This window comes from Methylosinus sp. DMC45, from assembly GCF_056313885.1.
In genome coordinates, this window is sequence record NZ_JBQUZK010000035.1 from 1 (window position 1) to 54875 (window position 54875).

Annotated in this window: 54 protein-coding genes and 1 riboswitch; of the genes, 26 read left to right on the forward strand and 28 right to left on the reverse strand. The window is 65.1% G+C overall.

The features are described from left to right. Positions 1-214 precede the first annotated feature (214 nt). Positions 215-913, reverse strand: a complete 699-nt coding sequence (gene fixJ / locus ACT53T_RS08135; RefSeq protein ID WP_400768174.1) for a response regulator FixJ — start codon at positions 911-913, stop codon at positions 215-217. 317 nt (positions 914-1230) lie between these two features. On the opposite strand from fixJ, the gene ACT53T_RS08140 reads away from it, so the two are divergent. The 4 genes from ACT53T_RS08140 to ACT53T_RS08155 all read left to right on the forward strand — a co-directional run bounded on the left by ACT53T_RS08140 (position 1231) and on the right by ACT53T_RS08155 (position 3532). Beyond that, the gene (locus ACT53T_RS08140; protein WP_476160838.1) at positions 1231-1638 is read left to right on the forward strand and encodes a hypothetical protein; all 408 of its coding nucleotides are present in this window, start codon (positions 1231-1233) and stop codon (positions 1636-1638) included. Between the two features lie 100 nt (positions 1639-1738). Further along, positions 1739-2290, forward strand: coding sequence for a NifU family protein (locus ACT53T_RS08145; RefSeq protein ID WP_018265716.1), 552 nt, complete (start codon positions 1739-1741; stop codon positions 2288-2290). A 46-nt stretch (positions 2291-2336) separates the two neighbouring features. Next, entirely contained in the window at positions 2337-3029 is a 693-nt protein-coding gene (gene tsaB / locus ACT53T_RS08150; protein WP_476160839.1) for a tRNA (adenosine(37)-N6)-threonylcarbamoyltransferase complex dimerization subunit type 1 TsaB, read from the forward strand. A gap of 11 nt (positions 3030-3040) precedes the next feature. After that, a complete protein-coding gene (locus tag ACT53T_RS08155) occupies positions 3041-3532 on the forward strand; it encodes a GNAT family N-acetyltransferase (RefSeq protein WP_026191350.1) in 492 nt (163 codons plus the stop codon). A gap of 7 nt (positions 3533-3539) precedes the next feature. On the opposite strand, the gene ACT53T_RS08160 is transcribed toward ACT53T_RS08155, so the two are convergent. Continuing rightward, positions 3540-5990: a TonB-dependent receptor gene (locus tag ACT53T_RS08160; protein WP_476160840.1), complete on the reverse strand. Its 2451-nt coding sequence runs from the start codon at positions 5988-5990 to the stop codon at positions 3540-3542. A gap of 140 nt (positions 5991-6130) precedes the next feature. On the opposite strand from ACT53T_RS08160, the gene ACT53T_RS08165 reads away from it, so the two are divergent. The 5 genes from ACT53T_RS08165 to ACT53T_RS08185 all read left to right on the forward strand — a co-directional run bounded on the left by ACT53T_RS08165 (position 6131) and on the right by ACT53T_RS08185 (position 10905). After that, the gene (locus tag ACT53T_RS08165) at positions 6131-6946 is read left to right on the forward strand and encodes a lysophospholipid acyltransferase family protein (RefSeq protein WP_476160841.1); all 816 of its coding nucleotides are present in this window, start codon (positions 6131-6133) and stop codon (positions 6944-6946) included. A 72-nt stretch (positions 6947-7018) separates the two neighbouring features. Then, the gene (miaB, locus tag ACT53T_RS08170) at positions 7019-8401 is read left to right on the forward strand and encodes a tRNA (N6-isopentenyl adenosine(37)-C2)-methylthiotransferase MiaB (protein ID WP_476160842.1); all 1383 of its coding nucleotides are present in this window, start codon (positions 7019-7021) and stop codon (positions 8399-8401) included. Further along, complete coding sequence (locus ACT53T_RS08175) at positions 8398-9444, forward strand: PhoH family protein (RefSeq protein ID WP_476160843.1); 1047 nt, start codon at positions 8398-8400, stop codon at positions 9442-9444. Before miaB ends, ACT53T_RS08175 begins: the two co-directional genes overlap by 4 nt. Further along, positions 9441-9959, forward strand: coding sequence for an rRNA maturation RNase YbeY (ybeY, locus tag ACT53T_RS08180; RefSeq protein WP_018265723.1), 519 nt, complete (start codon positions 9441-9443; stop codon positions 9957-9959). Before ACT53T_RS08175 ends, ybeY begins: the two co-directional genes overlap by 4 nt. Further along, on the forward strand, positions 9952-10905 hold the full coding sequence (locus ACT53T_RS08185) for a hemolysin family protein (protein ID WP_476160844.1): 954 nt from the start codon (positions 9952-9954) through the stop codon (positions 10903-10905). Before ybeY ends, ACT53T_RS08185 begins: the two co-directional genes overlap by 8 nt. 197 nt (positions 10906-11102) lie before the next feature. Here the strand turns inward: ACT53T_RS08185 and ACT53T_RS08190 are convergent, their stop codons facing one another. The 3 genes from ACT53T_RS08190 to ACT53T_RS08200 form a co-directional block, all read right to left on the reverse strand. After that, positions 11103-11645: a hypothetical protein gene (locus tag ACT53T_RS08190; protein ID WP_476160845.1), complete on the reverse strand. Its 543-nt coding sequence runs from the start codon at positions 11643-11645 to the stop codon at positions 11103-11105. Between the two features lie 63 nt (positions 11646-11708). Next, on the reverse strand, positions 11709-12272 hold the full coding sequence (locus ACT53T_RS08195) for a DUF7676 family protein (protein WP_476160846.1): 564 nt from the start codon (positions 12270-12272) through the stop codon (positions 11709-11711). 24 nt (positions 12273-12296) lie between these two features. Continuing rightward, positions 12297-14321, reverse strand: coding sequence for a TonB-dependent receptor plug domain-containing protein (locus ACT53T_RS08200; RefSeq protein ID WP_476160847.1), 2025 nt, complete (start codon positions 14319-14321; stop codon positions 12297-12299). A 111-nt stretch (positions 14322-14432) separates the two neighbouring features. After that, positions 14433-14637: riboswitch (cobalamin riboswitch) on the reverse strand. A 135-nt stretch (positions 14638-14772) separates the two neighbouring features. Here ACT53T_RS08200 and ACT53T_RS08205 point away from each other — a divergent pair. Continuing rightward, entirely contained in the window at positions 14773-15204 is a 432-nt protein-coding gene (locus ACT53T_RS08205) for a cupin domain-containing protein (protein WP_018265728.1), read from the forward strand. Positions 15205-15209: 5 nt separating this feature from the next. On the opposite strand, the gene ACT53T_RS08210 is transcribed toward ACT53T_RS08205, so the two are convergent. After that, positions 15210-16661: an NAD-dependent succinate-semialdehyde dehydrogenase gene (locus ACT53T_RS08210; protein WP_476160848.1), complete on the reverse strand. Its 1452-nt coding sequence runs from the start codon at positions 16659-16661 to the stop codon at positions 15210-15212. A gap of 309 nt (positions 16662-16970) precedes the next feature. On the opposite strand from ACT53T_RS08210, the gene ACT53T_RS08215 reads away from it, so the two are divergent. From ACT53T_RS08215 to ACT53T_RS08235, 5 genes are all read left to right on the forward strand, one after another. Beyond that, positions 16971-18860: an extracellular solute-binding protein gene (locus tag ACT53T_RS08215; protein ID WP_476160849.1), complete on the forward strand. Its 1890-nt coding sequence runs from the start codon at positions 16971-16973 to the stop codon at positions 18858-18860. A 6-nt stretch (positions 18861-18866) separates the two neighbouring features. Further along, complete coding sequence (locus tag ACT53T_RS08220; protein ID WP_400768207.1) at positions 18867-19976, forward strand: microcin C ABC transporter permease YejB; 1110 nt, start codon at positions 18867-18869, stop codon at positions 19974-19976. A gap of 33 nt (positions 19977-20009) precedes the next feature. Beyond that, on the forward strand, positions 20010-21152 hold the full coding sequence (locus ACT53T_RS08225) for an ABC transporter permease (RefSeq protein WP_400770284.1): 1143 nt from the start codon (positions 20010-20012) through the stop codon (positions 21150-21152). Between the two features lie 8 nt (positions 21153-21160). Beyond that, positions 21161-22786, forward strand: a complete 1626-nt coding sequence (locus ACT53T_RS08230) for an ABC transporter ATP-binding protein (RefSeq protein ID WP_476160850.1) — start codon at positions 21161-21163, stop codon at positions 22784-22786. A gap of 88 nt (positions 22787-22874) precedes the next feature. Continuing rightward, complete coding sequence (locus tag ACT53T_RS08235) at positions 22875-23657, forward strand: purine-nucleoside phosphorylase (RefSeq protein WP_476160851.1); 783 nt, start codon at positions 22875-22877, stop codon at positions 23655-23657. Positions 23658-23665: 8 nt separating this feature from the next. On the opposite strand, the gene ACT53T_RS08240 is transcribed toward ACT53T_RS08235, so the two are convergent. From ACT53T_RS08240 to ACT53T_RS08250, 3 genes are read right to left on the reverse strand one after another with little or no spacing between them, the layout of a single operon-like run. Then, a complete protein-coding gene (locus ACT53T_RS08240; RefSeq protein WP_476160852.1) occupies positions 23666-24118 on the reverse strand; it encodes a MaoC family dehydratase in 453 nt (150 codons plus the stop codon). Between the two features lie 5 nt (positions 24119-24123). After that, positions 24124-24972, reverse strand: coding sequence for a C40 family peptidase (locus tag ACT53T_RS08245; RefSeq protein WP_476160853.1), 849 nt, complete (start codon positions 24970-24972; stop codon positions 24124-24126). Further along, complete coding sequence (locus ACT53T_RS08250; protein ID WP_476160854.1) at positions 24969-26363, reverse strand: leucyl aminopeptidase family protein; 1395 nt, start codon at positions 26361-26363, stop codon at positions 24969-24971. Before ACT53T_RS08250 ends, ACT53T_RS08245 begins: the two co-directional genes overlap by 4 nt. 87 nt (positions 26364-26450) lie before the next feature. Between ACT53T_RS08250 and ACT53T_RS08255 the strand changes: the two genes are divergently transcribed. After that, positions 26451-27518, forward strand: coding sequence for an FUSC family protein (locus ACT53T_RS08255; RefSeq protein ID WP_476160855.1), 1068 nt, complete (start codon positions 26451-26453; stop codon positions 27516-27518). 67 nt (positions 27519-27585) lie between these two features. After that, positions 27586-28467, forward strand: coding sequence for a tetratricopeptide repeat protein (locus tag ACT53T_RS08260; protein WP_400768218.1), 882 nt, complete (start codon positions 27586-27588; stop codon positions 28465-28467). On the opposite strand, the gene ACT53T_RS08265 is transcribed toward ACT53T_RS08260, so the two are convergent. From ACT53T_RS08265 to ACT53T_RS08310, 10 genes are all read right to left on the reverse strand, one after another. Beyond that, entirely contained in the window at positions 28439-29410 is a 972-nt protein-coding gene (locus tag ACT53T_RS08265) for a type II secretion system F family protein (RefSeq protein ID WP_400768219.1), read from the reverse strand. The two genes, ACT53T_RS08260 and ACT53T_RS08265, sit on opposite strands and share 29 nt — an antisense overlap. A gap of 36 nt (positions 29411-29446) precedes the next feature. Then, positions 29447-30418 carry a type II secretion system F family protein gene (locus ACT53T_RS08270; protein ID WP_018265741.1) on the reverse strand — a complete coding sequence of 324 codons (972 nt, stop codon included), beginning with the start codon at positions 30416-30418 and terminating at the stop codon, positions 29447-29449. Between the two features lie 16 nt (positions 30419-30434). Then, complete coding sequence (locus ACT53T_RS08275; RefSeq protein ID WP_476160856.1) at positions 30435-31871, reverse strand: CpaF family protein; 1437 nt, start codon at positions 31869-31871, stop codon at positions 30435-30437. Positions 31872-31903: 32 nt separating this feature from the next. After that, the gene (locus ACT53T_RS08280; protein ID WP_476160857.1) at positions 31904-33157 is read right to left on the reverse strand and encodes a CpaE/TadZ family protein; all 1254 of its coding nucleotides are present in this window, start codon (positions 33155-33157) and stop codon (positions 31904-31906) included. Beyond that, on the reverse strand, positions 33157-33882 hold the full coding sequence (locus ACT53T_RS08285) for a CpaD family pilus assembly protein (RefSeq protein ID WP_476160858.1): 726 nt from the start codon (positions 33880-33882) through the stop codon (positions 33157-33159). Before ACT53T_RS08285 ends, ACT53T_RS08280 begins: the two co-directional genes overlap by 1 nt. A gap of 20 nt (positions 33883-33902) precedes the next feature. Beyond that, positions 33903-35384 (reverse strand): type II and III secretion system protein family protein, encoded by a 1482-nt coding sequence (locus ACT53T_RS08290; protein WP_400768228.1) that lies wholly within the window; start codon positions 35382-35384, stop codon positions 33903-33905. Between the two features lie 31 nt (positions 35385-35415). Next, positions 35416-36204: a Flp pilus assembly protein CpaB gene (cpaB, locus tag ACT53T_RS08295; RefSeq protein WP_476160859.1), complete on the reverse strand. Its 789-nt coding sequence runs from the start codon at positions 36202-36204 to the stop codon at positions 35416-35418. 155 nt (positions 36205-36359) lie between these two features. After that, a complete protein-coding gene (locus ACT53T_RS08300) occupies positions 36360-36866 on the reverse strand; it encodes an A24 family peptidase (protein WP_400768231.1) in 507 nt (168 codons plus the stop codon). A gap of 139 nt (positions 36867-37005) precedes the next feature. Continuing rightward, positions 37006-37170: a Flp family type IVb pilin gene (locus tag ACT53T_RS08305; protein ID WP_400768232.1), complete on the reverse strand. Its 165-nt coding sequence runs from the start codon at positions 37168-37170 to the stop codon at positions 37006-37008. A gap of 142 nt (positions 37171-37312) precedes the next feature. Beyond that, positions 37313-37477 (reverse strand): Flp family type IVb pilin, encoded by a 165-nt coding sequence (locus ACT53T_RS08310; protein ID WP_018265749.1) that lies wholly within the window; start codon positions 37475-37477, stop codon positions 37313-37315. A gap of 234 nt (positions 37478-37711) precedes the next feature. Here ACT53T_RS08310 and ACT53T_RS08315 point away from each other — a divergent pair, with 234 nt between their 5' ends. The 3 genes from ACT53T_RS08315 to ACT53T_RS08325 all read left to right on the forward strand — a co-directional run bounded on the left by ACT53T_RS08315 (position 37712) and on the right by ACT53T_RS08325 (position 39635). After that, positions 37712-38179 (forward strand): pilus assembly protein N-terminal domain-containing protein, encoded by a 468-nt coding sequence (locus ACT53T_RS08315; RefSeq protein WP_400768234.1) that lies wholly within the window; start codon positions 37712-37714, stop codon positions 38177-38179. A gap of 77 nt (positions 38180-38256) precedes the next feature. After that, a complete protein-coding gene (locus tag ACT53T_RS08320; RefSeq protein WP_476160860.1) occupies positions 38257-38886 on the forward strand; it encodes a TadE/TadG family type IV pilus assembly protein in 630 nt (209 codons plus the stop codon). Then, positions 38883-39635 (forward strand): TadE/TadG family type IV pilus assembly protein, encoded by a 753-nt coding sequence (locus ACT53T_RS08325; RefSeq protein ID WP_476160861.1) that lies wholly within the window; start codon positions 38883-38885, stop codon positions 39633-39635. The genes ACT53T_RS08320 and ACT53T_RS08325 overlap by 4 nt, the downstream gene beginning before the upstream one ends. 5 nt (positions 39636-39640) lie before the next feature. Here the strand turns inward: ACT53T_RS08325 and ACT53T_RS08330 are convergent, their stop codons facing one another. Then, complete coding sequence (locus ACT53T_RS08330; RefSeq protein ID WP_476160862.1) at positions 39641-41140, reverse strand: phosphomannomutase/phosphoglucomutase; 1500 nt, start codon at positions 41138-41140, stop codon at positions 39641-39643. 611 nt (positions 41141-41751) lie between these two features. On the opposite strand from ACT53T_RS08330, the gene ACT53T_RS08335 reads away from it, so the two are divergent. Then, a complete protein-coding gene (locus ACT53T_RS08335) occupies positions 41752-42291 on the forward strand; it encodes a cytochrome b (RefSeq protein WP_476160863.1) in 540 nt (179 codons plus the stop codon). Between the two features lie 42 nt (positions 42292-42333). Here the strand turns inward: ACT53T_RS08335 and ACT53T_RS08340 are convergent, their stop codons facing one another. From ACT53T_RS08340 to ACT53T_RS08360, 5 genes are all read right to left on the reverse strand, one after another. Continuing rightward, entirely contained in the window at positions 42334-43107 is a 774-nt protein-coding gene (locus ACT53T_RS08340) for a DUF4261 domain-containing protein (RefSeq protein WP_476160864.1), read from the reverse strand. Positions 43108-43236: 129 nt separating this feature from the next. After that, the gene (locus tag ACT53T_RS08345) at positions 43237-44079 is read right to left on the reverse strand and encodes an SAM-dependent methyltransferase (protein WP_476160865.1); all 843 of its coding nucleotides are present in this window, start codon (positions 44077-44079) and stop codon (positions 43237-43239) included. After that, positions 44076-45122: a glycosyltransferase family 4 protein gene (locus ACT53T_RS08350; RefSeq protein WP_476160866.1), complete on the reverse strand. Its 1047-nt coding sequence runs from the start codon at positions 45120-45122 to the stop codon at positions 44076-44078. Before ACT53T_RS08350 ends, ACT53T_RS08345 begins: the two co-directional genes overlap by 4 nt. Further along, a complete protein-coding gene (locus ACT53T_RS08355) occupies positions 45119-45517 on the reverse strand; it encodes a 6-pyruvoyl trahydropterin synthase family protein (protein ID WP_018265760.1) in 399 nt (132 codons plus the stop codon). The genes ACT53T_RS08350 and ACT53T_RS08355 overlap by 4 nt, the downstream gene beginning before the upstream one ends. Before the next feature lie 12 nt (positions 45518-45529). After that, complete coding sequence (locus tag ACT53T_RS08360) at positions 45530-46501, reverse strand: zinc-dependent alcohol dehydrogenase (RefSeq protein ID WP_476161012.1); 972 nt, start codon at positions 46499-46501, stop codon at positions 45530-45532. A 128-nt stretch (positions 46502-46629) separates the two neighbouring features. Between ACT53T_RS08360 and mdoH the strand changes: the two genes are divergently transcribed. Both mdoH and ACT53T_RS08370 read left to right on the forward strand, forming a co-directional pair. Next, complete coding sequence (mdoH, locus tag ACT53T_RS08365; RefSeq protein ID WP_476160867.1) at positions 46630-48429, forward strand: glucans biosynthesis glucosyltransferase MdoH; 1800 nt, start codon at positions 46630-46632, stop codon at positions 48427-48429. 8 nt (positions 48430-48437) lie between these two features. Beyond that, positions 48438-48761: a hypothetical protein gene (locus tag ACT53T_RS08370; protein ID WP_476160868.1), complete on the forward strand. Its 324-nt coding sequence runs from the start codon at positions 48438-48440 to the stop codon at positions 48759-48761. On the opposite strand, the gene ACT53T_RS08375 is transcribed toward ACT53T_RS08370, so the two are convergent. Continuing rightward, positions 48740-49228, reverse strand: a complete 489-nt coding sequence (locus ACT53T_RS08375) for a cupin domain-containing protein (protein ID WP_018265764.1) — start codon at positions 49226-49228, stop codon at positions 48740-48742. The two genes, ACT53T_RS08370 and ACT53T_RS08375, sit on opposite strands and share 22 nt — an antisense overlap. Before the next feature lie 340 nt (positions 49229-49568). On the opposite strand from ACT53T_RS08375, the gene ACT53T_RS08380 reads away from it, so the two are divergent. Together ACT53T_RS08380 and aat are read left to right on the forward strand one after the other, a co-directional pair. Beyond that, positions 49569-51518, forward strand: coding sequence for an acyl CoA:acetate/3-ketoacid CoA transferase (locus tag ACT53T_RS08380; protein ID WP_476160869.1), 1950 nt, complete (start codon positions 49569-49571; stop codon positions 51516-51518). A gap of 185 nt (positions 51519-51703) precedes the next feature. Then, on the forward strand, positions 51704-52411 hold the full coding sequence (aat, locus tag ACT53T_RS08385; protein WP_036290771.1) for a leucyl/phenylalanyl-tRNA--protein transferase: 708 nt from the start codon (positions 51704-51706) through the stop codon (positions 52409-52411). Here aat and ACT53T_RS08390 read toward each other — a convergent pair. Both ACT53T_RS08390 and ACT53T_RS08395 read right to left on the reverse strand, forming a co-directional pair. Beyond that, positions 52383-53057 carry a DUF2155 domain-containing protein gene (locus tag ACT53T_RS08390; protein WP_476160870.1) on the reverse strand — a complete coding sequence of 225 codons (675 nt, stop codon included), beginning with the start codon at positions 53055-53057 and terminating at the stop codon, positions 52383-52385. The two genes, aat and ACT53T_RS08390, sit on opposite strands and share 29 nt — an antisense overlap. Positions 53058-53174: 117 nt before the next feature. Further along, a complete protein-coding gene (locus ACT53T_RS08395) occupies positions 53175-53582 on the reverse strand; it encodes an NADH:ubiquinone oxidoreductase subunit NDUFA12 (protein WP_476160871.1) in 408 nt (135 codons plus the stop codon). 241 nt (positions 53583-53823) lie between these two features. Here ACT53T_RS08395 and pstS point away from each other — a divergent pair, with 241 nt between their 5' ends. Further along, positions 53824-54870: a phosphate ABC transporter substrate-binding protein PstS gene (gene pstS, locus ACT53T_RS08400; RefSeq protein ID WP_476160872.1), complete on the forward strand. Its 1047-nt coding sequence runs from the start codon at positions 53824-53826 to the stop codon at positions 54868-54870. Positions 54871-54875: the final 5 nt, after the last annotated feature.

Here is a 54875-nt window from a genome sequence, read left to right on the forward strand (position 1 = left end):
TGCTCCGAGCCGCTCCCGGAGCTTCGCCGCGCGCCCAAATGACCCTGTCTCTTTGGCGAAGACAAGGCCTTCCACGCAACGCAAACCCTTTATCGTCCGGCTGTGACCCGTTCGCTACAGGCCATGGTTAACAAAAAATAGGACGCTCCGGGAGTCGGAGCGTCCTCGAAAGACACAGGATCGAATGACGCGCGCGACGATAGCGGGCCGCGCGTCAGCCCTTGCCGCGCGCCTGCTCGGCGGCGAGCGACATGCGCACCAGCTCGGAAAGGCTGCCGGCGTTCATTTTCAGCATCACATTGGCGCGATGGACCTCCACCGTGCGAACGCTGATGCCGAGCTCGCGGCCGATGACCTTGTTCGGCATGCCGTGCAGAAGGCGCTCGAGCACCTCGCTCTCGCGCGCGGTGAGAGTCTGCAGCCGCGCCTCAATGGTCTGCGTCTCGGCGGCGCGGAACTGCTCCTCGCGCTCATAGGCGAGCGCCAGACGCACGCAGGCGATCAGCGCTTCATTGTCGAAGGGCTTCTCCAGAAAGTCGAAAGCGCCCTGCTTCATCGCCTGCACGGCGAGCGACACATCGGCGTAGGCGGTGATGACGACGACCGGCAAGGACAAGCGCCGCGCCTTCATCGCCTCCAGCAGCTCTATGCCGGTCATCTCCGGCATGCGCGCATCCGTCACCACGCAGCCGGTGTCGCCCGGCTCCACCGACGCCAGAAGATGGCTGGCGCTCTCATGGGCGCGGACCCGAAAGCCGTCCGTGGACAGCAGCAGGCTGAGAGAATCACGAACGGCGTCGTCGTCGTCGACAATATGGATCGTGGCGTCTCGATTCGTCCTCTCCTGCGGAATGGAGCACATCCGCCGAGACGTATCGTCGACGAGCGCGCCCGTCAGCGGCATCTGGACCATGTGCATCGCTCGTCTCGAGAGAAAAAGGCGGCGCATTGACGCGCCGGCGCAGGAAACGCGACGCATCGTTGCGCATCGCGTGGCGGCGGACAGATCATCATCAAGAACCTCGGAATAACCAACCGCGAAAAAGCTCTATGCTCGACCCATGCGCCGACTTTCGATCGGCGTGACCCGCGCTATAATCATTATTCGGGCGCTACAGAGATTGACAAACTGGGGAATGCACGTACTCGGGAAACGCGCAGGTGCGAATCACGAACGCATGTTCGATCATCATTCATGCAGCGCGGCGCGCCGCGGCTTTTTCGCACGCCATGGCGACGACGAGACGCATTTTCCTCGCATTCATGACGGCCGCGACTCTGCACGGAGCCCGAGCGCAAGAGATCGCGCGCGCCGATGATGACGGGCGCGCGCAATGGCTGCGTCAGATCGCCGAAGCGCGCGAGCGCTATGACGCTTTCGCGTCGCGCATGGTCGCCGATTTCGACCGCATGGCCATCAGTCGGGCGGAACGCGAGGAGGCGCGGCTCGACGACCCCACATTGCGGCCCGGCGACATTGTGGTCACGGCCACGGGCCTGCTGATGTTCAAAGGCTCCAGCAAATTCATTCCCGACCTCTCCGATTTCGAGCCGATCGGCGAAGCCCGCGCGCGCCGCTCGGACCATGGCGCGGCGCTGCTCGACATATTGCGCGCCCACGCCCGCGCCGGCCGCTGAAGGCGAATGCGGCAGTTGCTGCGACGCGGCGGATTTCGTGCTACATAGGCTCCGAAATATCGCCACGCCGGCCTTGAACCGGACGCCGCGGAGAAGACAAATGTTCATTCAGACCGAATCCACGCCCAATCCCGCCACTCTGAAATTCCTGCCCGGCCGCCCGGTCCTCGCCGAGGGCGCGCGCGAGTTCCGCACGCCGGAGGCCGCCGCCGCCTCGCCGCTCGCCGGCGCGCTGCTCTCCATCGCCGGCGTCGAGGCGGTGATGTTCGGCCCCGATTTCGTCTCCGTCACCAAGACGGACGCCGAATGGGCGCATCTGAAGCCGGCCATTCTCGGCACGATCATGGAGCATTTCAGCTCGGGCCAGCCGATCGTCGTCGACGGCGCCGAGGCCGCGCCGGCCGAATTCTTCGATCCCGCCGACGCCGAGACGGTCGCGCAGATCAAGGAGCTGATCGTGACGCGCGTGCGTCCGGCGGTCGCCAATGACGGCGGCGACATCACCTTCCGCGGCTTTCGCGACGGAACCGTCTATGTGGCGATGAAGGGCTCCTGCTCCGGCTGCCCCTCCTCCACCGCCACGCTCAAGAACGGCATAGAAAATATGCTGCGCCATTTCGTGCCCCAGGTCACGTCGGTGCAGCAGGTTTGAGAGGCCGCTTTGAAAGCCGCGCGAAACCCGTCATAATCCGCCGGCAATGAGAATCCTCGCCATCGACACGGCGCTTCCCGCCGTCTCCGCCTGTGTGCTCGATCTGGGCGCCGCCGATCCGCTCGCCGTCGAGACGGCGCCGATGGAGCGCGGCCACGCCGAGGAATTGCTGCCGCTCCTCGAGCGCGTCGTCGCGGCGGCGGGCGGCGGCTTCGGCTCCATCGGTCGGGTGGCGGTCACGGTCGGGCCGGGCTCCTTTACCGGCATCCGAATCGGCCTCGCGGCCGGCCAGGCCATCGCCCTCGCCGTGAAGGCGCCCATCGTCGGCGTCTCCACGCTGGCGGCGTTGGCGGCGCCTTATGTTCTGCTGCCCTATGACGGCGTGGTGGCGGCGGCGATCGACGCCCGCCATGGCCAGGTCTATGTGACCGCCTATGGGCCGGACGGCCGCACACTGCTGTCGCCGCGCCGCGTCGGCGCCCATGAGGCGCTGCGCGCGCTCGGCTCCGGCCCGCTGCGGCTGATCGGCTCCGGCGCGCCGCTGCTGGCCGAGGAAGCTCGCCTCGCCGGCCTCGAGGCAGAGGTCGCCAGCCGCGCGCCGGCGCCCGATATCGCCTTTGTGGCCCGGCTCGGCCTCGTCGCCGATCCAGCGACCGCGCCGGCGCGCCCGCTCTATCTAAAGGCGCCGGACGCCAAGCCGCTGGAGCGCGCGCCGCAAGACGCCCCCGCGGGCGCATGAGCTCCAGCGTCATGAGCTTGTTTTCGACCTTCTTTCCGAAGCCCCATTATGTGATCCGCCCCATCGGCGCCGATCACGCCTATGATTGCGCCAAGATTCACGCGGGCTCCTTCGCCTTCCCGTGGTCGAAGATCGATTTCGAGAGCCTTTTGACCGACCGCACCGTGCTCGCCGACGGCGCGATGAACGAGCGGCTGCTGAAGGACGAGATGGGCGGCATGGCGCTGTCCCGGCTGCTGCCGCCGGACGCCGAGATTCTGACCTTCGCCGTCGATCCCGCCCGCCGCGGCGTCGGACTCGGAAGGGCGCTGCTCGCGGCGCATCTCGGCAATCTCGAGCGCGGCGGGGCGCGCCTCGTCTTTCTCGAGGTGGGCGAGGACAATGCCGCGGCGCTGAAAGTCTATGAGAAGCTGGGCTTCAAGACGATCGGCCGGCGCGAGAATTATTATCAGCGGCCCAATGGCGAGCGTCAGGCGGCGCTGACGATGCGCTGCGAGCTGTGAGGCTCCGTCACTCCAGCCTTACCAGAAGCGTGCCGCCGAAGTAGCGCGGCGCATTTTGCATGCCGACGGTCGCCTGTGTCGTGGCGTTGCCTTGCGACCACGCCGTAATGTACCGCTGATCGAAGATATTCTTGGCCCATAGCGACACTGTGTATTTTTGGTCGTCGGTGCGTAGGCCGAGGCCCGCATTCACGATCGAATAGGCGGGTTGCCAGTATTGAAGCACGGAAAACGGGTGGGTCAGCTGAGTCTTGTCCTGCCAAGCGAGATTGACATAGCCGAATCCTGTGATCGAGCGCTCCCAATCAGGACCGAGATCCTGAAAAATAGGTCCCAAAGGATGCTCGTAATTGACGCCCACATTGATCGCCCATTTCGGCAGATTCTCCCAACGCGTGTTCGAACGCGACAGGGTCAGGGGCGCCTTGACGAAGCCTGCCGGAGTCGGATTGGGCGTCGGCCATATCCAATCGGACGGCGGAGCCGCGTTCGAATAATCGATGTAGCGCGCCTCGGTATAAGCTCCATTGAAGCTGAACCACAGCCTCTCGAGCGGATTCCATCGGCCGGTGAACTCGAAGCCGCGCAGCCGGACATGCGGCACATTTCCCATATAAGTCAGGCGCAGGGGTTGCCCGGTGCTATCTGAATAGCTCGTGTCGACCTGCGAGGCCTGAAAATTGTAAATGTCGGTCCAATAGAGGTTGAAATTGGCGATGAGCTTTCCGTCGAGCCAATTCGTCTTGGCGCCGAGCTCATAGTCCCAATTGCTTTCGGCCTTGGTGATGACAGGTTGAAACCCCTTGAATGTCGCGCCGGAGAGAATCGGCAGGGCCGCGACATTCGCCGCGCCCGCCTTCTCGCCACGCCCGACGAGGCCGAAGAGAAGAATATTCTCACTGTATTTGAAGGATGGGTTGAATGCTCCCGTGAGCATGTTGCGTGTAGCGCGCGTTCCGCCGGTGTCGAAAAAGCCGGATCCGAGCGCGCCACGAATGGCCGTGTCCACTTGCGCCGGAGAGAATTTGGCGCTCAATGCCTCCTCCCAGCCGAAATCGGAACCTTCTTTGCTCTCGTAGCTGTCTCGCAAGCCGAAAGTCAGCGACCACTGCTCGTCGAGATGGTAGGTTCCTTGTCCAAATCCGGCGGCCTGAAAGGTCGTCGATTTTCCGTCCTTGTGATAAATGAAGCCATTGAGCAGCGCGGGGTCGGTCGTTGGAGAATTGTACCATCGTGCGGCGTCAGACCCAAAGTCATTATGGCTATAAGACCAAAATTTCTCGTAGAATAGATAGGTTCCGAATTGCCACTCCAAGGCTACGTCCTTCGCAGAAGCAAAGCGAAACTCCTGAGAATATTGGTCTACATATGTATTAACTGGGCTATTATTTATCTCTAAAGTCTGGAATCCTGTCATAGGACCATGTGGATGCGTCAGAAACGCGCCCCAAGCGGTGATCGACGTCAGCGTGTTCTCGCCAATCTGCCAATTCAGCTCATTCGACGCCCCGATCGTGCGAGTGTGATGCGTGCCGCCACGCGTGTAATATGGCTTGTAGGGATCAGTCGTGAGAAGGACGCGGCCGAGCCGCGACCATAGCGTTTGCGAATATGGCGCCGCCAGTGTCCCGTTGGCGAAGAGCTGCGCCGAATCGCCGAATGGCCCGTTCAAAAAGCTGTTGTACTCGTCCGACATCAGCCGAAAGAAAATCAGCCTGTCGGTGACGTTCTCGCCGACATAGAGCAATTGACCGCGTGCGCCCCAGCGATTGTTGTTCAGGACCTCGGCGCCGGTGTTCTGATCGCGGATCCAGCCATCGCCCTTATCGAGGTAGAAGGTGGCGCGATAAGCGAGCTTGTCGTCTACGACCGGCCCTGTGACATTTAATTTCTCGATAAAATGAGTGTAGTTTGCAAAGGAGGTCTCGAATGTGGCCCGACGTTCGAAGGACGGAAGCTGAGTGCGGACGATGACATTGCCGACCGTCGTGTTCTTGCCGCCGGCCGTGCCTTGCGGACCGAGGCCGAGCTCGAAAGATTCGAGCTCGACATAATCGGCCCATTGGAAGCCGACATGCTTGTAGAAGACATTGTCGACGACGAATCCCGTCTGCGACTCGACGCCCGCGGCAGTTCCGACTCCTACGCCGACCCCGCGAATAGCAGGGGTCGTCGTCTGCGGATTGGCGATGTTCGGCCGATAATTCGGCACCAGTTGCGAAAAGTCGGACAGACGCTCCAGATGTTCCTCTGTGGCCTTCTCGCCCGCGACAATCCCGGCCGACCGGGGCGTCTTCAGCAGGACTTTCTCCTCCTGTAGGGTCAATCCATTCTCGCTCTTGGCGCCGACCTGGACGTCCTCGACCACAGCGTCTTCCGCTTTCGCTGCGAACGCCAACGCCAGAGCGCCGACGGCGACGCCGGAGAGTAGAAAACGCGAAAACGTGATCATGGTCATCTCGAGGCCCCAAATAATTAATATTTCCTATCGGCTTAATATTTTTATTGCCGAGCCGTCAAGGCTACGCGCGCCTCGCTGGAAATAGCGGAACCGCCCGGCTGTCACGAAACCGTCGTTCGCGCGTTAGAGACAGGGCCATGCCTTATCTGCGCGCGCTCGCTTTTGTCCTGGCGATGACCGGGGCCTTCGTCGTCTTCGTCCCCATCCAATGGCTGGCGCGGAGACGGCGCTGGGAGCTGCGCCACAATATTCAGACCGGCTTTTGCCGCGTGATGTGCGCCATCATCGGCATTGAGGTCCGCGAGAGCGGCCGGCTCGCCGGCGAGAGCCCCCGATTCGTCGTCGCCAATCATGTCTCCTGGACCGACATCATCGCCCTCGCCAGCCGCTATCCGCTGGTTTTTCTGGCGAAGTCAGAGGTCTCCTCCTGGCCTGTGCTCGGCTTTCTGGCGCGATTGCAGGGCACGGTCTTCGTCGAGCGCGGCAATCGACGCGCGATCCCCATCGTCAATGCGGCTCTGGCGGAACGGCTGCGGCAGGGCGACGATATCGTGGTCTTCGCGGAAGGCACGTCGAGCGACGGCGCCGGCGTGCTGAAATTCAACGCCTCGCATTTTGCCATGCTGAGCGATCTCGCCGCCGCCAATGCGGCCGCGCCCACGCTCGCCCCGGCCGCCATTCTCTACACGGAGCGAAAAAGCGCGCCCGGCGGCCGACTGGACGTCGGCTGGTACGGGGATATGACATTCCTCCCACATTTATGGAGTCTTATGAAGCGCGGCGGCGCAAAATGCCATATATTGTGGGGCGAGGCCGTGGACCCCGGCTCCGGCGACCGCAAGGCTCTCGCCGCCGCCACCGAGGCGCGCGTGCGAGAACTTCTGGCGACGGACGTTGCGGGCCGGGAAAGCGAGAGTAATATCGCCCCGGCGCGAGACCCCGCCGCCCGTTGAGGAGAAACCAAGATTTCCGACGCCGCATCGAAGCCCGCGCCCGCCTTACCCCTCGAGCAAGCGCCGGGAGCCGTGGGACCCGCGAAAGCCTATGTCAAATCATATGGCTGCCAGATGAACGTCTATGACGCGACGCGCATGGCCGATCTGCTCGCGGCGCGCGGCTATGCGGAGGCCGCCGATGAGGACGACGCCGATCTCGTCGTGCTGAACACCTGCCATATTCGCGAGAAGGCCACGGAAAAGGTCTATTCCGAGCTCGGCCGCCTCGCCAAGCTGAAAAGCGAGCGCGGCGCCGAAGGCCGGGACTATCGAATCGTCGTCGCCGGCTGCGTCGCCCAGGCGGAGGGCGAGGAGGTGCTGCGCCGCCAGCGCGCGGTCGATCTCGTCGTCGGGCCGCAGAGCTATCATCGCCTCTCCGATCTATTGACCCGCGCCGAAGCGGGCGAGCGCGTCGCCGAGACGGATTTCGCCGTCGCCGACAAGTTCGAGGCGCTGCGCCGCGCGGCGGCCGCGGGCAAGCGCGTGCGCGACGTCACGGCCTTCGTCACGGCGCAGGAAGGATGCGACAAATTCTGCTCCTTCTGCGTGGTGCCCTACACGCGCGGCGCCGAAATATCGCGTCGCCCAGAAGAGATCGTCGAGGAGGCGGAGGCGCTGGCCGCGGCCGGCGTGCGCGAGCTGACCATCATCGGCCAGAACGTCAACGCCTATAGCGGCTTGGACGAGAGTGGCGCGCCCTGGTCCCTGCCCCGCCTGCTGGCGCGGCTGGAGCGTATCGAAGGCGTCACGCGGCTGCGCTACACCACCAGCCATCCGATCGATATGACGCAGGAGCTGATCGACGCCCATGCCGAGCTGCCGACTCTGGCGCCCTTCGTGCATCTTCCGGTGCAATCCGGCTCGGATCGCATTTTGAAAGCGATGAACCGACGCCATGACGCGCGCTTTTATCTGGACATTGTCGCGCGGCTGCGCGCGGCGCGGCCGGATATCGCGCTGTCCTCGGACTTCATCGTCGGCTTTCCCGGCGAGACCGACGCGGATTTCGAGGCGACGCTGGCGCTCATTCGCGCGGTCGGATACGCGTCCACTTTTTCGTTCAAATATTCGCCGCGCCCCGGCACGCCGGGCGCCGAGCGCGCGGATCAGATCGACGAGCGCGTCAAATCCGAGCGGCTCGCCATTCTGCAGGCGCTGGTCGAGGAGCAGCGGCAGGCGTTCAACGCCGCCACTGTCGGCCGCACGGTCGAGGTCTTGTTCGAGAAGCCGGGCCGGCACGAGGGTCAGATCGCCGGCAAGAGCCCCTATATGCAGCCCGTCCATGCGATGGGCGGCCTGGAGCTGATCGGAAAGACTCTGCCGGTGACGATTGTCGCCGCCGGCTCCAATTCGCTGGCCGGCGGCATCGTCGGCCGAACGAGCCTTGAAGCTGTGAGGGAGGCCGCCCTGTGACGCTCGACCGCGAGAGACGGGTCTTCGAACAGCCGGACGCGCCGCGTTCGGGCGAGCCGGAGGCGGAGATCACGCTCGCCTTCGAGGATAATCGTTACGCCTCGCTGGTTTTCGGCCTCTATGACCAGCATCTCGCCAAGATCGAGCGGCGCCTCGCCGTCTCCTGCTTCGCCAATGGCAATCATGTCACGCTGAAGGGGCGCGCCGAGGCCTGCGAGCAGGCTCGCCGCGTGCTGGAAATTCTCTACGGCCGCGTGCAGCTCGGCCAGAAGGTGGGATTGGGCGACGTGGATGGCGCCATTCAGGAATCGGCCCGCCAGGGCAGCCTATTTCCCGAGGCGGAGCCCGGCCGCGCGGTCTTCGAGCAAGTTTCGACGCGCCGACGCGGTCCTGTGCGGGCGCGAAACCTCGCCCAGGATCTCTATCTGCGGGCGCTGAAGCGCTATGAGCTGGTGTTCGCCGAAGGGCCGGCCGGCACGGGCAAGACCTGGCTCGCCGTCGGCCATGCCGTCTCGCTGCTCGAGCAGGGCGTGGTCGAGCGCATCATTCTCTCGCGCCCGGCGGTGGAGGCCGGCGAGCGCTTGGGCTTCCTGCCCGGCGACATGCGCGAGAAGGTCGATCCCTATCTGCGGCCCATCTATGACGGACTCCATGATTTCATGGATCCGCGCATGGTGGAGCGCGGCATTCAGACCGGCATGATAGAAGTGGCGCCGCTCGCCTTCATGCGCGGGCGCACGCTCACCAAGGCCTGCGTTTTGCTAGACGAAGCGCAGAACGCCACTTCCATGCAGATGAAAATGTTCCTCACCCGTCTCGGCGACGGATCGCGTATGATCATCAATGGCGACCCGTCGCAGACCGATCTGCCGCCCGGCCAGAAATCCGGGCTGAGCGAAGCGATCGCGCTGCTTTCCAATATCGAGGGGGTCGGAAGGGTGAAATTCGCCGAGGGCGACGTGGTGCGCCACGACCTCGTGCGGCAAATCGTCGGCGCCTATGAGGCGGCCGGGCGGGAGAAGGCGAAGCCTCGAGAATCATGAGCGTCGCGATCGACATTATCGTTACTGCGCCCTGCTGGGATCAGCAGGCCGGGCTCGACGAGCTGACGCAGAGTACCGTGCGCGAGTGCGTCGCCCAGACGGCGGCGCCGCTCGCGCCGGGCTGCGAGCTCAGCGTCAACTTCACTGATGACGCGACGATCCGCGAATTGAACGCGCAATGGCGCGGCATGGACAAGCCCACCAATGTGCTCTCCTTCGAGACGCCCGGCCCGCTCGCGCGCCGCATGGCGCTCGGCGATATCGTCATCGCGCATGAGACCGTCGCGCGCGAGGCGGCGGAGCAGGACAAGAGCTTCGACGCGCATCTCACCCATTTGCTCATTCATGGATTTCTGCATCTGATCGGCTACGACCATCAAGCTCCACGGGAGGCCGAAGAGATGGAGGCGCTGGAGCGCCGCATAGCGGCGGCGCTCGGCCTCAATGATCCTTACGAAGGCTCCGAGCTCGTGGCGGAGGCTTCATCCAAAGGAAAATCGAACGGCGATGTCTAGGACGGACAATGGCGAGCACGCGGCCACGAGGCGCGAGCAGCGAAGCGGCATCGTCGATCGGCTGCGCGCGCTCATCGGGCTCGGCTCGCCCTCGGTGCGCGAGGACATAGAGGAGGCGCTGGAAGGCGCCGCCGGCGATGTGACGCCGCATGAGCGCGTGCTGCTGAAGAATGTGCTGGCCCTGCATGATCTGCGCGTCGCCGACGCGATGATCCCGCGCGCCGATATCGTCGCCGTCGCGCAGGACGCCACGCTCGGCGAGACGCTGGCGCTGTTTCGCAACGCCGGCCACTCGCGACTGCCCGTCTATGGCGACACGCTCGACGATCCGCGCGGCATGATCCATATTCGCGATTTCGTCGATTATCTCGCCTCGCTCGCCGAACGCGCCGAGCCCGTGATGGGGGAAGCGCCGGCGCCGAGCGAGCACGCGCCGACGGTCTCGCTCGCCGCAATCGATTTTTCCGCTGAGCTCTCCACCGTCACCGTGCTGAAGCCGGTGCTCTATGTGCCGCCCTCCATGCCGGCGCTCGATCTTTTGGTGAAGATGCAGGCGACGCGCACGCATCTCGCGCTCGTCATCGACGAATATGGCGGCACGCATGGTCTCGTGACGATGGAGGACATCGTCGAGATGATCGTCGGCGACATAGAGGACGAGCATGACGTCGATGAGGAGCCGCGCATAGAGACCGTGTCCGACGGCGTTTATCTCATCGACGCCAAGGCCGATCTCGAGGAAGTCTCGCAGCGGCTCGGCGTCGATTTCACGCCGGAGGACGACGGCGCCGAAGTGACGACGCTCGGCGGGCTCGTCGCATCGCTCGCCGGCCATGTGCCGATGCGCGGCGAGATCGTGCCGGCGCCAGTGGACGGCTGGGAATTCGAGATCGTCGAAGCCGATCCACGCCGCGTCGCGCGCCTGCTGGTGCACGCGCCGAAATAGGCGCCTGCGTCATCGAAGCCGAACGGTTTTAAAAGAGCGAGCCTGAAGGCTCGCGGTCTAGGAGAGCACTCGAACAGCCGCGCTTGGACCGCGAGCCTTCAGGCTCGCTTCTCGAGACACGTCGATCCATCCGACGCGGACACCGACGTTCGCGTCATTCTCCCCAAGGAGAGAATGACGCGCGCCAATGACATGCTTCAAACGCGCAACGACACGACCCGCCGCCCAGCGCCAATGGCCGCACAGACGAGGGCAAGGGCCCAGAGCCCGAAGAAAGCGCCGGCGTTGATGGCGAAGATGCGCGCGACGCTGGCGAGCGCATAATGCGACACATCGCCGCCCACCGCGCGGGTGATCGCGAAGAGCGCGCCCTCATAGACGAGAAAGCTCGCGGCGAGCGCAGCGAAGGGCGCGCCGGCGCCGATCGACATGCGCGCCGCAAAGCGCGCAGTCTCGCAGCAGATGAGCGCGACGAGTCCGAGCGCGCCGCCCCAGGCGAGCGTCTCGAAGTCCAATGGATAATGCAGCATGGTGAAGCCGACGAGCTGATTGGCGAACCAGATCGCCGCCGTCAGCGCCAGCGCATTGCGCCGCGTGCTGGTGAGCGCCGCAATGGCGGCGAAGCCCGCGAGCGGCGCCGCGCAAGCGAAAGCCAGCGAGAAGAAGGCGCCGACGAGAATGAGCGCGCCGCTCCACAGCAGATTGCGCTCGTCGATGATGGGAAGTGAAAGCCTTGTCATGCGATGCTCCTTATTTATGAGCGGGGACGAACGCCCTGCTCTGCCGAAGGTCAATGCCGAAGATCAATGCGCCGGCCGATCGAGCGGATCGGGCTCGACGAGCCCGAGCCAGCGCGCCCGCAACGCATCCCACAATGAGAGCCGCGACCAATCGGGCTCACGCAGGACTTTCTCCGTTTCTGGATGCAGAAACGGATTGGGCAAGAGCACGGCGAGCTGCTGCTCATCCGCGCCATTGAGCAATTGCAGGCTCCAGGACATTGGAACGCATGTGCCGGAGAAGCGCCGATGCAGCTCCGCACGCGCCGTGCGCCTGCGCCGCGCGAGCTCCGGCGACGTCGGCCGGCTGCGCGGTCCTTTCGTCTCGCCGATGCAGACATGAAAATGCGTCTGCCCAAAAGCGATGGTGAGATAGCCGTCGAGAAGACCGATATGCGTCGGCGCATGATCGACATGAATCTCGAAGGCCGCGCCTTGAATGATCGGCCCGAACACGATCTCGCGCCAATGATTTTGAAAAAGATCGCGCAGCAGCGCTTCGAGGCTCTGCGCGTCGGTCGGCAGAGCGAAGACATCGACCGGCGTTCCATCCGGCTCCAGGCGCCTTTGCGGCGTCGCATTCGTCATTGGTTCATTCTCCCTGAAACCTCATCACCAGCTGAATTTCACGCCGCCATAGATGGAGCGTCCCGCCGTTCCGTAATCGTAGACTTCCTCATAGCGCGCATCATTGACATTCTCGATCCGCGCGAACACAGACATGCGTTCGTCGATCTTGTAATCGGCGAAGAGATCGAGCTTGGCGTAAGGCGCGAGCGTCACGCGCTGCGAGAAAATATAGTCATAGTCGGGATTGGGCCCGACGTAGCTGAGGCGCGCCTCGAGCTCCAGCCCTGCGATTCCCGTGTAGATGAGGGAGCCCGTCGCCTTGTCGCGCGGCCGACGGTACAGGCTGCGATGCGTCGTCAGATTTTCCGCGGCGAGATGCGTGTAGCTGGCGCGCAAGCGCCATTCGCCGGGAATGACGATCGCCTCGCCGGAGAATTCGACGCCTTTCGTGCGCGCGCGGCCGACATTGTAATAGCAGCCGAAAGCCTGTGTCGCAGAGCAGCTCGGCGCGCGGCCGAATTCAATGAGATCGCGAAAGCGATTTTCGAACAGCGACACGGAGGCATAGAGACGCTCGCCGAACAAGGATTGATCGACGCCGACGTCATATCCGACGCTCGTTTCCGGCGCGAGCGTCGGATCGCCATATTGGCTGAAGCGCTGATAGAGCGAGGCGACGCGCGCGCCCGTTCCGGCGCTGCCGCGCAATTTGGTCCCCGTCTCCTCGAGGCGGTAAGCGGCGGTGGCGCGCCATGTCGCGAATGTGCGATTTTGATCGACGGCGTCGATACGTCCGCCATAGGACAGATCGACGCGCTCGAGCAAGGTGAGCTTATGCTGCGCGAAGCCCGAATGCGTCGTCTGCGCAGCGTCGATCGGCGTGAATGTGGTCGGCGGAACAGGGTCCTGCGACGTGCGGACAGACTCCGTCTCATTGCGAGCGCCGAAGGTCAGAAGGCCGAATTCGCCGAGCGTGAGATCGCCCTGATATTCGAAGCCGCGCCGCGTTCCACGATAGCCGCGCCGGCAATTATAGGCGTCGAAGCTCGCATCATAGCAGGAGCGCGCCTGCCAGACGTCGCGGTTCGTCACATTGCCGAACAGAGTGAAACGATTGTGCAATGCGCGATCGAACATGTCGGCGTCGACGCGCGCAAAGCCTTGCGCGAATGTCGCATGCTGATGGTTCTGCGGATCGTAGGCGTCGATCGCCGAGAAGGAATAGGGATTGTCGAAGCGGATCGCGCTGTCATAGCCGAAGAAACCGGCCGCGACCGCGACATCCTCATTCATGCGATAGCCGAGGCGCGCGCTGGCGCCGCCCTTTCTGGTCGGATCATTGGGCGGCAGAGGCGGCAGAGGCGTCTTGCCGTCGCCGATCGTCAGCGGGCGCGCAATGCGATAGCCATAGCGCGGATGGCCGTCGATCGTCAGCGCATCGATCGCGAATGCGTACCACAAGCGATCCTCGCTTCCCGAGACGCGCGCGCGCAAATGTCCGGTTCCATAGGAGCCGCCTTCCAGGGAGAGAGACGCGCGCGGCCGTCCCTCGCCTTTGCGCGTGACGATGTGAATGACGCCGCCCATCGCATCCGAGCCATAGAGCGCCGATTGCGGGCCGCGCAGCACCTCTATGCGCTCTATGTCCGTGGCGACGAGGCCGCCGAGATCGACGGAGCCGTCGGTGGAGGACGGATCGCCGATGCGCACGCCATCGACGAGGACGAGCGTCTGGCCAGGCGTCGCGCCGCGTAGAAACACGGAGGTCTGCGCGCCGGGACCGCCCGTCTCATAGAGATCGAGGCCCGGCGCGCCGCGCAGCGCCTCGGTGAGGCCGGTCGCGCCGCGCTTCTCGATCTGCGCGGACGGAATGACGGTGACGGAGGAGGAGGATTTGTCGACGCGCTCCTCGACGCGATCGGCGGAGACGATGGTCGCCGCGCCGATCTCAACCGTGGGCAGAGCCTCCTGCCCCGCGGCGGAAGCGGGAAGGAGAAGCGAGGCGGAAAGAAACGCAATATGAGAAGCAGCGCCCGTGAGGGCGGCCCGATGGGACAGGGAGGACATTGCCGGAAGACTCGCAGCAGACGTGGGCCGTCACTGCGAAAGGTCGCGACCCTCTCGCGCTATGCGAAAAGGGTCTCGGCCGCCTCGGTGCACCCCGCCCGACGCTATCGCGCGTGACCACGACTGATGGCAGGTCTCCTGGCTCGCGGGTCAGCGCCTTCGGATCGCCTTCCCGGAGCGCATGGCTCCAGTGGCTCGTTTGATCCTCGGCTCGCCGCTCACAGTTGCGGGGGCAGCCGCGGCTTCGCGCCGTCGCCGACGCTCACCGCATTCCCTTTTGATCCCTCGAGAGGGAACCATCGCCTTTCAATAGAGCCGCACAGCGCTCCCCTGTCAAGCACGCGGAACGAAGCCGCGCGCGGCGCGTTGGAACTGCGGCGGGACTCGTCCCCGGAACTCGCGCCCGGAACTCGCGCCATGGAAAATTCGATTAGAATTTCGGAGAAGATCAATGAGCGCCATTCACCTCGTCGCCACCAATGACCTGCCGCGCGCCAAAGTCGGCGGCGTGGACGATCCGAGCGTGCGCTGGGCGGGCGCCTTCGCCTCCTGCGGCGAGCATGGCGCGACGCAATCCTCGACCATCGTCTATGAGATCGAGCCCGGCGGACGGCTCGGCTGGCACACGGACGCCACCGAGGAGACGCAATATATTCTCGGCGGCTGCGGCGAATTGCGCGCAGAAGGCGGCGTCGTCCATCACGTGCGGCCGGGCGACGTCTTCGTCATTCCGACGCCGCTGCGGCATGATCTCGTCAACACGGGCGAGGAAACGCTGCGCGCCGTCGCCTTCTTCGCGGCGCCGATGTTCACGCAGCGTTTCGACAATGTGATGATCGCGCCCGACGTGCATGTGCTGGGCACGCCGAACCGCGCAGGCTGAACGCCTCACATATTGCCGAGACAGACATATTTGATCTCGAGATAGCTCTCTATTCCGTATTTGGAGCCCTCGCGTCCCATGCCCGATTGCTTCACGCCGCCGAAAGGCGCCGCCTCGCTCGACATCAGCGACTCGTTGACGCCGACCATGCCGAACTCCAGCTGCTCGGCGACGCGGAACACGCGCGCTATGTCGCGGCTGTAGAAATAGGCGGCGAGGCCATAATGCGTCGAATTGGCGAGGCGGAGCGCCTCCGCTTCATCCTCGAAAGTGGTGATCGCGGCGACGGGACCGAAGATCTCCTCCGCGAAAATCTGCATGTCCGGCCGCGTGTCGAAGAGCACGGTCGGCGCATAGAAATTGCCGCCGAGCTCATGGCGTCCGCCGCCGGTCAGCACTTTCGCGCCGCGCGCGCGGGCGTCGGCGACGAGACGCTGGACCTTCTCGACCGCCGCCTCCTCGATCAGCGGACCGATGACGACGCCGGGCTCGACGCCGCGCCCGACCTTCAGCCTGGAGGCCGCCTCGGCGAGCTTGGCGCCGAAGGCCTCGGCGACGTCTTTCTGCACGAGGAAGCGATTGGCGCAGACGCAGGTCTGGCCGCTGTTGCGATATTTGGTCGCGAGCGCGCCCTTCACCGCGAGATCGAGATCGGCGTCGGCAAAGACGATGAAAGGCGCGTTGCCGCCGAGTTCCATCGAGCATTTCTGCACATTCTCCGCCGCCTGGCGCAGAAGAATCTTCCCCACCTCGGTCGAGCCGGTGAAGCTGATCTTGCGCACTGTCGGATTGGAGGTGAACTCGGCGCCGACGCTGGCGGGGTCGTTGGTCGTCACCACATTGAGCACGCCGTCCGGCACGCCGGCACGCTGCGCGATCTCGGCCATCGCTATCGCCGAGAGCGGCGTCAGCTCGGCCGGCTTCACCACCATCGTGCAGCCGGCGGCGAGCGCCGCGCCGGCCTTGCGCGCGATCATGGCGGAAGGAAAGTTCCAGGGCGTGATCGCGGCGGTGACGCCGATCGCCTGCTTGAACACGAGAATGCGCTTCTCGCGCGCCTGCTGCGGAATCACATCGCCATAGACGCGGCGGCCCTCCTCCGCGAACCAGTCGAAATAGGCGGCGGCATAGGCGATCTCGCCGCGCGCCTCGGCGATCGGCTTGCCCTGCTCCGCGGTGATGATCTGCGCGAGGCGCTCCTGATCGGCGAGCAGCAGATCATGCAGGCGCCGCAATATTTGCGCGCGCTCCTTGGCGAGCTTGCCGCGCCAGCCGGGCAGCGCGCGCTCGGCGGCCTCGATCGCGCGGCGCGTCTCCGCTGCGCCCAAGTCCGGGACCTCGGCCAATACCGCGCCCGTGGCCGGATCGCGAACGGCGAAGGTCGCGCCATTGTCGGCGGCGACGAAGGCGCCGTCGATGAAGGCCTGGTGGCGGAACGGGCGGGGCTCTCTGGTCATCTCGGCTGCGCTCCCGACGCGATACGAAAGGGGCCATCGAATACGGCGCCTTGGCCAGCGGACACAACATTTAGCTTCCGCAATTCTCGCGGGGCCGGCTCGCCCGCGGTCCCGCTGCCCGAAAAGCGGCGCTTTCCTCGCGTATCCGGCGCCCTCCCGCGGAAGGCGGAACCGCGGCCCCGGCTCGCGCGTCATATGGGAAGCGACTGCAATCTCATATGGCTTCATCCCGAAAATCCGACATAATCGCGGGATTCGCGTGAGCCGTCGCGCTCACGCCAGCCCTGACGCCCCGAAAGCGAGATCACCTTGGCTGAAACACGCAATTTTCTTCCTGTGACGCGCCGCCGGGCGCTCGCCGCCCTCTCGAGCCTCGCCGGGCTCGCCCTGCCGGGATGGGCCATCCGCCCCGCCTTCGCCGAAGCCGCGCCGGGCGAGACCGAGAGCCACGGGCTCTCCATCTTCGGCGAGCTCGCCGAGCCGGCGGACTTTCCGCATTTCGCCTATGTGAACCCCAAGGCGCCCAAGGGCGGAACGTTGGTGATGGAGCCGCCGCCGCCCGAGATGAGCAGCTACGATTCGCTCAACCCCTTTATTTTGCGCGGTAATCCGGCTGCGGGCATCGGACTCGTCTACGATACATTGATGGCCGGCAGCCTCGACGAGCGCGACGCGCTCTACGGCCTCGTCGCCAAGCAGGTCCGCATATCCGCCGACAAACTCACCTACACTTTTATCCTACGCAGAGAAGCGCGTTTTCATGACGGCACGCCGCTCACTGCCCATGATGTCGCCTTCTCGCTCGATATTTTGAAAAATGAGGGCCATCCGTCGATCTCGCAATCGTTACGCGACCTCGTGAGCGCGACGGCGATCGCAGACGACATTCTGGTCGTCAAGCTCGCGCCGAGCCGCACGCGCGACCTGCCGATCGTGGTCGCCAGTCAGCCGATTTTCTCCAAAGCATATTATACGAAGCACAAGTTCAACCAGACGACGATGGAGCCGCCTCTCGGCTCTTCGGCGTATAAGGTCGGGCCGTTCGATCCGGGCCGTTTCATTTCCTTCGAGCGCGTGCCGGACTATTGGGCGAAAGACTTGCCGGTCAATGTCGGCCAAGCCAATTTCGACGTGATCCGCTTCGACTATTACGCCGATCGCAACGTCGCCTTCGAGGCGTTCAAAGCCGGCTCCTTCACAGCGCACGAGGAGTTCACTTCCGCGATTTGGGCGACAGGCTACGACTTCCCCGCCTTTCGCGACGGGCGCGTCAAGCGAGAGGAAATCCCCGACTACAACAACTCCAACTCTCAGGGCTGGTTTCTGAACATTCGCCGGCCGGTTTTTTCCGATCCGCGCGTGCGCAAGGCCCTCGGCTACGCTTTCGACTTCGAATGGACCAATCACAATCTTATGTATGATTCCTACAAGCGGACGAGCTCCTATTTCGAGAATTCGGACCTCGAGGCCGTAGGTCCGCCGACGCCTGCCGAGCTCGCGCTGCTGGAGCCGTTTCGCGATCAGCTGCCAAAAGAAGTCTTCGACGCGCCTTTCCAGCCGCCCGTCTCCGATGGATCAGGACAAGACCGCAATCTGCTTCGCAAGGCCGTCGATCTGCTGACTGAGGCCGGGTGCACGCGCAAGGACGGCGTGACGCGCCTGCCGAGCGGCAAACCGATCGAAGTCGAATTTCTCTATAATTCGAGCTTCTTCGAGCGTCTCACCCAGCCCTTCGTCAAAAATCTGAAGCTCATCGGGGTCAACGCGCGTATCCGGATCGTCGACTCCGCGCAATACAAGGCGCGGCTCGACGATTTCGACTACGACATCATCATGGAGCGCCCGCGCATGGGCTATTCGCCGGGCGAGGAGCTGCGCGTCATGTTCGGCTCCCGAGCGGCGCGAACCAAAGGCGAGCGCAATGTGATCGGCGTCGCCGATCCGGTCGCCGACGCCCTCATCGAAAAGGCGCTGCTTGCAAACTCGCGCGCCGAACTCGTCGCAATCTGCCGCGCTCTCGATCGTGTGCTGATCGCGGGCTATTATTGGATTCCGCATTATTACAAGCCGACGCATTGGATCGCCCATTGGGATGTGTTCGGCCGCCCGGAGCGCTACCCACGCTTCGACCCGGGCATAGCCGCGACATGGTGGTGGGACGACTCCAAAGCGCGCAAGATCAACTACACGGGGCGTTGAACGAATATGGCCGCCTATATTCTGCGACGCCTGCTGCTGATGATCCCGACGATCCTCGGCATCATGCTCATCTCCTTCGCCATTGTGCAATTCGCCCCCGGCGGTCCCGTCGAGCGCGTCATCGCGCAGCTGCAGGGCTATGACATGGGCGCGACCTCGCGCTTTTCCGGCGGCGGCGGCGATGTCGGCCGCGGCGGCGCGGCGACTCCCGGCGCCGGCGCGGAAGGCGCCTCCAAATATCGCGGCGCGCAGGGGCTCGATCCCAAATTCATCGCAGAGCTGGAAAAGCAGTTCGGCTTCGACAAGCCGGCCTGGGAACGCTTCCTGCTGATGGTGAAAAATTACGCCGTCTTCGACTTCGGCCGCAGCTATTTTCGGGACGAGAGCGTGCTGAAGCTCATCGGCGAGAAGCTGCCCGTCTCGATGTCGCTCGGCCTATGGATGACGCTCATCTCCTATTCCGTCTCCATCCCGCTCGGCATCGCCAAAGCGGTGCGCGACGGCGAGCGTTTCGATTCTTGGACGTCCAATCTCGTCATCATCGGCTATGCGATACCGAGCTTTCTCTTCGCGATGCTGCTCATCGTGCTCTTCGCCGGCGGCTCCTTCTGGCAGATTTTCCCATTGCGGGGCCTCGTCTCGGAGAATTTCTCGGAGCTGTCGCTGCCGGCCAAGGTCGGCGATTATCTCTGGCACATCTGCCTGCCCGTGCTCGCCATGACGCTCGGCGCCTTCGCGACGCAGACCTTTCTGACCAAAAACTCCTTCCTCGACGAAATCCGCAAGCAATATGTGCAGACGGCGCGCATGAAGGGCCTGACCGAGAACCGCGTGCTCTACGGCCATGTGTTCCGCAACGCCATGCTCATCGTCGTCTCCGGCTTTCCGGGCGCCTTCGTGCACGCCTTCTTGACCGGCTCCGTGCTCATAGAGACGATCTTCTCGCTCGACGGGCTCGGCTATCTCTCCTACGAATCCATCGTCAATCGCGATTATCCGGTGGTGTTCGCCAATCTCTATATTTTCGCGCTGCTGGGCCTCGTGGTGAATCTGCTCTCGGACCTCACCTACACCTGGATCGATCCGCGCATCGATTTCGAGACGCGCGAGGTCTGACCGATGAACGAGACCAGCATCCCTGCCCCGACGATGAAGCTCGCGCCGGAAATTCCGGGCGGCGGGCTGTTTCACCTGCGGCCGATCGATCGCCGCCGGCTGCAGAATTTCAAGGCCAACTCCAGGGGTTATTGGTCCTTCTGGATATTCATGGCGCTTTTTCTGCTTTCGCTGGCGTCCAACTTCATCGCCAACGACAAGCCCGTGCTCGCCTATTACAAGGGCGAGCTGCTCTTCCCGATCTTCAAAGATTACCCGGAAGAGAAATTCGGCGGCTTTCTCGCGCGCACGGACTATCGTGATCCGACGATCGAGAAAGAGATCGACGCCAATGGCTGGATGATCTGGCCGCCGATACACTATTCCTACGACACGCATAATCTCGATCTGCCGACGCCGGCGCCCTCGCCGCCGACATGGCTGCTCACCAAGGCGCAATGCGAAGCCGCGGCGGCAAAAAAGCTCGGGCCCGACAAAGCGCATCTCGGCTGCTCGGCGATCGAATGGAACTGGCTCGGCACGGATGACCAAGGCCGCGACGTCGTCGCGCGCCTGCTCTATGGTTTCCGACTATCGGTGCTGTTCGGCCTCATTCTGGCGAGCATCTCCTCCATCGTCGGCGTCGCGGCGGGCGCCGTGCAGGGCTTTTTCGGCGGGTGGATCGATCTCGTGTTCCAGCGCTTCATCGAAGTGTGGTCGTCGCTGCCGCAGCTCTATCTGCTCATCATCGTGTCGTCCTTTCTGGCGCCGGGCTTCTTCGTGCTGCTCGGCATATTGCTGCTCTTCTCCTGGGTGTCACTGGTGCATGTGGTGCGCGCGGAATTTCTGCGCGCGCGCAATTTCGAATATGTGAACGCCGCGCGCGCGCTCGGCCTCTCCAATTTCCGCATCATCACGCGCCATCTTCTGCCCAACGCCACGGTCGCGACCTTGACCTTCCTGCCCTTCGTGCTCAATTCCTCGATCACGACGCTGACCTCGCTCGACTTTTTGGGCTTCGGCCTGCCGCCGGGCTCGCCGTCGCTCGGCGAGCTTCTGCTGCAAGGCAAATCCAATCTGCAGGCGCCCTGGCTCGGCCTCACCGGCTTCGTCATCATCGCGCTGATGCTCTCGCTTCTGGTGTTCATCGGCGAAGCCGTGCGCGACGCCTTCGACCCGCGAAAGACCTTCCGGTGAACGATCAAATGGATTCCCCCCTCCTCGACGTCCGCGATCTGTCCATCGCCTTCGCCCAAGGCGGCAAGGAGACGCTCGCGGTCGATAAAGTCTCCTTCTCCGTCGAACGCGGGCGCACGCTGGCGCTGGTCGGCGAGTCAGGCTCCGGCAAATCCATCACCGCGCTCTCGATCGTGCGGCTGCTGCCGCCTGCGGCCGTACATCCGTCGGGACGCATCGACTTTTCCGGCAAAGACATTCTGAAGCTCTCGGACGCCGAGCTGCGCGCCATTCGCGGCGCGAAGATCACGATGGTGTTTCAGGAGCCGATGACATCGCTCAATCCGCTGCAGACGATCGAGCAGCAGATCGGCGAAATCCTCGAGCTGCATGGCGCGCGCGGCGCCGAAAAAATCCGCGCGCGAGTCGTGGAGCTGCTCGGCGAGGTCGGCATTCCAAACCCGTCCGAGCGTCTCACCGCCTTTCCGCATCAATTGTCGGGCGGCCAGCGCCAGCGCGTGATGATCGCCATGGCGCTCGCCAATCGGCCGGACCTGCTCATTGCCGACGAGCCGACGACAGCGCTCGACGTCACCGTGCAGGCGCAGATTCTCGCTCTGCTGGAGCGCGTGCAGAAGACCTATGGCATGGCCATGCTCTTCATCACCCATGATCTCGGCCTGGTGCGGCGCTTCGCCGATGATGTCTGCGTGATGCAGCACGGCCGCATCGTCGAGAAGGGCGATGTCGAGAAGGTCTTCTCGGCGCCCGAGCATCCCTACACCAAGGCCCTGCTCGCCGCCGAGCCCAAGGGCTCGCCGCCGCCGGATGACGAGAACGAGCCCGTTCTCGTCGCCGCCGACGACCTCAAGGTCTGGTTTCCGATCAAGCGCGGCTTTCTGCGCCGCACCGTCGGCCATATCAAGGCGGTGGACGGCGTCACCCTCGCGGTCCGCCGCGGCTCGACGGTCGGCGTCGTCGGCGAATCGGGCTCCGGCAAGACGACGCTCGGCCTCGCGCTGCTGCGGCTCATCCGCTCGGAGGGGCCGATCCTCTATCTCGGCGAGCGCATAGACGCGAAGACCGTCAAAGAAATGCGCCCGCTGCGCCGCGACATGCAGATCGTCTTTCAGGACCCTTACGGCTCGCTGTCGCCGCGCATGTCGATCGCGGAAATCGTCGCCGAGGGACTCGGCGTGCAGATGAAGGGTCTCTCCTTCGAGGAGACGCGCGAGATCGTCGCCAAGGCGCTGGCCGAGACGGGTCTCGACCCCGCCATGATGGACCGCTATCCGCATGAATTCTCGGGCGGCCAGCGCCAGCGCATCGCCATCGCACGCGCCATTGTGCTGAAGCCGAAATTCATCGTGCTCGACGAGCCGACCTCGGCGCTCGACATGTCCGTGCAGGCGCAGATCGTCGATCTGCTGCGCGAATTGCAGGCCAAGCACCGCCTCGCCTATCTCTTCATCAGCCATGATCTCAAGGTGGTGAAGTCGCTCGCCGCCCATCTCATCGTCATGCGCCACGGCAAGGTGGTGGAGGAAGGCCCGGCGGTAGACGTCTTCGCCGCGCCCAAGAGCGATTACACGCGCGCCCTCTTCGCCGCCGCCTTCCGCATCGAGGCCGAGCCGCACTCCGGCGACAAGGCCTGATTCCGATAGCGCCCATGCGCGCACTTGCGGCGACGCCTTCGCTTCGTCACACTCCACTGCGACGATTCGGATCCTTTCGAGGCTACTCATGAGCACGCGCGCAAGGGACGCGGCCGACATCATCGGCGCGCGCAATCCTCTGGGGCCGATCGAAACCGCGGTCGTGCTCGGACGCGAATTTCTCGCCGCCGCCGACATCGGCGAGCAGGCGGTCGCCATCCCCTATTCCGAGCTGCCGGGCTTTCCTCAGATCGAGGGCGGCGAGCTCGTGATCGGCCTCGTCGAAGGCGCGCCCATGCTGTTCCTCAAGGGCCGCTCGGAATTCTACGACAGCGGCGATCCCAGCCTGATGTCCTCGCCGATCGAGACATTGACGCTTTTGAACGTGCGGGCCCTGCTCTCCACCGGCCTCGCCACCTCCACCAACGCCGATTTTCAGCCCTCCTCCATTCTCTCCGTGACCGATCACATCAATTTCAGCGGCCTCAATCCGCTCATCGGCGCAACGGGACAGAATTTCGTGAATATGAACGGCGCCTATGACAAAAGGCTGCTGCGCCGCCTCAAGCAGGCCAGCGCAGGCGCCGGGGTGACGCTGCATGAAGGCGTCTTCATGTGGTTCTCCGGCCCGAGCTATGAGACGCCGGCGGAAGCCAAAATGGCCCGCATGCTCGGCGCCGACGCGCTCGGCGTATCGATCGTGCCGGAGGCAATACTCGCCAAGCGATTCGCGCTGCCTTTCGCGGCCGTGGCGCTCATCTCGGATTATGCGACGGGCTTCGCCGGCGGCAATCCGACCTATGATCCGAGCCGCGCCTCCGGCGTCATCGCCCTGCGGCGCCTGCTGCGCGCCTATCAAAAGGTGAAATAGCGCCGGCCTCACGGCCCGGTCGGTCGCCGAAAGGCGAGCACATCGGCAGCGAGCAGTTGCACGGTTTCGCCGCGCTGATTGGACGTCACGACGCGCATCTTCACCATTCCGCGATCGTTGCGCGACTTCGACGGCGCAATGCGCAGAATGGTCGCCTCGACGCTCAGAAGATCGCCTGGCCGCACGGGCCGCAGCCATTCGATCTTGCCGCCGACGCCGATCAGCCCGCCGGAAAATGACGCGCATTGCGTCAGCAGCCGCATGGTGAGCGAGGCCGTATGCCAGCCGCTGGCCACCAGACCGCCGAACAGGCTGTCCTTCGCCGCCGTCTCGTCGAGATGAAAGGGCTGCGGGTCGAATTTGGCCGCGAAAGCTTTGATCTCCTCCGTCGTGACCTCGACCGGCCCTCCATGAAAGCGCTGACCGACGAAGAGGTCTTCGAGATAGAGCGGCTCGGGCATTGTCGTCACTCGAAGATTCGCCGCACGCTCGTCACCGCCGAGCCAGAGGCCAAAATCCGCTCCCGCGCCGGCGCGAAGGGCTCGCTGGCGACCTGCAGATGAAAGGCGTTGGCGTGCAGCAGGCGCTCTGCGTCCTGCATTATGCCGACATGGCCTTTCCAAAAAACGAGATCGCCGCGCCGCATCGTCTCGCTTTCGGCGAGCGCGCGGCCGAGCGACTTCTCCTGCAAATCCGTATCGCGCGGCGCCTCTATCCCGGCGAAAGCGAGGGAGGTCTGCACCAGGCCAGAGCAATCGACGCCGAGCCAGCTCTTGCCGCCCCAAAGATAGGGCGCGCCGATGAGGCTCTCCGCCACAGCGACGAAATCCGTGACGCGCGCCGCGCGCGGGGTCAGATGCGTGCGATAGATGAAGCCGCCGCCGGCCTCTATGAGGAATTTGTCGCGCTCGCCGACGATCTCCACTTCGGCGCCGAGCGGCAGAGCGAGCAAGGGCGGGTCCTTGATCTCCGCTCGCGGAAAAACAAAGGTGCGGGGAACGCTGACGCGATGCGTCGGCATCTCTATGCGGCTCCAGAGCACATTGGCGGCGATCCAGCCGACATAGCCATCGCGCTCGAGCTGCGCCCAGGACCAGCCCTCCTCATCGTCATAGACGATGATGGTCTCGCCATAGAGCGCCTGCGTGTCGAGCCGTGCGTCCGGTCGCGGCTCGCGCTTCAGATCGGCGACGCCTTCCTTCACCTGCATGCGACGCCCATCGACGAAGCGCGCCGCCTCGACCTTGCCCTCGAGATGGCGCGCGGCGAGATCGGGCCGCGCCGGCGTCAGCCTTTTGTCGAAGCTCTCGCTCATGTCTTCACGCTCCAACGCGCGGCGCGCTCCTCGATCAGCTCGGCGAGCAGCCGCGCCGTCTGAATCTCGCCGCCCTCCGGCCGGCCCGGCTTGGCGGAAGGAGTCCAGGCGAAGAGATCGAAATGCGCCCATTTCTCCGGCTTGGCCACGAAGCGGCGCAAGAACAGCGCCGCGGTGATCGAGCCTGCATGTCCGCTCGACGACACATTCACAATGTTCGACGCTTTGCCGTCGAGCTGCGAATCATAAGGCTCCCACAAGGGCAGCCGCCAAACGGGATCGCCGAGCTTGCGGCCATAGGTCTCGATCTCCAGCGCCAGAGCATCGTCTCCCGTGTAGAAGGCGGGGAGCTCCGGGCCGAGCGCGACGCGCGCCGCGCCGGTGAGCGTGGCGAAATCGAGCAGCAGATCGGGGTCCTCCTCGGCGGCGAGCGCCAGAGCGTCCGCGAGAATGAGACGCCCTTCCGCATCCGTGTTGCCGATCTCGACCGAGAGGCCCTTGCGGCTCGGATAAATGTCGCCCGGCCGCATGGCGTCCGCCGAAATGGCGTTCTCGACGATGGGCAGCAGCACGCGCAGGCGCAGACGCGCGCCAGAGCCCATCAGAATATCAGCCAGCGCCAGCGCCGTGGCGGCGCCGCCCATATCCTTTTTCATCAGCAGCATGGCGCTGCTCGGCTTGATGTCGAGGCCGCCGCTGTCGAAGCAGACGCCCTTCCCCACCAGCGTCACCTTCATCGCCTCTTCCGGCCCGAAGCTGATGTCGACGAGCCGCGGCGCCTGCGCCGCCGCGCGGCCGACCGCGTGAACGAGCGGGAAATTTTCCGAGAGCAGCGCATCGCCGGCGATGACGCGCGCCTGCGCTCCATGCCGCGCGGCGAGCGCCAGCGCCGCCTCCGCCAGAGCCTCCGGCCCCAGATCATTGGCGGGCGTGTTGACGAGATCGCGACCGAAGCAGAGCGCGGCGGCGACGCGCTCTATGCGCGCGCGATCCGCGTCCTGCGGCGCGCAGAGGCGCGGGCGCTCCTTCTTGGGCGCGACATAGCGCGAGAAAGAATAGCCGCCGAGCAAAAAGGCGAGCGCGGCCGAATAGGAATCGGATACGCCTTCGCGCAGACGATAGAGGCCCGGCGGCAACAAGGTCGCGAGCTTGCCGGGAAGAAAAGGATCGCGATGGCGCGCCCCCGCCGCCTCCACGCCGAACAGAACCACCGCCGGCGCGCCCTGCGGCCCCGGCGCGAGCAGATGCGCGCCGACCTTGCCGTCGAAGCCGCAAGCGCGCGCAAAGGCGGCGATCGGCGGCGGCAGGGTCTCGGCGAGAATCGGCCAGCTCTCCTTATCGACGAAATCGATCGGCGTCGCCTCCGCCGTCCACTCCTCCAATCGGCTCATATCGCCCTCTTTTCGAGTTCGTTCCTGTCTTTGCGGCTTTTTAGCACCAAGACACGGAGGACACGAAGACGTTATAGGACTCGGCCCATGGAAATCGGTCCACTCTCCCGCTATCGCGCCCAGCTCGCGCTCGGCGCAAGGATCACGATCGCCGCTGTCGCGACGCTCGGCATCGGCCATCTCCTCGGCACGCCGATGATTTTATGGGCCGTGCTGACCGCGGTCATCCTCACGCAAATGAGCGTCGGCCGCTCGGTCAAGGCGACGATCGACTATTCCTTCGGCACGCTGGGCGGCGCGATCTACGCCGGCCTCGTCTCCAATTACGTCGCCGGCGCGAGTGAGCCGACGCTGCTGCTTCTGCTCGCTCTCGCCATAGCGCCGCTCGCCCTGCTCTCGGCTTTGACGCCGCGCTTTTCCGTCGCGCCGGCGACCGGCGTCATCGTCGTGCTCGCGCCGACCCTCACCCATGCGACCGCCTTCCACTCGGCCTATGATCGCGTGCTCGAGGTGGCGCTCGGCGGCGGCGTCGCCCTCGTCGTGTCGCATCTCGTCTTTCCCGCCCGCGCCCGCATTCTCGCGCTCGAGGCCGGCGCCGAAATGCTCGCCGTCATGGCCGAGGCGCTGCCTCGGCTCTTCTCGGGCTTTGCCCAGCCGCAGGACCCGGAAGCGATTCGCGATCTCCAGCGCGGCGTCGGCGACGCCTTCGCCCGTCTCGACAAGATGGAGCAGGAGGCGCGTCACGAGCGCATCGTCTTCCTCGAGGCCGAGCCCGATCTGGCGCCGCTGCTGCGCGCCCTGCTGCGCATGCGTCATGATCTGGTGATGATCGGCCGCGCCGCCGTCACGCCCTTGCCGGAGCGGCTGCGTCCGCGCCTCGAGACTTTGCTCGCGACGATCGCCGACGAGGCCGCCGCCCAGCTTCTCGAGAGCGGCGCCGCGCTGACCGGCGCGCGCGCGCCGGTCCCGAGCAAGTCATTGGACGCCGCCTTCGACGCTTATTCGCGAGAGATATCGACGCTCCGAGAAGAAGGAATCCTCCGCAGCCTTCCGGTGGAGCAGGTGGAGCATGTCTTCGCGCTCGGCTTCGCGCTCGAGCAATGGCGCGGCGATCTCGACGATCTCGGCCGCCGGATCGCCGAGCGCGCCCGTTAAGGAAGCGGCAAGGTTAACGATTTATTGCTCGACCCTGACGGTTCAACCGCAAGAGAGGGGTCGCCCGATGTTCCCGTCCCATTTCGTCGCGACGCGCCGCAAAGGCGCGCCGAGCGCGCTCGTGATTTGCGCCCTGGTCGCGCTCGGCGGCTGCGCGCAGCCGCTCACCGACGTCACCGGATCGATCGGCGCGACGCGACGCGCCGAGCTGCCGACCGACGAGGCCGAGCTGCGCCGCTTCGCCGACGAATGGGGTCGTCGCTTCGACGCCGACCCCAAGAACAAATCCGTCGCGCTCACCTACGCCAAGGCGCTGCATGCGCTGGATCGCAACGCCCAGGCGGTCGCCGTGCTGCAAGGCCTCGCCATTCGCTATCCAGACGATCTCTCCGTGCTGGGCGCCTATGGCAAATCGCTCGCCGACGCCGGACGCCTGCGCGACGCCGCCGATGTGCTGTCGCGCGCCCATACGCCGGAGCGGCCCGATTGGACCGTGCTCTCCGCGCAAGGCTCGATCGCCGATCAGCTCGGCAATCATGAAGAAGCGCGCGAATATTATCAGACCGCATTGAAGATCAAGCCCAATGACCCGAAGGTGCTCTCAAATCTCGGGCTCTCCTATGCGCTCTCCAAGCAGCTGCCGCAGGCCGAGAGCACATTGCTGACCGCCGCCTCGCAGCCGACGGCGGACATGCGCGTGCGCCAGAATCTCGCGCTCGTGCTGGCGCTGCAGGGCAAGTTCGAAGAAGCGGAGAGCTGGTCGCGCCACGATCTCGCGCCGATCGACGCCGCGGCCAATGTCGCCTCGATTCGCCAGATGATCGCGCAATCCAACAGCTGGCGCGAGATTCAGAGCTATAGCGAGAAGACCAAGCGAAAGAGCGCCGAAGCGCCCGCGCCGCGCGCCCGGCTCGGCGCGCTCACCAGCTCTGCGACATCACCTGAATAATCGCCGGCGCCATCACGACGACCATCAGCACCGGCAAAAAGAAGACGATCATCGGCACTGTGAGCTTGGGCGGCAGCGCCGCGGCCTTGCGCTCGGCCTCCGCCATGCGCATGTCGCGGCTCTCCTGCGCTGTGACGCGCAGCGCGCGGCCGAGCGGCGTGCCGTATTTCTCCGCCTGAATGAGCACGGTGGAAATCTGCTTCACGCTCTCGAGCCCGGTGCGCGCCGTCAGATTCTGATAGGCCTGACGGCGATCCGGCAAATAGGAGAGCTCGGCCGTCGCCAACGCGAATTCCTCGGCGAGCGGGGCCGAGCGCACGCCGATCTCCTGCCCCACCTTGCGAAAAGCGTGATCGACCGACATGCCCGATTCGACGCAGATCAGCATCAGATCGAGGGCGTCGGGAAAAGCAATGCGCATGCTCTGCTGCCGCTTGGCGATCGTGTTGCTGATGAACAGCTCCGGCGTCTTCACCCCGAGATAGGTCGCGAAGATCACAATGCCCGCCTTGGTGAGCATGGGCCAATCGGAATCGTCGAGCACGACGAGATAGAAGACCGCAAAGAGCGCGAAAGCGATCGGCGTCACCAGCCGGAAGAACAAAAAGGTCACTTCCGCCTGCGGACCGCGATAGCCGGCCGAGGCGAGACGCAGCTTGGCGTCGTCGGTGTTGAGCCATGTCGTCAAGGAGAAGCGGTCGACGACATTCTTCATATATTGCTTGGGCTGGTAGCGCAGTCCGCCGCCGTCCGCCTTCGCCGCCGCGCGCTCGCGCGCTCTGATGCGCTCGCGCTCATTGGCGACGCTCTTCATGCGCTTGGCCAATGTGTCGCTCTGCATGAAGGTCGCGCCCAGCGACCATATGGTGGCGATGACCGCCGTTGCGACGATGAGGCTGAACATCAGCCGCCCATTGGTCGCCAGCTTGACGATCTGCTCCATGACCTCGTGCCCCCTCGCTCGACGCGGCGCATACGCTCAAATATCGAAGTCGATCATCTTCTGCATGATGAAGACGCCGATCGCCATCCAGAGCAGGCTCGCTCCGATGATGATGTTTCCGACCGTCGTGTTGAAAAGCACGCTGATATAGGCCGGATTGGTAAACCAGACGACGAGGCCGACGAGAAACGGCAGGCTGCCGATGATGCCCGCCGACGCCTTGGCCTCCGCCGACATGGCCTTCACCTTGGCCTTCATTTTCTTGCGCTCGCGCAGCACGGCGGCGAGATTGGTGAGCGCCTCGGAGAGATTGCCGCCCGCCTTTTGCTGCAGGCTGATGACGATCGAGAAGAACGACGCCTCCGCCACCGGCACCCGATCGGCGAAGCGCTCCGTCGCCTCGGCGATCGACAGGCCGATCGTCTGCGATTCGACGATCTGGCGAAACTCGCTGCGCACCGGCTCCGCCGCCTCGCCCGCGATCATGCGAAAGCAATCGGCGACCGGCAGGCCGGCCTTCACGCCACGAATGATGATATCGACGGCGCCGGGAAATTCGGCGATGAATTTCGCGATGCGCCGACGCGCGAGAAAGCCCAGCAGCCAATGCGGCGCGCCGACGCCGGCGACGACGCCCGCGCCGAGCGCCACCAGCGGATCCGAGTTGAAGACGAAGACGAGGAAAGCGATGAGCAGGCCGAAACCCGCCGATGCGGCGAGAAAAATCGGGCGCGTCGTCGTCAGCCCCGCTTGCGCGATGCGCTGCTCGAGCGTCACCTTGGCTTTCTTCTTGGTCTCGACGTCCTTCAGGCTCTCCTGAATCAGCTTGCGTCGCTTGGCCGGATCGCCGTTCCGCGCGTCGCGACGGCGGTCGGAAGAGGACATCAGCGCCGCTGTGCGTTTCTGCGCCTGAATCTCGCCGGAGAGATAGGGATAGACGAAAGCGTACATCACTCCGCCGGCGGCGCAGGCGACGAGAAGCGCAGAGAGCAGCGATTGGCGATCCATTTTCTGGCCCTCGCGACTAATTTTCGTCGTCGATGACAGTGGCGGCGTCGAGCGCCGCGGCGAGCCTGTTCTCCTCGCCATAGTAGCGCGCGCGCTCCCAGAAGCGCGGCCGTCCGACGCCGGTGGAACGATGCCGACCGATGATGCGGCCATTGGCGTCCTCGCCGACGATCTCATAAACGAAGAGATCCTGCAGCGTGACGACGTCCGCCTCCTGGCCCAGCACCTCGGTGATATGGGTGATGCGGCGCGAGCCGTCGCGAAGGCGCGCCGCCTGCACGATAATGTCGATCGACGAGACGATCATGTCGCGGATTGTCTTGGCCGGCAGCGAGAAGCCGCCCATTGTGATCATGGATTCGAGACGGCCCAGCGCCTCGCGCGGCGAGTTGGCGTGCAGCGTGCCCATCGAGCCGTCATGGCCCGTGTTCATCGCCTGCAGAAGATCGAAAGCCTCCGGTCCGCGAACCTCGCCGACGATGATACGTTCGGGACGCATGCGCAGGCAGTTCTTCACGAGATCGCGCATCGTCACCGCGCCCTGCCCTTCCAGATTGGGCGGACGCGTCTCCAGGCGCACCACATGCGGCTGCTGAAGCTGCAATTCCGCCGCGTCCTCGCAGGTGATCACACGCTCGTCGGTGTCGATGGAGTTGGTGAGGCAGTTGAGCAGCGTCGTCTTGCCGGAGCCCGTGCCGCCGGAGATCAGCACATTGCAGCGCACGCGGCCGATGATTTTCAGCACCTCGCCGCCTTCGGGCGAAATGGAGGCGTAGCGGATGAGCTGATCGAGAGTGAGCTTGTCCTTGCGGAACTTACGAATGGTGAGCGCCGGGCCGTCGATCGCCAGCGGCGGCGCGATGACGTTGACGCGAGAACCGTCGAGCAAGCGCGCGTCGCAGATCGGCGAGGATTCGTCGACGCGGCGGCCGACCTGGCTGACGATGCGCTGGCAGATGTTCATCAGCTGGGAATTGTCGCGGAAGCGGATGTTGGTGAGCTGAATCTTGCCGCCGACTTCTATATAGGTCTTGGCGGCGCCGTTCACCATTATGTCGGCGATGTCGTCGCGCATGAGCAGCGGCTCCAGCGGGCCATAGCCGAGCACGTCGTTGCATATATCCTCGAGCAGCTCCTCCTGCTCGGCGATCGACATCACGACATTCTTGATCGCGACGATCTCATTGACGATGTCGCGGATCTCGTCGCGCGCGCTCTCGGGCTCCAGCTTGGAGAGCTGCGCGAGATCGATCGCCTCGATGAGCGCGCCGAAGATCATGCTCTTCGTCACGTAATATTGTTCCGAGCGCTTCTGCTCGGGAGGCGCCGCGATCGTCACGCTCGCCTCGGGCGCAGCGGCGGGCGTCGGCGCCTTGCTCGCCGGCGCCGCCTGCTGTGTCGAACGCGCTGTCGCTGTCTGCGCCGTTCCGACGTTCGTCCGCTTTCCGAACATGCGATCTCCTCGTTACGCTCAGTCGCCGCTCGTCAGCCGGCCAGCTTTCGTGACAAACGATCGAGCAGCGGCGCCAATAATCCGCTCTTGACCTTGCGGCTCACGGCGCGCCCCGTCACCTCGCGGCCGAGCGCGTCGAACTGCTCGATGATCTTGGCGCCGGGGTCGACCTCGGCGATCATCTGCCCATTGTTGGACGCCGCGCCGAACAGCTTCGGATCGAAGGGAATGATCGCCGACGGCTCCATCTCGATGGCCTTGGCGAAATCCGCCACCGCTATCTCCGGCCGCTTCGGCACGCCGACGAAATTCAATACGAGCTTGGGCGGCGAGTCGTTCTGGCGCGCGACACGCAGCTGATCGATGAGCGTCTTGGCGTTGCGCAAATTGGCGAGATCGGGCGCCGCGACGATCGCCACCTCATCGGCGCCGATCAGCATGCGCTTCGTCCAGGCAGACCATTGATGCGGAACGTCGAGCACGGTGCAGGGCGCGGTGGCGCGCAGCGTGTCCACGATCGCGTCGAATGCGGTCTCCGGCAGATCATAGAGACGATCGACCGTCGCCGGCGCGGCGAGCAGGCTGAGCTGCTCGCTGCATTTGGACAGCAGGCGATCGATGAGGTTGGCGTCCACGCGATCCGGCGCGAACACGGCTTCCGCGACGCCTTGCGGCGGGTCCTGGTTGAAATCCAGCCCGGCGGTGCCGAAGGGGAGATCGAGATCGGCGACGACCGTCTGCATCTGCAGCGCGCGCGCGATCGACCAAGCGAGGTTATGCGCGACGCAGGAGGAGCCGACTCCGCCCTTGGCGCCGGCCACGGCGACGATGCGGCCCAGCGCCTCTGCGCTGTTGTTATAAAGATCGGAGATGCGCGAGATGAAGCCGAGCACGTCGATCGGCGCGACGATATAGTCGCTGACGCCGCGCGCCATCAGCGCGCGATACAGCGATATGTCGTTGACATGGCCGAGCACGACGACCTTGGTGCCGGAGTCGCAGGACTCCGCCAGCGTCTCCAGCTGACCGATGAGCGTCTGACGCTCGCCGATCGCCTCGAGCACGATCAGATTCGGCGTCGGCGCCGATCGGAAGGCCTCGATCGCGGCCGCGACGCCGCCCATGTGAACCTTGACATGCGCCTTGTCCATGCGGCGGTCCACGGCGGCGGAATTCACCACCGCAACGGCGTCGGGCGTCTCGCAGAACGCCTGCACGGAAATGCGCGGCAAGGGAGCGATCTGCGCCGCCGCGTCGCTCTCCGCCATTGCCGACTGCTCTTTCATCAACCGCCTCCAACCGAGCTGATATTCGTGCCCTTGACGTTCCAGTTCGTCGCCGGATCGATGCCTTTGCGCACATTGCCGATGGCGCGCATGCGCGACTCGACGTCGGCCGGCGTTTCGCCGCGCGGCGCGACGAGATCGCGCGGATCGTCGATTTGCGCCGCCAGCGTCGTCTGGCTCGCGCAGCCGAAATTCCAATAAGTGGTGTTGTCCCACCCTTGCAGCGAGCTCGCCGATGCGAGATCGGCGGGCCATTCGCCGCAGCGTCCCGCGACTTTCGCGCGAACGCCCTGGAAGGACAGACGCACAGGCGCCGCGAGATTGGGATCGGTCACCGGATAGGAGGCGACATAGACGGCGCCGGAGACGCCGCTCTCCGCCAATATGCGTTTCACCGCATCGACGCCGCCGCGCACGGCGAGCTGATCTTTCGCTCCGGTCGGCGCGAGCAGCGTGATCTGACCATGGCCGAAGCGGCGATAGCGCAGCACGAAATCGCGAATGCGCCCGGTGGTCGCATAGTCGATGCGAGCCGACGGCAGCACGTCGATGGAGGTGCTGGCGTCCGCGAGCACGACGGGATGACGGTCGCGATAGTCTTGCGCGACGGCGGGCGCCGGCAGCGTTCTGTTCACGCCGCAGCCGGCGAGAGGCGCCATTGCGGCGAGGCACGCGAGCCTCGTTCCAAAGGCTTTGAGTTTCGCGCTGTTCAGTCGGATAGACATGTTTACCGCTCCTCGCGCGCTCAGTCCTGAATGAAGCCGACGCGGCCCTTCAGGCGCGGAACCGCTTGCGGATGTTGGGGATTGGCGTAGAGCCGATTGACGCGGCCGAGCAGCCAGGCCTGCGGATCGCTGGCGTCAGCGAAGCCGTCGTCCGGCCGCGCCACATCGCGCGCCTGGATCGAGCGCGCGATGAAGGGCGTGACGATGATGAGCAGCTCGGTCTCGTTGCGCAGATAATCGCGCGAACGGAACAGCGTTCCGAGCACCGGCAGATTGATGAGGCCCGGCAGGCCGTTGATCGCCTGATCGGACTTCTGCTGCAGCAGGCCCGCGGTGGCGATGGAGCCGCCGGACGGAAGCTCGACGCTCGTCTCGTTCTTGCGAGTCTTGAAGCCGGGAACGGTCACGCCATTGTAGGTCTGCGCGCCCTGATAATCGACCTCGGTCACTTCCGTCGCGAGATGCAGGAGAATGCGGCCTTCGGCGAGCACAACGGGCGTGAAGTTCAGCGACACGCCATATTGCTTGAACACGATGCCGACCGTGCAGAGGATCGAGCCGCTGATGCAATTGCCATTGCCGGGCACCGCGACCTCGCCGCCGACGGTGAATTTCGCCGACTCGCCGGAGACCGCTGTGACGGTCGGCTCGGCGAGGATGCGCGAGACGCCGTAGCGCTCATAGGCCTGCAGAGTCGCAGAGGTGCTGTTGGGGCCATTGAGGCTCAAAGCGCTCGAGGTGAGAGCGGAATTGATGGCGAAAGGGTTTTCCTGAACCAGCTTGCCCCAGCCGCCCGACAAGATCGCCTCGCCGCCGGATTTGGCGGAGACGCCCAGCTGCTTGATCACGCGGCGCTGCACTTCGGCGACCGTGACCTTCAGCATCACCTGATCTTGCGTGCTGATGGTGAGCGCGTTGACGACGAGGCCGTCGCCGCCCGCGCCATTGCCCTGGGCGGAGGACGAGCGCGCGGCGAAGCCCTTGGCGATGTCGACGGCGCGCTGCGCCTCCGAGGCGGACTCGACCGTGCCGGTCAGAATGATCGTGTCATTGACCGTGCGTGCGGTGATGTTCGATTTGGGTAGAGCGGCGCGCAGCAGCGGCCCGAGCTCGCCGACGTCGCGGCCGATGCTGATCTCGAGATTGGCGATCTGCCGCCCGGCGCGGTCGAGCGCGAAAATCGTCGTCTGGCCCGTTTCCGCGCCCATGATGTACAGCTTGCGCGCCGAGCGAGCGACCGCATTGGCGACCTTCGGATTGCCGACGACGATCTCCGACGCCTCCGCCGGAAGATCGACGATGATCGACTTGCCGACGCCCATGGCGATACGTCGCGACATCATCGCCTCCGCGCTCGACTGGACGCCCCCTTTTTCCTGGCCAGACGCCGGAATGGCTCCGAGCGACGCCCCGGCGAACGCGAGCATCGCGAGCGCCGCCGCCCCCGACAGCCGACGCGCCGACCTGCCCATATCCGTCGTTCCGCGTTCGATTTTCGCCATGTGGCGCCGTCCTTCGATGAGCTGCATCGCCTCAGCGCGTGCGCATGGTTGTTGGGAAGCCGAAGCGCACGACCGTCAATGAATCGTCCGCCGCCGAAGCGCGCTTGTCGTCATCATGCGCATCCGCCATCGAGCGCAGCATGAGCGCCAATTGGCCGGTGCGCTGAGCGAGAATGACGAGCTCGGCCTGCCGCGGCTCGAGATCGAGCGTGGCGGTCGCGCCGGTCACGACGGATTCGCCATTCTTCGTCTCGACCATCGGCCCGATCGCCATCACGCGCACATTGGTGAGAATGACTTCCGACGAGAGATCGGCGGAGCCGCCTTCACGGCCGCGATCGCTGTCGCGATAGGTGCGCATCACATCGACATGATCATTCGGAAGAATGAAGCCGCCCGCCGTCGTATTGGGCGAGATGTCGATGGCGACCGCCCGATGGCCAGCGGGAAGCAGAGTGGACATCAGGCCCGCGGTCGGACCCTTGACCAGACGCTCGCGCCGCACCGGCTCGCCATTGGAGATCGGATTGCGGACGTAGGAGCCCTGCAGATCCTCCTTGGCGTTCGGCGCCTCGCTCTTGCGCAGCACGCCCTGCGGCACCGCGCCCATCGGCCAATCGATCCAATTGGTGTCCGGCTCGCCGAGCGCGGTTCCATAGGAGAGATCGCGCGTCGCCACGAGAACCTTGTCGGTCGGCGGCGGCGTGGGGATCATCTGAACGATCTTCGGCGCCTCTGGCGGCGATCCGTTCATCATCAGGAAGGCCCCGCCGCCCGCCACGACGGCGACGCCGAGAACCACGATCTGCGCCTTGTTCATCTGCTTCCAGTCCGATCGCCCCGGCTAGAGCGGAGCATTCCGAATGAAAGCGGAAAAACGTCAAATTATGGTTAATCGCCGGTAAGACGACAGGCTCTTTCGCATTGCGAAGCCCATGTGTCTCGCGGCTCTCGGCGAAGAGCCGAGCGACAAGGTCATGCGGCGGCGAGCAACGCCCAGAGCTGAGAATTGGGATAGACGACGACGCCGGCGATCGCGAGCGCCACGCCGTAAGGAACGCCCTCGGCGGCGTCGCAAAGATGGGCGAGGCGCGGCGATTGGGCGACGAAGCGCGGCTCGAATCGGCGCAGCGCGAGAATCGCTATGGTCAGCGCGCCGCCGGCCAGAGAGGCGATGAGCGCATAATCGGCGAGCTGCTCGAAGCCGAGCCACAGCGCCGTCGCGGATGCGAGCTTTGCGTCGCCGCCACCCATCCAGCCGCGATTGAACATCAGGAAGGTCGCAGCGAGCACCGCCGCCCCGCAGGCGACATGCGACGCAACGCTGTCGAGCGGCATGCCGAGCCATGCGGCGAAAATCGCAAACAGCGCGATGAGCGCCAAGGAGACGCGATTGGGAATCGTCATGGTGAGGAGATCGGCGAAGGCCGAAAACGCCATAAGGGCAGGAAAGAGGATTAGCGCGGCGGCGGCTGCGATCATCAGTGTCGTTCCTGTCGCCGCGCCTTTCTCTTTTGCGACAAAGGCGCCTCTCGAAGTCGTTTCGGCGCGCTCGGATGAGCGCGCGATTCGCGCGACGCGCGGCGAGGAGCCGACGCGCGCGCACGATTCGGGCGATCACTCAGCTGAGGTTCTGAGCGATCTTGTTGAAAGTCTCCGACAGATTGCTGCCGACGAGCTTTACGGCGGTAATGATAATGACCGAAATCAGAGCGCCGATGAGGCCGTATTCGATAGCCGTGGCGCCCGACTCATTGTCCAGGAATTTCAAGACCGACAATTTCATCGCCTTCTCCCAATATAGGGCGTCGCAATTGGCCGCCCGTGCGCCGAGCCGGCCGGCTCCGTTCACGAGCCGGCCTTCGGCGAAAATGCGCGCATTGAAATGATCTCGGCGCGGGGGCGACGAGATCAGCGCCCGTCAGACCTCAGCTCAGATTCTGAGCGATCTTGTTGAAGGTCTGCGACAGGTTGCTGCCGACGAGCTTCACTGCGGTGATGATGATGACGGAGATCAGCGCGCCGATCAGGCCGTATTCGATGGCGGTCGCGCCGGACTCGTCCTTAACGAACCGCGAAAACAAGCTCTTCATACTCGTGCTCCTCGCTCTTTTGACTGAGTTCGGCGGCGTCGCTCGATCGAGCCCGTTCGCCGGACAGGACGAGACCCTACGTAGAACTTCTTGCAAACGCGTTAATCGCATCATCGACCTATGAAGCTCACGGCGCGAAACGTCGATCCACCTCATTTTCAGCAATGATTCACTATTACGTGGTTTTGTTCGACACGAAGCCTCGCAAAGGCGATGATTGTTCAGAGGTGCGTGATGCGCTCGACTCGTTTCCATGGATATTTGGCATTATTGGTCGGCGCGACCGTCACCGCCGGCGTCGCTATGGCGCGCGAGGGCGAAAGACGCGGCGTTTTCGTGGACGTTGACCGCGCTCGCGTGGTGCGCATGCCGGAAGGCGCGCAAACGCTGATTATCGGAAATCCGCTCATCGCCGATGTGACGATGCTCAAGACCAATCGTCTCATGGTCGTCACCGGAAAAAGCTTCGGCTCGACCAATCTCATCCTGCTCGATCCGACGGGCAATCAGGTCGGCGAGGAGATCATCACCGTCACCCAGCCGATGGACAAGCTCGTCGTGCTGCGCGGCTCGCGCCGCGAATCCTACGCTTGCGCGCCCGATTGCGCGCCGGCCGTCGATCTCGGCGACGACAAGGATTATACGGCGCGCGTTCTCGAGGCGGTGAAGCAGCACGAGGGCTCGTCCTCGCCCAAGCGCTGACGGACGTCGCCGAAGGCGCGCATGGGAGATCAAAAGGGGCGGCTGCGAAACGCCCTTTCGGGCCATGGGTTCGAGGCATGAGCGGAGACGAAAATTTGTCGCGACGGCCGACGCGCCGATTCGCCGCGGGCGCAATTCGCTTCGGGCGCGACCGGAACGGGGCGCTCGCGGTCGAGTTCGCCATGGTGCTCGTGCCGATGCTCGGGCTGCTCGGCGCGATTTTCGAGACGGGAATCGTCTATTTCAAGAGCCAGCAGCTGCAGGTGACGACCATTCATGCGAGCCGCGCCGTGCTGACGCACAGCCTCGCCAACATGACCTATCAGAATTTCATCGACAAATATGTCTGCACTTGGCAGGCCAGCGGCGTCGTCGCGGCCGGCACGTTGAGCAAATCCTTCGACTGCTCGAAGATTCTCGTCGATATCGCCGATGTCGGCAATGGCAAGGACTGGTCGAGCGCGTCGACCTCCAATACCTTCTATTCCAATCCTCCGGCGGCGAGCTCGACGATCACGATGCCGGCCTCCGGCCATGTCGCCGTCGTGCGCATCGTCTATCCCATGCCGGCAGTGACGGCGATTCTCACCGGCGGCATTTTGACCGGCATAACGCTGGGCAAGACGACGGGCGGAGAGGTCACATTCAATAGCCGATGGACGCATCTGCTGTTCGGCGTCGCCGCTTTTCGCGTGGAGCCGACATGAGCGCTTCGTCGGCCGAGCGCCGCGACGCGCGCGCCTGGCTGCGCGAGGAGCGCGCCTTCGCGGCTGTGGAATTCGCGCTCACGCTGCCGCTGGTGCTGGTGATCTATCTCGGCCTCGCGGAGCTGGCGCTCGGGCAGCGCGCGAGCCAGAGGCTCGATCTCGTCGCGCATACGCTCTCGGATCTCGCCGCGCAGCAATTGAAAGGCGGCTCCAATTCCGGCCAGGCCGGAATGGACGAGGATACGATTCAGGCAATTTTTTCCGCCGCGACGACGCTGATGTCGCCGCTGCCGACCACCACTCTCAAAATGACCATCTCGGAGGTCACGGTCGTCGCCGACGCCACGCAGACGAGCGGCTTCAAGGCAAGCGTGAGCTGGACCGTCGCCAAGAATTCGGGCACGCTGCGCCCGTGCAAGATCAATGGCGTCGCCAAGCTGAACGCGGCCGATGTCGCGCCTATCGATCCCAATTCCATGCCGACGAGCTATACGAGCGCGAAATCGGTGACGCTGGCCAACGCCGGCGGCGGCACGACGACGACCAGCGTGACGCCGACCATCGGCTCGATCATCGTCGCCGATGTGAGCTACAGCTATCAGCCCTCATTCAGCCGCACGATCACCTGGCTGAAGTCGGCGGCGCCGTTGATGTCGCGCACCAGCTATTCGCCGGTGCGCAACACCTACAGCCCCAATCATGTTCAATATTACATGACGAGCGGAACCAACTGCTCCACGTCGCCCTGACGCGCTCAGATCGTCTGATTATAGGCGCCGACCTCGGGATTCTCGCGCAGCACGGCGTCCACCGCATGGAACATCTCGCGCATGCGCGCCTCCGACACCGGACTCTCGACGACGACGACCAGCTCCGGCTTGTTCGATGAGGCGCGCACCAGTCCCCAGGTGCCGTCGGCGGTCGTCACGCGCACGCCATTGACGGTGACGAGATCGCGAATCTTCTGCCCGGTGAAGGCGACGCCATCGGCCTCCATCTTCTGGAAGCGCGCGATCACCTTGTCGACGACGCCATATTTCGTCTCGTCGGCGCAATGCGGCGACATGGTGGGCGAGCCCCAGGTCTTGGGCAGAGCGGCGTAGAGATCGGACATGGACTTGCTCGGATTGCGATCGAGCATCTGCAGCACATGCACCGCCGTCAGCAGACCGTCGTCATAGCCGCGGCCGACCGGGGCGTTGAAGAAGAAGTGGCCGGACTTCTCGAAGCCGGCGAGCGCCTTCAGCTCGGTCACGCGGCGCTTGATGTAGGAATGGCCGGTCTTCCAATAATCGGCCTTCACATTGCGCGAGATGAGCTCGGGATCGGTCGCGAACAATCCGGTCGACTTCACGTCGACGACGAAGGTCGCGCCGGGATGCAGCTTGGAGAGATCGCGCGCCAGCATCACGCCGATCTTATCGGCGAAAATCTCCTCGCCCGTATTGTCGACGACGCCGCAGCGATCGCCGTCGCCGTCGAAGCCGAGGCCGACATCGGCGCCGCTCTCGCGCACCTTGTCGGCCATGGCGTGCAGCATATGCAGATCTTCGGGGTTGGGATTGTAATGCGGGAAATTATAGTCGAGCTCGGTGTCGAGTGGCACGACCTCGCAGCCGATGCGCTCCAGCAGCTTGGGCGCGAAGGCGCCGGCCGTGCCATTGCCGCAGGCCGCGACCACCTTCAGCTTGCGGGAGAGCGTCACGCCGGAAGCGAGATCGTCGAGATAACGCGCGCCGAAATTCTCGACATAGCGATAGGAGCCGCCCTCGGCGGAACGGAAGGCGCCGGCGAGCACGATCTCCTTGAGGCGCGTCATCTCCACGGGGCCGAAGGTCACGGGACGCTGCGCGCCCATCTTCACGCCGGTCCAGCCATTGTCATTGTGCGAGGCCGTGACCATGGCGACGGCGGGGACATCCAGCGCGAATTGCGCGAAATAGGCCATGGGCGAGAGCGCGAGGCCGATATCGTGCACGCGCACGCCGGCGGCCATCAGGCCGGTGATCAGCGCAAGCTTTATGGAGGCGGAATAGGCGCGATAGTCGTGGCCGGTGGCGAGCTCCAGCGGCACGCCCATCTCATGGAGCAGCGTGCCCAATCCGAGGCCGAGCGCCTGCACCCCCATGAGGTTGAGCTCCTTCTCGAACAGCCAGCGCGCGTCATATTCGCGAAAGCCCGTCGGCTTCACGAGCGGCGTCGTCTCATAGGCGTAAGTGTTCGGGGCGAGATCGGAAACGGGGGTCGGAAACATCGCATCTCCTAAAGGACGAACCTCGGTTCGCATGCACATAAGGGAAAAACGCCGCCGCGCCAAACCTCGGCGCGTCGTTCCGCCGCGCGGCGCCGGCGGACCGAACGAAATATCTGACGCACCTGCCCGGCTTCCGATCCATCGGGACAAAAAAATCAATCAGGACGCGAATAGGCGCGACATCGGCCGAGCAACGGCGGAGGACGAATTCAGCGGCGTTTCATACGGATATGAAATCGAGCGCCGATTTATGACCGTTTTACGTCGGCGAGCCGAAAAATATCGAAAATATTCTTTGCGCCGCGCTCTGCGTTCTCGGCTGCGCCATTGCGCCGGCAGCCCTGCGACGGCTGCAGCGAGAAAAGCGCGGCGAACCATCGTGGGTTCGCCGCGCCGGCCGCCTGGCGCACATGGGGGACGCGCCAGGCTAGCTCTCGATGACTCTGGAGAGTCAAAACGCTTTTCGGGGAGATCGGAGCGCGGTTCAGCTATAGGCCAGGACGCCGTTATAGTCAACTATTCCTATGGTATTTACATGGTAATTCAGAGACCGATTGCGCATTCGCGGCGGCTGCGCGATCATCGCCGCCGCGACGGCACGGAGGATTCGCATGGTCGAGCGACAGCCCTATTCGCCTCTCGCCAAGGCGCTGCATTGGATCATCGCCGCCCTGGCGCTGACGTCCCTGCCGACAGGCATAGTGATGGCCGATCTCGACGAGGGGCCGTTGCAGAACAATCTCTTCGTGCTGCACGAGTCGCTCGGCGTCATCGTGCTGGCTCTGATGCTTCCCAGGCTTCTCGCGCGGCTGCGCCATCGGCCAGGCTCCAGCGCCGATCTGACCCCGGCCGAGCGCATCGTCTCGAAGGCGACGCATCGCGGGCTCTATCTGCTGCTGATCGCGACGCCCATCGTCGGCTGGCTGGCGCTGTCGGCCTATGGCCTCGGGCCGAGCTTCTTCTGGCTCGGCCATCTCCCCGCGCTCCTCGCCAAGAACGAGCCGCTGTCGAAGCAGCTCTTCGAGCTGCATGAGAGTCTCGGCTGGGCCTTGCTGGCGCTGATCGCGCTGCATGTCGCCGGCATCATCCGCCATCGCATCGCCGGCGACGAGGTGATCTGGCGCATGCTTCCCGAGGCTTGGCGCAAATAGCGAAGCGCGGGGACGGCCGACGCCTCCCCGCCGATCGCGCCGTCAGGCGTGGCCCTGCGTCGGGAAATACAGCCGGTAGACTTTCTGCCCCGGCGCCACGACGGATTCCTCATGCCGCACGATGATCTTCGTGTCGGCGTCCGGGCCGATGGTCTCGCCATCGCCGAGCACCGCGCCGGCGTCGACGAGATAAGCGGCGATATCGATCAGAAAGCCGTTCAGCTCGCTGGGATCGTCCTTATAGCCGCGGGTCTCGATCTCCATCAGGCCGAAAGCCGTGAGGCCTTTGGTGATGGCCGAAACGCCGCCGTCCGGGTCGCGACCGAGCGCCACCGCGACGAGGAAGGGGATCGGCGGCTGGTCGCCGCTTTTCGACACCACCTCGGCGACGAGCGCGGCCGGCCAGAGAGCGTCGGAGCCGGCAAAATGCACGGCGCAAGCGGCGGGCGTCGCCTCGATGACCGCCGAGACGGCGCGGCCGAGCAGGAGCGAGCGGGTCTTGGCGTCGGCGCCGCCGGTCACGGCAACCACCACATGGCCGGCATGGCCTTCGATCGCCGGCCAGACATCCTTCCAATGCCAGGCGTAGGCGACGCAAGGATCGTCCTCGGCGATGGGCGCCGGCGCCGCCACGCCGCCGATGGCCAGCATGGCGCCGTCAGCGAGAAACAAGCTGGTTCCGCCGGGGATTTCCTTGTCCGGCGTCTGCGCCTGCGGCAAATGCCGCCGGATCGCGGCGGCGAGCGCCTCCCCCTCGGGAAGCAGCCCATCCTTCGAGAGGACGAGCGCGAGCATTGTGTCATTGGGGGCGGCCATTCTGGGCTCCGGGTGAAAGGTGAGAATTGACGCGAGAGGCCGAAGCGGACTCTCCGCCCGATTGCCCCATGTCGGGAACCATTTCCTTTCTAGCACAGATGGCGCCATGGCCGCGCCGACGTCCCGGCCTCAACCGCCCTTCGGCCGCGCGAAGAGATCCGAATGTCCGATCTCGCAGGCCTCGGCCGCCCGACGGGCGCGACGCCAATCCTCGACGATCCCGGCCGAAACCTCCCCGGTCTCGGCCACGGCCGCCGCCGAGCCCTCGGCGAGAGCGGCGATGAGCGCCGCTTCCCCCGCGCCGAGCCGCCAGGGGCTCGGCGCCGTCTCGACGCTATAGCCGAGCGCCTCCAGCGCTTTCGCCAGCAATTCCGCCGCGCGCGGCCCGGCGGCAGGTCCAAAACCCTTGTCGCTCGCCTGATGGCGGTGGAAGGCGGCGAGCATCGGGGCGTCATCGACGTGCGGCGGCGTCCAGCGCTCCTCGCCGGAATAGCTCAAAATCGCATAGAGCGGCAGGCGGCGCGCCGCGATCTGCTCCGCGAAGGCCTCGAGCCATTGCGCCGAGACGAGATCGAAAAAAGCCGCCGAGGTCACGAGATCGATCGTTCCGTCGAGCGCCGCCCCTGCCCCGCCGGAGAGATCGGCGATCCGAAACGCGACCTCGAGTCGCCGCGCGCCCTTGGAGAGGATCAGCGTCTCGCCCTCCTCCGCAGCGTCGGCCCAGGCGATGAGGCGCGCTCGCGCGGCGGCGAGCAGCGCCGGATCATGATCGACGAGACGCCATTTCTGGCGCGCCGGCAGATGCTCGGCGAGGCCGCGGAGATTGGAGCCGGCCCCGCAGGCGAGATCGACGATGGTCAGAGACTCGCGATCGGCGAAGGCGCGCGCGACGCTCGCGCGCAGGATGGGATTGCGCGCTGCGTGGTCGGCGCTCTCGCGCAGATCGAGCCATTCGGCCGAGAAACCGCTCACGCCAGCCCCCTCGTCACGTCCGCGATGATGCGCGCCGTCTCTTCCCAGCGCGGCAGCGCCTGCCCCGCGCGCCAAGAGGCCTCGGCGAGCCGCGCCCGCAAGGCCGAATCCGCAATGATCGCGCGCAGAGAATCGCGCAGCGCGGCCACATCCCCCGGCAGGATTTTCAGCGTGGCGCTATCAGGGATTGTGTCGCCCGCAGCTCCGCCCGTCGTCGCGACGATGGGCAGCCCGCGCGCCAGCGCCTCGGCGAGCGCCATGCCATAGCCCTCATGAAGCGATGCGGAGACGAAGACATCGGCGCTATGATAGGCCGTGTCAAGCGCATCGCCGGAAAGCTCGCCGCGCAGAACGATGCGTCCGCCGAGCCCCTTCGCTTCTATGAGCTGCGCGAGATCGGCCGCCGTCTGGGGAGAATGTTGGGCGCCGCCAACGATGGCGAGGCGCCAGTCGAGATCGGAAAGGCCGCTCAGCGCCTCGACCAGAAGATGGAACGCCTTGCGCGGAATAATCGAGCCCACGGCGAGCAGCGCTGGCGCGCCGCCCGAGCCTCTTGCGCGCTCGGCCGGATCGGTTCCCGGCGGAGCGATGGTCAGCTTGCGCTCCGCCACGCCGAAAGCGCGGATCAGCGTCTTACCCGTATGCGCGCTGGTGGCGATCACATGAGCGGCGCGGGCCAGCGCCCGCCGCTCGCTCTCGCGCAGGGCCGCCGCGCGCTCCGGCGCGAGGCCCGCCTCGAGGCAGAGCGGATGATGGCAGAGCGCCACGATCGGCGCCGCAATGGACGCGATCGCCGTCTCGGAAAGCGCGCCATAGGCGAGGCCGTCGATGAGCGCGACGTCGTCCGCTGTCAATTCACCGTCGAAAGCAGCGGCGACGGCGCGCTCCTCCGCGGCCGTCGGATGCGGAAATCCTCCCGGCAGAGCGAGATGGACCGCCGCGACGCCCTGCCGCGCCAATTCCGCGAGCACGCGGCGGTCATAGCCATAACCGCCGGTCCTCGCCTCTATGTCTCCCGGAATGGCGAAGACGATACGCCTCACACAGCGCCCTCGAACCAAGCGCGGGCGACATGGGACTCGTGCAGCGTCACGCGAATGCGCGAGATGCCCTCGCCGCCCGGCCCGAGCGCGCCCGAGCGGGCGGCGGCGGCCATGGCGTCGAAAATATGCCGCGAGAGAAATTCGGTCGTCGTCTGCCGGCCCTTGAACTGCTCGATCTCATCGAGATTTTGATAGTTCAGCGGCGCCAGCGTCGCCTTCAGCGCGTCATGGGCGCGGCCGATGTCGACCACCACCTCGTCGACGGTGAGCGTCTCGCGAAAAAACGCCACATCGACGACGAAGGTCGCGCCGTGAAGGCGCTGCGCCGGGCCGAACAGCTCGCCCTTGAAGCTATGGGCGATCATGATGTGGTCGCGGACTTCGACTGCGTACATTTTCTTCTCCGTTCAATAGCGAAACAAGGTGGCGAGGCCGCTCGCCCCGGGCGCGAGAATGCGCTCCAGCTCCCGCGGCGCGTCGGCGAAGGGAATTTCCTCGGTGATGAGCGCGTCGAGGCGTGGATCGGCGAGCAGCTCCAGCGCCTTGTCCAGCCGGCGGGCGTAGCTCCAGCGCGGCCGCCGCGAGGGCGCGACCTGCCCCACTTGCGAGGAGACGAGCCGCAGCCGATTGGCGTGAAAGCCGCCGCCGAGCGGCGCAGAGACCTGCCCTTCCCCATACCAGCTCAATTCGACGATCGCCGCCTCCAGCCCCGCCGCGGCGAGCGACAGCGCCAGCCCCTCGGAGGAGGCGCTGGCGTGGAAGACGACATCCGCGCCCAGCCCCTCCAGCGCGTCGGCGCCGACGAATCGCGCGCCGAGACTCTCGGCGATCTGCGCGCGAGACTCCTCGCGATCATGGATCAGCACCTCGGCGCCCGGCAGGCGCGCGGCGAGCGCGGCGACCAGCAGGCCGAGAACGCCTGCGCCGATGACGACGATGCGGTCGCCCGGCCCGGCTCCCGAATCCCAAAGCCCGTTCAGCGCGGTCTCCATATTGGCGGCGAGCGGCGCGCGGCGCGTCGGCGTCTCCCGCGGAATCGGCCGCAGCATGGCGACAGGCGCAACGAAAAAATCCTGATGCGGATGGAGGCAGAACACGTCGCGGCCGAGCAGGCCGGCCGGCCCCTCCTCCACGCGGCCGACGGCGCAATAGCCGTATTTCACCGGAAAGGAGAATGCGCCCTCCTGAAACGGCGCGCGCATGCGCTCCCATTCCGAGCGCGGCGCGCGGCCTTCGAAGACAAGCCGCTCCGTGCCGCGGCTAACCGCGCTCCACGAAGTCCGCACCAGCGCCTCCTCCGGCCCCGGCGGAGCGAGAGCCGCAGCGCGCAGCGCCGCGCTCCGCGGCGCCTCGATCCACAGAGAATGCGCCTCTTTCATACCATTAAAGTAGGATTTTTCCGATTCGCCCAATTTACAAACCTCGTGCTTCGCGGATATTGCTAGAGCACGGCGGCGATGCGCGCCAGCCGATTTTCCCGTGTTCTGCATAGGAAACGACGACGCGAATGTCCGCCGCCGCCCCCGCCGGCCTCCAGAGCCGCGCCGAACTCTTTCGGCGACGCCTGCTGGTCGCCGCGATCGACGCCGCCGTCTATCTCGCTTTGCTGATCTGGCTCGCCGATATTCTGGGGCAAGACGGCTGGAGCGTCATCGAGGCCGCGATTCTCCTCTGCTTCGCCATCGCCGCGCCCTGGAGCGTGCTCGGCGTCGGCAACGCCGTTCTCGGCTTCTGGCTCCTGCATTTTCATCCGCGCCCGCTCGACAGCGTCGCGCCTTTCGCCCGCGCCGGCGACACGCGCCGCCGCATCCGCGCGCGCACGGCCGTCACGCTGACGATCCGCAATGAGGACGCCGCCCGCGCGCTGACGCGGTTCGCGGCCATGAAGGCCGATCTCGACGCGACCGGCGAAGGCGCCCTCTTCGATTGGTTCGTGCTGAGCGACACCACCGATCCGCGCATCGCCGCGCAGGAGGAGACCGAATTCGCCCGCTGGCGCGCGGCCGAAGGCGCTGAGGCGTCACGGCTGCATTACCGTCGGCGCTCCGACAATATCGGATACAAGGCCGGCAATATTCGCGACTTTTGCGAGCGTTTCGGCGGCGCCTATGACTTCATGATTCCCCTCGACGCCGACAGCCTGATGGATGGCGGGTCGATTTTGCGGCTGGTGCGCATCGGCGAAGCCTATCCGCGCATCGGCATTATTCAGAGCCTCGTGGTCGGCGCGCCGTCGCGCTCCGCCTTCGCGCGCGCCTTTCAATTCGGCATGCGCGCCGGAATGCGCAGCTACACGATGGGCGCGGCCTGGTGGGGCGCCGATTGCGGTCCCTTCTGGGGACACAATGCGCTGGTGCGCATCGCGCCTTTCGCGCGGCATTGCGATCTGCCGCGCCTGTCGGGCGGACGGCATATTCTCTCGCATGACCAGATCGAGGCGGCGCTGATGCGACGCGCGGGCTATGAGGTGCGCGTGCTGCCGATAGAGAGCGGCAGCTATGAGGAAAATCCGCCGACGCTGCTGGAATTCATGCGCCGCGATCTGCGATGGTGCCGCGGCAACATGCAATATTGGGAGCTGCTCTCTCTTCCGGGGCTGCTGCCGATGAGCCGCTTTCAGCTGGTCTGGGCGATCAGCATGTTCATCGGCGCGCCGGCCTGGACGGCGATCATCCTGCTCGGCGCGCTGCTGCCGCTGGTCGAGGACGTGTCGCGCTTTCCGTCCGGCTCGGCGGCGGCGCTCTATCTGCTGTTTCTCGGCTTCTATCTCGCGCCCAAGCTCGCCGGCTATGCGGATATAGCGCTGACGCCGGGCGGCGTGCGGCGCTATGGCGGCGCGGTCCGCCTGCTCGCGGGCGCGGCGCTGGAGATCGTCTTCTCCTTCATCATCGGCGCCGTCACGACATTCGGCGTCACTCTGCTGCTCGCGCGACTGCCCTTCGAGCGCGACGCGGGCTGGAGCGGACAGGCGCGCGACGCGCATGGCCTCGGCGCATGGGAGACCGCGCGCGCGCTCTGGCCGGCCTTCGCTTTCGGCGCATTCGTCCTCGCCGTCGCCGGACTTTCCGCGCCGTCGCTGGCCTTGTGGTCGGCGCCGCTGACCTTCGGCTATGTCGCCGCGATTCCCTTCGCGCTCGCCAGCGCTTGGCCGCGTCTCGGCGCCTGGTTCACGCAGGCGGGGCTGTGCGGCGTCCCCGAGGAATTCGCGCCGCCGCCGGTCTTCGCCCGGCTGCGCGCGCCGCGGCGACGGGAGACGGCGCCGGAGCCTCTGGCGATCGCCCCATCCGAAGAACGCATTTCCGCATGAGGGATCAGATGGAATCGGACCTTCGCCCAGGAGACGCAACGCGCAGACAAGAGCTGCGCGCCTCGCTGCGCGTGCTGCGATCGGAGAGCGCGGACGCCTCGGCTCCGCGCATAATGGCGCCGCGCCGGCTCGTGGTCGTCGCGCCGCGGCCGGCCGCTGACGAGCCGCTGCCGCCGGCGCAGCGCGTTCTCGCATCGGCCGCGCTGGCCGGGCTTCTGCTGATGGCGGTCGCGGCGCTCTCGGACGCGGCGGCCCACGCAATGGACGCGATGGAGCCGCGCGCCATCGCGTCACTGGAAATGGGCCGCTCTCACTTCGGCTTCGGCCAATAGCCCTGCGGCGCGCCCGGCGCCCCGACCTGCGTCGTCTCCACCGGCCCTTCGCCGGTAATCTGAATGACGACCTCCTCCTCGCCCGCGCCGTCCCAATGCACGCCGCCGGCAGGATGCAGCACATAGGAGCCCGCCTTCACCGGCCGCGCCTTCTTGAAGTCCAGCTCCTCGCCGACGCCGTTCCACCATGTTCCCGAGACCACCACCGCATGGCGATCCTGCGAATGAAAATGCGGATTGGAATGGTGTCCGGGCGGGAAGCGCACGCGCACCACATAGACGCCGGGCTTCGACGGATCGCCGAACAGCACCGCCTGGGCGGGGCCGACGCCGAGCGGGCTCTTGAACTGAACCTCGTCGGCGGGCTTGTAGACGAAACTCTTTTCCGGCTCGGCGCCGATGGGCAGGGTCTGGCCGAGGACCGCCGTCGCTGCGGCGCCCGCGAGGAGAAATCTGAGCTTGGTCATGGTTTGCTCTATGGACGCCGTCAGAAAATATCGCAGTTCGGCCGCGTCTCGCCGACCATGAGCGCAGCATAGTCGCTAAAGCCTATAAGATAAATATGCGAATGAACGTCGCATCGCGCCCGCGCGGCGCCGCAGCGCGCGCGCCGAGCTGCGACGCGGAGCCGCAGCGTTTTGCGCCGTCGCAGCTCTGCGGCAATTTCCTGACGCTATTGCGAAACCCTGTCGCAAACTCTAGTGTCGAGCTTGGTTCGAACCCGGCGCCCTATTGATTGCGGAACGCGGGAATGACAACGCCCGCAGCCTTCGCCCTGCCGGGCGGCGAAGAGGAAACCCGAGGGAAATGAACAACAAGAACAACAAGGTCATTACAGCCGACGAAGCGATTGCGCTGATCAGCGAAAATGACGTTCTGACCACCACCGGCTTCGTCCAGAGCTGCATTCCCGAGGCGCTGCACGCCGCGCTGGAGAAGCGCTTCGTCGAGACGGGCGGACCGAGCGGCCTCACGCTCATCATGACCGCCGGCGCCGGCGACAGCAAAGGGCTCGGCACCGGCCGCCTGCATCATGAAGGCCTGCTGCGCCGGGTCATCGCCGGCAATTTCGGCCGCATGCCCAAGGTCGCCCAGGCCGCCGCGGAAAATAAGATTCTCGGCTACAACCTGCCGCAGGGCGTCATCTCGCAGCTCTATCGCGCCTGCGCCGCCGGCCAGCCCGGCCTCTTCTCCAAGGTCGGCCTCTATACTTATGTCGATCCGCGCTTCGGCGGCGGCCGCGTCAACGAGGTGACGACGGAAGAGATCGTCAAGCATGTCGTCATCGACGAGGAAGAATGGCTGTTCTACACGGCGACCAAGATCGACGTGGCCTTCATCCGCGGCACCAGCGCCGATCCTTCCGGCAATATCAGCATGGAGAAGGAGGCGCTGACGCTCGACGTGCTCGCCCAGGCGATGGCCGCGCATAATAATGGCGGCATCGTCATCGCGCAGGTCGAGCGCATCGTCGAGGCCGGCTCGATTCGTCCCAAGGACGTAAAGGTTCCGGGCATTCTGGTCGATTGCGTCGTCGTCGCCGACCAGCCCGAGCTCCACCGGATGAACTACGGCGTCATGTATAATCCGGCGCTGGCCGGCGAGATTCGCGTGCCGGTCGAGAGCATGGCGAAAATGCCGCTCGACGCGCGCAAGATCATCGCGCGCCGCGCCGCCTTCGAGCTGCCGCCCAATGGCGTCGTCAATCTCGGCGTCGGCGCGCCGGAGGGCATAGCCGCCGTCGCCAATGAAGAGAAGCTCACCCCCTTCATCACGCTGACGACGGAAGCCGGCGCCATAGGCGGCGTGCTCGCCTCGGGCTCCTCCTTCGGCTCGGCCACCAACGCCGATTCGATCATCGATCAGAACACGCAATTCGACTTCTATGACGGTGGCGGTCTCGACATGACCTGCCTCGGCATGGCCGAATGCGACGAGCAGGGCAATGTCAACACCAGCCGTTTCGGCGGACGCCTCAACGGCTGCGGCGGCTTCATCAACATCAGCCAGAACGCGCGCAGCGTCGTCTTCGCCGGGACCTTCACCGCCGGCGGGCTCGACATTGCGATTCAAGACGGCGAGGTGAAAATCCTCAAGGAAGGCCGCGCGCGCAAATTCCTGAAATTCGTCGAGCAGGTGACGTTCAGCGGCAAATATGCGCAAAAGCGCGAGCAGCCGGTGATCTATGTCACCGAGCGCTGCGTCTTCCAGCTGACGAAGGAAGGTCTCGAGCTGATCGAGATCGCGCCGGGCATAGACATAGAGCGGGATATTCTCCCGCACATGGACTTCAAGCCCATCGTCAAGCATCCGATCTTGATGGACAAGCGCATCTTCGTCGATGAGCCGATGGGGTTGATCTCCGATCTGCTCAATCTCGATCTGCAGGATCGCGTGAGCTATGACGCCGATCGCAATATTCAGTTCCTCAATCTCGAGGGCTGGAGCGCCCGCTCCAAGCGCGACATCGACGATCTGCGCAAGATGCTGATCGACGCCTGCCAGAAGATCGGCAAGCGCGTCAATCAGGTCGTCAATCTCGACAATTTCCGCATCAGCGAGCATCTCTACGATTACTATGCGGAGATGATCCAATATATGCTCGAGAATTATTATGTGACGACGACGCGCTACACGACCAGCGCCTTCCTGCGCTTGAAGCTCAAGGAAGCGCTGAGCAAGCGCGGCATCGCTCCGCATGTCTTCGAGCGCAAGGAGGACGCGCACAGCTTCCTCGAGGTGATCGGCGAAGGCTGACGACGCAGAAGACGCGGCCTATGCGCCCTCCCCTTCACGGGGAGGGTCGGCCAGCGATAGCTGGACAGGGTCGGGTTCAACGACGAAGACGAGGGGGCTCGTCCCCCTCGCGAGCGCCCGCTCTATCGCTCGCCCCGGAACGGAACGCTCTCGATTCCGGCGCGCATTGCGCTACAATCTGTGGAATGTCGCGCCCTTCACACGCAGATTACGCCATCACGCCGCAGATTTTGCTGCGCGCCTATTCCATCGGCCTTTTCCCTATGGCGGAGAGCGCCGAGGAGGAGCAGCTCTTCTGGGTCGATCCCCAGGAGCGCGCCATTTTTCCGCTGGATGCGTTCAAGGTCTCGCATTCGCTCGCCAAGACGATCCGCTCGGATCGTTTCGAGGTGCGGGTCGACACGGATTTCGACGCCGTGATCGCGGCTTGCGCCGCCTCCGCGCCCAAGCGCGAGAACACTTGGATCAATTCCGAGATCAAGCGGCTCTATCGCAAGCTGTTCGACATGGGCTTCGCCCATACGGTCGAATGCTGGCGGGAGGGACGGCTGGTCGGCGGCCTCTATGGCGTCTCCATGCGCGCCGCCTTTTTCGGCGAGAGCATGTTCCACACCGAGACCGACGCCTCGAAAGTGGCGCTGGCGCATCTCGTGGCGCGGCTCGTCAAAGGCGGCTTCCGCCTGCTCGACACGCAATTCATGACCACGCATCTCGCGTCGCTCGGCGCGGTCGAAGTCAGCCGCGACGCCTATCACGCTCTGCTGGAGCAGGCTTTGTCGGTCTCGGGCCGCTTCGCCGCTTGGCCGGACGAGGCGCCCGTTCCCGGCCGCGAGATCGTCGCCATTCTGCGGCCGGAGCCGACGCTCAGAACGGAAAAGGCGAAGGCGCCGTAGCGGGGGCCGGAGCCGGCGGCTGCTTCTTTTTCTTCTTCTTGGGCTTTTCGGCCGGGGCTGCAGCGGCGGGCTCGGCGCTCTCCGGGGCCTTGGCGCCCTCCGGCGGAACCGAATCGCGCGGTCCGATCGGCGCGGCCTCGACCGGAACGGGCGCGACCGGCTCGACCTTGCGGGAGCGGGAGCGCTTCTTCTCCGGCGCGGGGGCGGCGGGCGCCGCCGCGGCCGCAGGATCGGCCGCCGGCGCCTGGACGATCTCCTTGCCGCCGCGGCAATCGACCAGCCACACGTCATAGACGGGGTGCTCGACGCCATGCAGGCCCGGGCTCGCGGCGAACATCCAGCCGGAGAAAATCCGCTTGGCGTCGTTCTTCCCCGTGTCCTGCTCGTCGACCTCGACGAAGCTGGTCGTCTGCGGCGTTTCGGTCTGCGGGCGCGTGTTGCAGACGCGCGGCGTCACCTGAAGCGAGCCGAATTGCACGGTCTCGTCTATGGCGACGTCGAAATTGATGATTCGGCCCGTGGTCTTGTCGAGCCCTGCGAAAATGGCGGTGGGATTGCGGATGGGATCGGCGGCCGCCGCGCCGAGGCCGACGAGCAAGGCGGCCCCGGAAAGAGCGAAACGCAGGCGGAAGCAGCGGGAGATCATATCGGGTCTCGTTTCCGATCTCTGGCTCGGGCCGGCCGCCCGCGCCTCATGCGCCGTCGTTGAATAGGAAGAGCGTGGCGGATCGATGGTCGCGGACAGGGCCGCGACCGGCTCGCCTCAAGCCTCGGGGGACCAGGCCTGATAATCGCCGCCGGCGGGAGCGCGGCGGCCCTCGGCCAGGATCGAGCCCGGCGGGTGATAGGCGGCGGAGGTGCCGGTCAGATTGGGGCGATAGGTCAGCTCCCATTCCTTCGGCTCGTATTTCTCCTGCGTCGGCGGCGTGTCGACCGTGTGGTGCAGCCAGCCATACCAGCCGGGCGGCGTCGCCGAGCCCTCGGCATAGCCCTTATAGATGACCCAGCGGCGCTCGAAGCCGAGCGCCTTGTCCTTCCTGCCGCCGCGACGACGGTAATAGACGTTGCCGAACTCATCCGTCCCGACGCGCTCGCCATAGAGCAGCGTCCACAGGCCCGTGCTGAGCGTCGCCCGGTTCCACCAAGTGAAGAAGCGAATGATGTAGGACATGTCGGAAGCGTCCAAGAAAGTTTGCGTGGCTCCTTATTGCGTCAAGACAGCGCAATGTCCAGTCGGGCGCGCCACTCCCGCGTCATGAGCTTTGCTTTTGGCGCGAAGTCGTGGAAAAGGAGGCATGTGACAGAAAGGCGACAGCCGCCGCGCCGCCAAGGCGCGCCGCAGAGAGCTGAAACCATTGGGCTCCAGCTCTCGCGGACAAGAGCGCCGCGTCGAGATTCCGGGGAAAGGCCGCATGATTTCCAAAGCCTCAAGGCTCATTCTTCACGCCGCTCTGGCGGCGATCCTTTCCGTGGGGAGCGCGCGCGCCCTCGATATTTCCGGCGCCGGCGCGACTTTTCCCCTGCCCATCTACGCCAAATGGGCGCAGAGCTATTCGAAAGAGACGGGCAATCGCGTCAATTATCAATCGATCGGCTCGGGCGGCGGCATCCGCCAGATCAAGGCCCGGACGGTGACTTTCGGCGCCTCGGACCAGCCGCTGACGGCCAAGGAGCTCGACGCCGCCGGGCTCATCCAATGGCCCCAGGTCGTCGGCGGCGTCACGCCCGTCGTCAATCTGGACGGCGTCGCCTCCAATGAGCTGGTCCTCGACGGCGCGACTCTCGCGCGCATTTTTCTCGGCGAGATCAAGCTCTGGAACGATCCGGCGATCCGCGCGCTCAATCCCAAGATCGCGCTTCCGGCGACGGCGATCGTCGTCGTGCATCGCTCCGACGGATCGGGCACGACTTTCTGCTTCACCGATTATCTCGCCCGCGTCTCCGCCGATTGGAAGGAGAAGGTGGGCGCGAATGTGGCGGTGGAATGGCCGCTCGGCCTCGGCGCCAAGGGCAATGAGGGCGTCGCCAATAATGTCGCCACCGCCAAAGGCGCGATCGGCTATGTGGAATATGCCTACGCCAAGCAGAACAAGCTCGCCGCCGTCAGCCTGGTGAATCGCGACGGCAAGGTCGTCGCGCCGGGCAAGGAGAGCTTCGAGGCCGCCGCCGCCAATGCCGATTGGGCCGGCGCGCCGGGCTTCTTCCATCTGCTGACCGAGCAGCCGGGCGCCGCCTCCTGGCCGATCGCCGCGGCGACCTTCATTCTGCTGCCCAAGCAGCCGCAGGACGCCGCGGCGGCGCTGGAAGCGCTGAAATTCTTCGACTGGGCCTTCTCGAAAGGCGCGGCGGCGGCGCAGGAGCTGGATTTCGAGCCCATGCCCGCCTCTGTGATCACGCTGATCCGCAAGAGCTGGGCGGCCAATGTGAAGGATGCGAATGGAAAACCGCTGCTGAACTGACCATA

Excerpts from the sequence above, each read along its gene's own strand:
- fixJ (WP_400768174.1), bottom strand. The coding sequence starts at position 913 with ATGGTCCAGATGCCGCTGACGGGCGCGCTCGTCGACGATACGTCTCGG.
- ACT53T_RS08140 (WP_476160838.1), top strand. The coding sequence starts at position 1,231 with ATGGCGACGACGAGACGCATTTTCCTCGCATTCATGACGGCCGCGACT.
- ACT53T_RS08145 (WP_018265716.1), top strand. The coding sequence starts at position 1,739 with ATGTTCATTCAGACCGAATCCACGCCCAATCCCGCCACTCTGAAATTC.
- tsaB (WP_476160839.1), top strand. The coding sequence starts at position 2,337 with ATGAGAATCCTCGCCATCGACACGGCGCTTCCCGCCGTCTCCGCCTGT.
- ACT53T_RS08155 (WP_026191350.1), top strand. The coding sequence starts at position 3,041 with ATGAGCTTGTTTTCGACCTTCTTTCCGAAGCCCCATTATGTGATCCGC.
- ACT53T_RS08160 (WP_476160840.1), bottom strand. The coding sequence starts at position 5,990 with ATGACCATGATCACGTTTTCGCGTTTTCTACTCTCCGGCGTCGCCGTC.
- ACT53T_RS08165 (WP_476160841.1), top strand. The coding sequence starts at position 6,131 with ATGCCTTATCTGCGCGCGCTCGCTTTTGTCCTGGCGATGACCGGGGCC.
- ybeY (WP_018265723.1), top strand. The coding sequence starts at position 9,441 with ATGAGCGTCGCGATCGACATTATCGTTACTGCGCCCTGCTGGGATCAG.
- ACT53T_RS08185 (WP_476160844.1), top strand. The coding sequence starts at position 9,952 with ATGTCTAGGACGGACAATGGCGAGCACGCGGCCACGAGGCGCGAGCAG.
- ACT53T_RS08190 (WP_476160845.1), bottom strand. The coding sequence starts at position 11,645 with ATGACAAGGCTTTCACTTCCCATCATCGACGAGCGCAATCTGCTGTGG.
- ACT53T_RS08195 (WP_476160846.1), bottom strand. The coding sequence starts at position 12,272 with ATGACGAATGCGACGCCGCAAAGGCGCCTGGAGCCGGATGGAACGCCG.
- ACT53T_RS08200 (WP_476160847.1), bottom strand. The coding sequence starts at position 14,321 with ATGTCCTCCCTGTCCCATCGGGCCGCCCTCACGGGCGCTGCTTCTCAT.
- ACT53T_RS08205 (WP_018265728.1), top strand. The coding sequence starts at position 14,773 with ATGAGCGCCATTCACCTCGTCGCCACCAATGACCTGCCGCGCGCCAAA.
- ACT53T_RS08210 (WP_476160848.1), bottom strand. The coding sequence starts at position 16,661 with ATGACCAGAGAGCCCCGCCCGTTCCGCCACCAGGCCTTCATCGACGGC.
- ACT53T_RS08220 (WP_400768207.1), top strand. The coding sequence starts at position 18,867 with ATGGCCGCCTATATTCTGCGACGCCTGCTGCTGATGATCCCGACGATC.
- ACT53T_RS08225 (WP_400770284.1), top strand. The coding sequence starts at position 20,010 with ATGAAGCTCGCGCCGGAAATTCCGGGCGGCGGGCTGTTTCACCTGCGG.
- ACT53T_RS08230 (WP_476160850.1), top strand. The coding sequence starts at position 21,161 with ATGGATTCCCCCCTCCTCGACGTCCGCGATCTGTCCATCGCCTTCGCC.
- ACT53T_RS08235 (WP_476160851.1), top strand. The coding sequence starts at position 22,875 with ATGAGCACGCGCGCAAGGGACGCGGCCGACATCATCGGCGCGCGCAAT.
- ACT53T_RS08240 (WP_476160852.1), bottom strand. The coding sequence starts at position 24,118 with ATGCCCGAGCCGCTCTATCTCGAAGACCTCTTCGTCGGTCAGCGCTTT.
- ACT53T_RS08245 (WP_476160853.1), bottom strand. The coding sequence starts at position 24,972 with ATGAGCGAGAGCTTCGACAAAAGGCTGACGCCGGCGCGGCCCGATCTC.
- ACT53T_RS08250 (WP_476160854.1), bottom strand. The coding sequence starts at position 26,363 with ATGAGCCGATTGGAGGAGTGGACGGCGGAGGCGACGCCGATCGATTTC.
- ACT53T_RS08255 (WP_476160855.1), top strand. The coding sequence starts at position 26,451 with ATGGAAATCGGTCCACTCTCCCGCTATCGCGCCCAGCTCGCGCTCGGC.
- ACT53T_RS08260 (WP_400768218.1), top strand. The coding sequence starts at position 27,586 with ATGTTCCCGTCCCATTTCGTCGCGACGCGCCGCAAAGGCGCGCCGAGC.
- ACT53T_RS08265 (WP_400768219.1), bottom strand. The coding sequence starts at position 29,410 with ATGGAGCAGATCGTCAAGCTGGCGACCAATGGGCGGCTGATGTTCAGC.
- ACT53T_RS08270 (WP_018265741.1), bottom strand. The coding sequence starts at position 30,418 with ATGGATCGCCAATCGCTGCTCTCTGCGCTTCTCGTCGCCTGCGCCGCC.
- ACT53T_RS08275 (WP_476160856.1), bottom strand. The coding sequence starts at position 31,871 with ATGTTCGGAAAGCGGACGAACGTCGGAACGGCGCAGACAGCGACAGCG.
- ACT53T_RS08280 (WP_476160857.1), bottom strand. The coding sequence starts at position 33,157 with ATGAAAGAGCAGTCGGCAATGGCGGAGAGCGACGCGGCGGCGCAGATC.
- ACT53T_RS08285 (WP_476160858.1), bottom strand. The coding sequence starts at position 33,882 with ATGTCTATCCGACTGAACAGCGCGAAACTCAAAGCCTTTGGAACGAGG.
- ACT53T_RS08290 (WP_400768228.1), bottom strand. The coding sequence starts at position 35,384 with ATGGCGAAAATCGAACGCGGAACGACGGATATGGGCAGGTCGGCGCGT.
- cpaB (WP_476160859.1), bottom strand. The coding sequence starts at position 36,204 with ATGAACAAGGCGCAGATCGTGGTTCTCGGCGTCGCCGTCGTGGCGGGC.
- ACT53T_RS08300 (WP_400768231.1), bottom strand. The coding sequence starts at position 36,866 with ATGATCGCAGCCGCCGCCGCGCTAATCCTCTTTCCTGCCCTTATGGCG.
- ACT53T_RS08305 (WP_400768232.1), bottom strand. The coding sequence starts at position 37,170 with ATGAAATTGTCGGTCTTGAAATTCCTGGACAATGAGTCGGGCGCCACG.
- ACT53T_RS08310 (WP_018265749.1), bottom strand. The coding sequence starts at position 37,477 with ATGAAGAGCTTGTTTTCGCGGTTCGTTAAGGACGAGTCCGGCGCGACC.
- ACT53T_RS08315 (WP_400768234.1), top strand. The coding sequence starts at position 37,712 with ATGCGCTCGACTCGTTTCCATGGATATTTGGCATTATTGGTCGGCGCG.
- ACT53T_RS08320 (WP_476160860.1), top strand. The coding sequence starts at position 38,257 with ATGAGCGGAGACGAAAATTTGTCGCGACGGCCGACGCGCCGATTCGCC.
- ACT53T_RS08325 (WP_476160861.1), top strand. The coding sequence starts at position 38,883 with ATGAGCGCTTCGTCGGCCGAGCGCCGCGACGCGCGCGCCTGGCTGCGC.
- ACT53T_RS08330 (WP_476160862.1), bottom strand. The coding sequence starts at position 41,140 with ATGTTTCCGACCCCCGTTTCCGATCTCGCCCCGAACACTTACGCCTAT.
- ACT53T_RS08335 (WP_476160863.1), top strand. The coding sequence starts at position 41,752 with ATGGTCGAGCGACAGCCCTATTCGCCTCTCGCCAAGGCGCTGCATTGG.
- ACT53T_RS08340 (WP_476160864.1), bottom strand. The coding sequence starts at position 43,107 with ATGGCCGCCCCCAATGACACAATGCTCGCGCTCGTCCTCTCGAAGGAT.
- ACT53T_RS08355 (WP_018265760.1), bottom strand. The coding sequence starts at position 45,517 with ATGTACGCAGTCGAAGTCCGCGACCACATCATGATCGCCCATAGCTTC.
- ACT53T_RS08360 (WP_476161012.1), bottom strand. The coding sequence starts at position 46,501 with ATGAAAGAGGCGCATTCTCTGTGGATCGAGGCGCCGCGGAGCGCGGCG.
- mdoH (WP_476160867.1), top strand. The coding sequence starts at position 46,630 with ATGTCCGCCGCCGCCCCCGCCGGCCTCCAGAGCCGCGCCGAACTCTTT.
- ACT53T_RS08370 (WP_476160868.1), top strand. The coding sequence starts at position 48,438 with ATGGAATCGGACCTTCGCCCAGGAGACGCAACGCGCAGACAAGAGCTG.
- ACT53T_RS08375 (WP_018265764.1), bottom strand. The coding sequence starts at position 49,228 with ATGACCAAGCTCAGATTTCTCCTCGCGGGCGCCGCAGCGACGGCGGTC.
- ACT53T_RS08380 (WP_476160869.1), top strand. The coding sequence starts at position 49,569 with ATGAACAACAAGAACAACAAGGTCATTACAGCCGACGAAGCGATTGCG.
- aat (WP_036290771.1), top strand. The coding sequence starts at position 51,704 with ATGTCGCGCCCTTCACACGCAGATTACGCCATCACGCCGCAGATTTTG.
- ACT53T_RS08390 (WP_476160870.1), bottom strand. The coding sequence starts at position 53,057 with ATGATCTCCCGCTGCTTCCGCCTGCGTTTCGCTCTTTCCGGGGCCGCC.
- ACT53T_RS08395 (WP_476160871.1), bottom strand. The coding sequence starts at position 53,582 with ATGTCCTACATCATTCGCTTCTTCACTTGGTGGAACCGGGCGACGCTC.
- pstS (WP_476160872.1), top strand. The coding sequence starts at position 53,824 with ATGATTTCCAAAGCCTCAAGGCTCATTCTTCACGCCGCTCTGGCGGCG.